At 64.6% G+C, this 54,717-nt stretch carries 52 protein-coding genes; 18 read left to right on the top strand and 34 right to left on the bottom strand.

The genetic code is table 11. The features are described 5' to 3' along the window. Window positions 1–183: 183 nt before the first annotated feature. Together JXA24_04260 and JXA24_04255 are read left to right on the top strand one after the other, a co-directional pair. Window positions 184–1,419, top strand: a complete 1,236-nt coding sequence (locus JXA24_04260; protein ID MBN1282968.1) for a HipA domain-containing protein — start codon at window positions 184–186, stop codon at window positions 1,417–1,419. Continuing rightward, window positions 1,377–1,811: a DUF1488 family protein gene (locus JXA24_04255; GenBank protein MBN1282967.1), complete on the top strand. Its 435-nt coding sequence runs from the start codon at window positions 1,377–1,379 to the stop codon at window positions 1,809–1,811. The genes JXA24_04260 and JXA24_04255 overlap by 43 nt, the downstream gene beginning before the upstream one ends. A 172-nt stretch (window positions 1,812–1,983) precedes the next feature. Here the strand turns inward: JXA24_04255 and JXA24_04250 are convergent, their stop codons facing one another. The 4 genes from JXA24_04250 to JXA24_04235 all read right to left on the bottom strand — a co-directional run bounded on the left by JXA24_04250 (window position 1,984) and on the right by JXA24_04235 (window position 6,011). After that, the gene (locus JXA24_04250) at window positions 1,984–3,603 is read right to left on the bottom strand and encodes a peptide chain release factor 3 (GenBank protein MBN1282966.1); all 1,620 of its coding nucleotides are present in this window, start codon (window positions 3,601–3,603) and stop codon (window positions 1,984–1,986) included. Between the two features lie 182 nt (window positions 3,604–3,785). Beyond that, a complete protein-coding gene (locus tag JXA24_04245; GenBank protein MBN1282965.1) occupies window positions 3,786–4,307 on the bottom strand; it encodes a hypothetical protein in 522 nt (173 codons plus the stop codon). Window positions 4,308–4,416: 109 nt separating this feature from the next. After that, on the bottom strand, window positions 4,417–4,839 hold the full coding sequence (locus JXA24_04240; GenBank protein ID MBN1282964.1) for an arsenate reductase ArsC: 423 nt from the start codon (window positions 4,837–4,839) through the stop codon (window positions 4,417–4,419). Then, window positions 4,836–6,011 (bottom strand): permease, encoded by a 1,176-nt coding sequence (locus tag JXA24_04235; GenBank protein ID MBN1282963.1) that lies wholly within the window; start codon window positions 6,009–6,011, stop codon window positions 4,836–4,838. Before JXA24_04235 ends, JXA24_04240 begins: the two co-directional genes overlap by 4 nt. Before the next feature lie 164 nt (window positions 6,012–6,175). Between JXA24_04235 and JXA24_04230 the strand changes: the two genes are divergently transcribed. Beyond that, window positions 6,176–6,817 (top strand): hypothetical protein, encoded by a 642-nt coding sequence (locus JXA24_04230; protein ID MBN1282962.1) that lies wholly within the window; start codon window positions 6,176–6,178, stop codon window positions 6,815–6,817. 69 nt (window positions 6,818–6,886) lie between these two features. On the opposite strand, the gene JXA24_04225 is transcribed toward JXA24_04230, so the two are convergent. From JXA24_04225 to JXA24_04195, 7 genes are all read right to left on the bottom strand, one after another. Further along, window positions 6,887–7,318, bottom strand: a complete 432-nt coding sequence (locus JXA24_04225; GenBank protein ID MBN1282961.1) for an FKBP-type peptidyl-prolyl cis-trans isomerase — start codon at window positions 7,316–7,318, stop codon at window positions 6,887–6,889. 17 nt (window positions 7,319–7,335) lie between these two features. Then, window positions 7,336–9,255 (bottom strand): oligopeptide transporter, OPT family, encoded by a 1,920-nt coding sequence (locus JXA24_04220; GenBank protein ID MBN1282960.1) that lies wholly within the window; start codon window positions 9,253–9,255, stop codon window positions 7,336–7,338. An 85-nt stretch (window positions 9,256–9,340) separates the two neighbouring features. Beyond that, window positions 9,341–10,378, bottom strand: a complete 1,038-nt coding sequence (locus JXA24_04215) for a 6-phosphofructokinase (GenBank protein MBN1282959.1) — start codon at window positions 10,376–10,378, stop codon at window positions 9,341–9,343. A 17-nt stretch (window positions 10,379–10,395) separates the two neighbouring features. Further along, the gene (locus JXA24_04210; GenBank protein MBN1282958.1) at window positions 10,396–11,655 is read right to left on the bottom strand and encodes a S41 family peptidase; all 1,260 of its coding nucleotides are present in this window, start codon (window positions 11,653–11,655) and stop codon (window positions 10,396–10,398) included. 124 nt (window positions 11,656–11,779) lie between these two features. Further along, entirely contained in the window at window positions 11,780–12,580 is an 801-nt protein-coding gene (locus JXA24_04205) for a glutamate racemase (protein MBN1282957.1), read from the bottom strand. Window positions 12,581–12,640: 60 nt separating this feature from the next. Beyond that, window positions 12,641–12,841: a hypothetical protein gene (locus tag JXA24_04200; GenBank protein MBN1282956.1), complete on the bottom strand. Its 201-nt coding sequence runs from the start codon at window positions 12,839–12,841 to the stop codon at window positions 12,641–12,643. Between the two features lie 21 nt (window positions 12,842–12,862). Continuing rightward, window positions 12,863–13,588: a thrombospondin type 3 repeat-containing protein gene (locus tag JXA24_04195; GenBank protein ID MBN1282955.1), complete on the bottom strand. Its 726-nt coding sequence runs from the start codon at window positions 13,586–13,588 to the stop codon at window positions 12,863–12,865. A gap of 409 nt (window positions 13,589–13,997) precedes the next feature. Between JXA24_04195 and JXA24_04190 the strand changes: the two genes are divergently transcribed. The 5 genes from JXA24_04190 to JXA24_04170 are packed head-to-tail and all read left to right on the top strand — an operon-like array spanning window position 13,998 to window position 18,320. Further along, window positions 13,998–14,717 carry a MotA/TolQ/ExbB proton channel family protein gene (locus JXA24_04190; GenBank protein MBN1282954.1) on the top strand — a complete coding sequence of 240 codons (720 nt, stop codon included), beginning with the start codon at window positions 13,998–14,000 and terminating at the stop codon, window positions 14,715–14,717. A 17-nt stretch (window positions 14,718–14,734) separates the two neighbouring features. Beyond that, the gene (locus JXA24_04185) at window positions 14,735–15,202 is read left to right on the top strand and encodes a biopolymer transporter ExbD (GenBank protein ID MBN1282953.1); all 468 of its coding nucleotides are present in this window, start codon (window positions 14,735–14,737) and stop codon (window positions 15,200–15,202) included. A gap of 6 nt (window positions 15,203–15,208) precedes the next feature. Further along, window positions 15,209–16,057, top strand: a complete 849-nt coding sequence (locus JXA24_04180; protein ID MBN1282952.1) for a cell envelope integrity protein TolA — start codon at window positions 15,209–15,211, stop codon at window positions 16,055–16,057. Between the two features lie 53 nt (window positions 16,058–16,110). Beyond that, window positions 16,111–17,400 (top strand): Tol-Pal system beta propeller repeat protein TolB, encoded by a 1,290-nt coding sequence (gene tolB, locus JXA24_04175; protein ID MBN1282951.1) that lies wholly within the window; start codon window positions 16,111–16,113, stop codon window positions 17,398–17,400. Between the two features lie 8 nt (window positions 17,401–17,408). Then, window positions 17,409–18,320 (top strand): Ppx/GppA family phosphatase, encoded by a 912-nt coding sequence (locus JXA24_04170; GenBank protein MBN1282950.1) that lies wholly within the window; start codon window positions 17,409–17,411, stop codon window positions 18,318–18,320. Between the two features lie 10 nt (window positions 18,321–18,330). On the opposite strand, the gene hcp is transcribed toward JXA24_04170, so the two are convergent. The 3 genes from hcp to gnd all read right to left on the bottom strand — a co-directional run bounded on the left by hcp (window position 18,331) and on the right by gnd (window position 22,511). Continuing rightward, entirely contained in the window at window positions 18,331–19,974 is a 1,644-nt protein-coding gene (hcp, locus tag JXA24_04165) for a hydroxylamine reductase (protein MBN1282949.1), read from the bottom strand. A 107-nt stretch (window positions 19,975–20,081) separates the two neighbouring features. After that, entirely contained in the window at window positions 20,082–21,590 is a 1,509-nt protein-coding gene (gene zwf, locus JXA24_04160) for a glucose-6-phosphate dehydrogenase (protein ID MBN1282948.1), read from the bottom strand. A gap of 18 nt (window positions 21,591–21,608) precedes the next feature. Further along, window positions 21,609–22,511: a decarboxylating 6-phosphogluconate dehydrogenase gene (gnd, locus tag JXA24_04155; protein ID MBN1282947.1), complete on the bottom strand. Its 903-nt coding sequence runs from the start codon at window positions 22,509–22,511 to the stop codon at window positions 21,609–21,611. A gap of 128 nt (window positions 22,512–22,639) precedes the next feature. Here gnd and JXA24_04150 point away from each other — a divergent pair, with 128 nt between their 5' ends. Further along, window positions 22,640–23,578, top strand: a complete 939-nt coding sequence (locus JXA24_04150; protein ID MBN1282946.1) for a DUF2156 domain-containing protein — start codon at window positions 22,640–22,642, stop codon at window positions 23,576–23,578. Here JXA24_04150 and JXA24_04145 read toward each other — a convergent pair whose 3' ends face one another. The 11 genes from JXA24_04145 to JXA24_04095 all read right to left on the bottom strand — a co-directional run bounded on the left by JXA24_04145 (window position 23,579) and on the right by JXA24_04095 (window position 33,967). Beyond that, complete coding sequence (locus tag JXA24_04145; protein MBN1282945.1) at window positions 23,579–24,427, bottom strand: hypothetical protein; 849 nt, start codon at window positions 24,425–24,427, stop codon at window positions 23,579–23,581. It lies immediately after the preceding gene. A gap of 46 nt (window positions 24,428–24,473) precedes the next feature. Further along, on the bottom strand, window positions 24,474–26,459 hold the full coding sequence (tkt, locus tag JXA24_04140; protein ID MBN1282944.1) for a transketolase: 1,986 nt from the start codon (window positions 26,457–26,459) through the stop codon (window positions 24,474–24,476). Between the two features lie 18 nt (window positions 26,460–26,477). After that, window positions 26,478–27,578, bottom strand: a complete 1,101-nt coding sequence (locus JXA24_04135) for an SO_0444 family Cu/Zn efflux transporter (protein ID MBN1282943.1) — start codon at window positions 27,576–27,578, stop codon at window positions 26,478–26,480. After that, on the bottom strand, window positions 27,569–28,246 hold the full coding sequence (locus JXA24_04130; protein ID MBN1282942.1) for a fumarylacetoacetate hydrolase family protein: 678 nt from the start codon (window positions 28,244–28,246) through the stop codon (window positions 27,569–27,571). The genes JXA24_04135 and JXA24_04130 overlap by 10 nt, the downstream gene beginning before the upstream one ends. Window positions 28,247–28,253: 7 nt before the next feature. Continuing rightward, complete coding sequence (locus JXA24_04125; protein MBN1282941.1) at window positions 28,254–28,418, bottom strand: rubredoxin; 165 nt, start codon at window positions 28,416–28,418, stop codon at window positions 28,254–28,256. Window positions 28,419–28,461: 43 nt separating this feature from the next. Beyond that, window positions 28,462–28,974, bottom strand: a complete 513-nt coding sequence (locus tag JXA24_04120) for a flavin reductase (protein ID MBN1282940.1) — start codon at window positions 28,972–28,974, stop codon at window positions 28,462–28,464. A gap of 13 nt (window positions 28,975–28,987) precedes the next feature. Then, complete coding sequence (locus tag JXA24_04115) at window positions 28,988–29,839, bottom strand: 2-oxoacid:ferredoxin oxidoreductase subunit beta (GenBank protein MBN1282939.1); 852 nt, start codon at window positions 29,837–29,839, stop codon at window positions 28,988–28,990. 45 nt (window positions 29,840–29,884) lie between these two features. After that, entirely contained in the window at window positions 29,885–31,567 is a 1,683-nt protein-coding gene (locus JXA24_04110; protein ID MBN1282938.1) for a 2-oxoacid:acceptor oxidoreductase subunit alpha, read from the bottom strand. Window positions 31,568–31,599: 32 nt separating this feature from the next. After that, on the bottom strand, window positions 31,600–31,980 hold the full coding sequence (locus tag JXA24_04105) for a desulfoferrodoxin (protein MBN1282937.1): 381 nt from the start codon (window positions 31,978–31,980) through the stop codon (window positions 31,600–31,602). Between the two features lie 78 nt (window positions 31,981–32,058). Further along, complete coding sequence (locus JXA24_04100; protein ID MBN1282936.1) at window positions 32,059–32,631, bottom strand: rubrerythrin family protein; 573 nt, start codon at window positions 32,629–32,631, stop codon at window positions 32,059–32,061. A 118-nt stretch (window positions 32,632–32,749) separates the two neighbouring features. Further along, on the bottom strand, window positions 32,750–33,967 hold the full coding sequence (locus JXA24_04095) for an FprA family A-type flavoprotein (protein MBN1282935.1): 1,218 nt from the start codon (window positions 33,965–33,967) through the stop codon (window positions 32,750–32,752). Window positions 33,968–34,124: 157 nt separating this feature from the next. On the opposite strand from JXA24_04095, the gene JXA24_04090 reads away from it, so the two are divergent. Further along, window positions 34,125–35,165 carry an MBL fold metallo-hydrolase gene (locus tag JXA24_04090; GenBank protein MBN1282934.1) on the top strand — a complete coding sequence of 347 codons (1,041 nt, stop codon included), beginning with the start codon at window positions 34,125–34,127 and terminating at the stop codon, window positions 35,163–35,165. A gap of 27 nt (window positions 35,166–35,192) precedes the next feature. Here JXA24_04090 and JXA24_04085 read toward each other — a convergent pair whose 3' ends face one another. From JXA24_04085 to JXA24_04045, 9 genes are all read right to left on the bottom strand, one after another. Further along, the gene (locus JXA24_04085) at window positions 35,193–35,576 is read right to left on the bottom strand and encodes a response regulator (GenBank protein ID MBN1282933.1); all 384 of its coding nucleotides are present in this window, start codon (window positions 35,574–35,576) and stop codon (window positions 35,193–35,195) included. A 35-nt stretch (window positions 35,577–35,611) separates the two neighbouring features. Beyond that, entirely contained in the window at window positions 35,612–38,059 is a 2,448-nt protein-coding gene (locus JXA24_04080) for a PAS domain S-box protein (GenBank protein ID MBN1282932.1), read from the bottom strand. A gap of 49 nt (window positions 38,060–38,108) precedes the next feature. Then, a complete protein-coding gene (gene gpmA / locus JXA24_04075; protein ID MBN1282931.1) occupies window positions 38,109–38,855 on the bottom strand; it encodes a 2,3-diphosphoglycerate-dependent phosphoglycerate mutase in 747 nt (248 codons plus the stop codon). Between the two features lie 243 nt (window positions 38,856–39,098). Further along, complete coding sequence (locus tag JXA24_04070) at window positions 39,099–39,545, bottom strand: hypothetical protein (GenBank protein MBN1282930.1); 447 nt, start codon at window positions 39,543–39,545, stop codon at window positions 39,099–39,101. A 57-nt stretch (window positions 39,546–39,602) separates the two neighbouring features. Further along, window positions 39,603–40,082, bottom strand: a complete 480-nt coding sequence (locus JXA24_04065; protein MBN1282929.1) for a hypothetical protein — start codon at window positions 40,080–40,082, stop codon at window positions 39,603–39,605. Between the two features lie 10 nt (window positions 40,083–40,092). After that, entirely contained in the window at window positions 40,093–40,878 is a 786-nt protein-coding gene (locus JXA24_04060) for a TrkA C-terminal domain-containing protein (protein MBN1282928.1), read from the bottom strand. 59 nt (window positions 40,879–40,937) lie between these two features. Continuing rightward, a complete protein-coding gene (locus JXA24_04055; GenBank protein MBN1282927.1) occupies window positions 40,938–41,108 on the bottom strand; it encodes a hypothetical protein in 171 nt (56 codons plus the stop codon). A gap of 261 nt (window positions 41,109–41,369) precedes the next feature. Further along, window positions 41,370–41,870, bottom strand: a complete 501-nt coding sequence (locus JXA24_04050) for a ferritin (GenBank protein MBN1282926.1) — start codon at window positions 41,868–41,870, stop codon at window positions 41,370–41,372. Window positions 41,871–41,929: 59 nt separating this feature from the next. Beyond that, window positions 41,930–42,685, bottom strand: coding sequence for a Nif3-like dinuclear metal center hexameric protein (locus tag JXA24_04045; protein ID MBN1282925.1), 756 nt, complete (start codon window positions 42,683–42,685; stop codon window positions 41,930–41,932). Between the two features lie 306 nt (window positions 42,686–42,991). Here JXA24_04045 and JXA24_04040 point away from each other — a divergent pair, with 306 nt between their 5' ends. From JXA24_04040 to JXA24_04005, 8 genes are all read left to right on the top strand, one after another. Next, complete coding sequence (locus JXA24_04040; protein MBN1282924.1) at window positions 42,992–44,335, top strand: TolC family protein; 1,344 nt, start codon at window positions 42,992–42,994, stop codon at window positions 44,333–44,335. Then, window positions 44,319–45,503, top strand: coding sequence for an efflux RND transporter periplasmic adaptor subunit (locus JXA24_04035; protein ID MBN1282923.1), 1,185 nt, complete (start codon window positions 44,319–44,321; stop codon window positions 45,501–45,503). Before JXA24_04040 ends, JXA24_04035 begins: the two co-directional genes overlap by 17 nt. A gap of 56 nt (window positions 45,504–45,559) precedes the next feature. Next, window positions 45,560–48,805, top strand: a complete 3,246-nt coding sequence (locus JXA24_04030) for a multidrug efflux RND transporter permease subunit (GenBank protein MBN1282922.1) — start codon at window positions 45,560–45,562, stop codon at window positions 48,803–48,805. 10 nt (window positions 48,806–48,815) lie between these two features. Next, entirely contained in the window at window positions 48,816–49,289 is a 474-nt protein-coding gene (locus JXA24_04025) for a hypothetical protein (protein ID MBN1282921.1), read from the top strand. A 195-nt stretch (window positions 49,290–49,484) separates the two neighbouring features. Then, window positions 49,485–51,128, top strand: coding sequence for a HEAT repeat domain-containing protein (locus JXA24_04020; protein ID MBN1282920.1), 1,644 nt, complete (start codon window positions 49,485–49,487; stop codon window positions 51,126–51,128). Window positions 51,129–51,169: 41 nt separating this feature from the next. Next, complete coding sequence (locus tag JXA24_04015) at window positions 51,170–52,555, top strand: OmpA family protein (protein ID MBN1282919.1); 1,386 nt, start codon at window positions 51,170–51,172, stop codon at window positions 52,553–52,555. After that, complete coding sequence (locus JXA24_04010) at window positions 52,555–52,842, top strand: hypothetical protein (protein ID MBN1282918.1); 288 nt, start codon at window positions 52,555–52,557, stop codon at window positions 52,840–52,842. The genes JXA24_04015 and JXA24_04010 overlap by 1 nt, the downstream gene beginning before the upstream one ends. 33 nt (window positions 52,843–52,875) lie before the next feature. Beyond that, on the top strand, window positions 52,876–54,717 hold a 1,842-nt coding region (locus tag JXA24_04005; GenBank protein MBN1282917.1), incomplete at its 3' end, for a hypothetical protein.

Raw genomic sequence — 54,717 nt, 5'->3', positions numbered from 1 at the left:
TTTGCCCCCCCCCCCCCCCCCCCTGCTCGGGAGCTTCTAGCCCAGACTCTTTCAGGTTTCAACTGGACCGATTTCCAGGGGGAAGGTCAGTAAATATTCTTTATATTCGTATCTATTATTTATTGAACATTAAATATATTTTATATGTAGACTTTATTACTGGACTAATATAAAGTATGTTTTATGGCAAAGACGCTATGGGGCAAGATCTACTTCAGGGATATCTACGCCGGAAGGCTTCAGGAGGAGCCCGGCGGCAGGGTGGCGTTCACCTACGACGCCTCCTATCTCGAGGGTGATCAGCCGGCGATCGCTCATACCCTTCCGCTTGGGCCCGAGCCGCACGTCTCTGAGAGCGGACTGCCCCCCTTCTTCGACAACCTGGTCGCCGAAGGGTGGCTGAGGAGTGCCCAGGCAAGGGCGCTAGGCGTAAACCCGAACAACCGCTTCGCGCTTCTCCTCGGTTTCGGATTCGATCTCGCGGGCGCCGTCTCCATCATCGACCCTGAAGCGCAGGAACATAAGACCCTCGATCATACCGACGAGGCCACACTGGCGGCCCTGCTCGGAAGGGCGTCCCTCTCCGGCATACAGCGAAAGCTCCTTGTAGTCCCCGATGGAAGAAACTATCGCCCGGTCGGGCCCGGAGAGCTGAGCACGCATATCGCAAAACTTCCCTCCGGCAATCTGGCCGATATAATCGAACTCGAATATCTGACCACCCGGGCCGTCCGCAAGCTCCTGCCGGGGGATGATGTCGTGGACATGGAGATCGTCACCATCCCATCCATAAAGGAGCAGGCTATTATCATCCCGCGCTTCGATCGAACTCCTACGGCCAAGCGGATTCATTTCGAGGAGTTCAATCAACTGCTGGGCAGACATTCGGGAGATGAAAAATACGAGGGCGCCTACGAAGACATGGGAAGGTTCATACTGGACACACCCGGCTGCATCCCCGCCGAGGCGGATCGCCTGTTGCGGCGCATACTGGCAGCGCTGCTCGTGGGAAATACGGATGCGCACTTCAAAAACTTCGCGATGTTCCATACGCGAGACGGGCTTCGCCTGACGCCATCCTACGACCTGGTCGCCTCGGCGCTCTACAAGGAGTACCAGTCCATCGCCCTTTCCGTGGCCGGCATCGAAAACCTGGCCATCGGCAAGCTCAAATCGAAACACCTGCTGGAGATGGGCAGGGGTTTTGGAGTCAGGATCGATGCCATCGTCGCCGCGGTGGAGACGATCGGTGAACGCCTGCCCGCCGCACAGGAGGAGGTATCAAAATCGGACGTCGGCCCCAAACGTTTGCGCGATGAATTGATAAACAGAATGGAGAAGAGATGGAACGGCAGTTTCAAATTAACTGGGGAGCTTTGGTCGAAGAGGCGAGGCAGAGGCGCAAGGCGCAAAAGCTGACCCAGAAAAGGCTGGCAGACCTGGCCGGAGTGAGCACCCCGACCGTCTCCCGATTTGAGGGCGGCGAGAGGGACTTGCAGCTCTCGTCCGTCATAAACATCCTCACCGTGCTGGGCATGATAGACGATCGACATCTCATATTCCCCGAGCCGAAGGAGAGATATGATTTCGATCGCGATGTCGTGGCGTTTTGGGGCAAGGACGGGGAAAAGATCGTACAGTGCGCCGTCAGCCAGGAGGCGATTGAAGATCATTTCGGCGGCGGCGACAAGGACCCGCTCAAGATATTCAGAGCTAATCGCGAGAGCATAGAGCACGAGGCTCGCCGCAAGTATCTCACGGATCGGTTGGAACCTGACGGCTCCGTCCTGATACGCACAGGCGATTTATAGTTTCCCAGCGTGATGCCAATCTTGGGCCCAATTTTGGGCCCACCCGCCTTCGCTATCCTCCTCCGCAAAGGCCCCGGCGCGACAAGAAGCTCCGGCGGGCAAGCTCGGGTCAAAAATACCATCAGACGGAGCAAGGGATGTTGCAGCGCACGGGCCACTGCGAAGCCCCTCGTCACGCCTCCGCCGCGTCCTGCTCGTAGTTCATGAGGCTCGAGTGGAAAGATATGTCGGGGTGTTTTTCCTGTATGTAGCCCAGCTCCCACTCGTTCTTGAAGAGCATCATCGGATAGTCCCTAACGTCGTGGACGATGTGCGCGCGGTAGTAGCTCTCGAACTCCTCCTGCTTCTTCCTGTTTGCGGACCGGTACCAGCGCGAGTAGGTGTAGGGCATCGGGTGAAAGAGGGCCTCGGCGCCGTACTCGTGGAGCAGCCTGAACTTCACCACCTCGAACTGGAGCTGCCCCACCACCCCGATGATCGTGTCGGAGTTGTGCCTGCGACGGAAGAGCTGGGAGCTCCCCTCCTCGGCGAGCTGCTCGAGCCCCTTGTTGAGCTGCTTGACCTTGATCGGATTCTTGAGCGTGACGAGGCTGAAGCGGTCGGGGGAGAAACGCGGTATGCCGGTGAAGGTGAGCCTCTCGCCGGCCGTTATCGAGTCGCCTATCATCAGGGTCCCGCGGTCGTGGATGCCTATGATGTCCCCGGCGTAGGCGCGGTCGACGTTGCTGCGCCTCTGCGACATGAACTGGAGCGCGTTCTTTATCCGGAACTCCCTCGCCGAGCGGACGTGATAGGCGCTCATCCCCTGCACGAATTCGCCCGAGCATATCCTGAGGAACGCCACGCGGTCGCGGTGCCTGGGATCCATGTTGGCCTGTATCTTGAACACGAGCCCGGTGAAGGCGGTCTCGTGCGGATCGACCGTCCTCTCCTCGGCCGGGCGCGGCAGGGGGGATGGCGCGAACTCTGTAAATGCGTCGAGGAGCTCCCGGATGCCGAAGTTATTTATCGCCGAGCCGAAGAATACGGGCGAGAGCCTCCCGGACATGTAGCCCTCGCGGTCGAATCCGTGGCCGGCCCCTTCGATCAGCTCCAGATCCTCCCTGAGCTTCGCGATGTGCCCCTCCCCCACGGCCTCCGCCAGCCTCGGGCTCTCCAGCTCGTCTATGCACTCGATCGCCTCGTCGTCGACGCGCAGCTTCATGCCGGGCATGAAGAGCCTTATGCGGCCGTGGACGAGATCGTAGACCCCCTTGAAATCGCGCCCCTGGCCGATGGGCCAGGTCATCACCGCGCACCTGAGGTGGAGGAGGCTTTCCAGCTCGTCGATGAGCTCGAACGGATCGCGCCCCTCGCGGTCCATCTTGTTCATGAGGGTCATGATCGGCATGCGGCGGTCGCGGCAGACCTGAAAGAGCTTCCTGGTCTGGCTCTCGATGCCCTTCGCCGAGTCTATGACCATGAGCGCGCTGTCGACCGCGGTCAGCACGCGGTAGGTGTCCTCGCTGAAGTCGGCGTGCCCCGGCGTGTCCAGCAGGTTGATCTCGCGGCCCGCGTAGGAGAACTGCATGACCGAGGAGGTGACCGAGATGCCGCGCTGCTTCTCGATCTCCATCCAGTCGGACGTGGCGAACTGCTCCGCCCTCCTCGCCTTGACGGTCCCGGCCATCTGGATGGCGTTGCCGAAGAGCAGGAGCTTCTCGGTCACCGTGGTCTTGCCGGCGTCGGGGTGGGAGATGATGGCGAAGGTCTTTCGGCGCTCTATCTCCCTTATGGTCCGGGTCTCTTCCATATCCTTTCGATCCTTGCGGTCATGCCACCGGCACCCGATAGTGCATCGCCGGATATAACTCAAACGAATTCCGGCACCAGACAAACGTCCGGGCTCCGGACCGGACGACGACACCTCTTTTGCGCTGAAAGCGGCGCGCGGAGTCTTTGCTGGGCGCCTTCAGCGCCGAAGGGCCGCTGACATCAGATGCAGCTTAAGGGAGAGGAGAGCAGATCGAGCATCTGCTCGTCGCTGCAATAGAAGACGTTGATGGAGATGTCTTCGGTGGCGTTTATGCAGAAGCCGTCCGCGCCGGGGTTCAGGGGCACGATGTACAGCCTCGAAGAAGGGGTCTCCAGGGGATCGGTGGCGCATTCGTAGTTCTGCAGCCCCAAATCGGGCTGAGCGGGCGTCCCTTTTGTCCGGCAGATATTGAGGTTCATCATGATGGTGCAGTTGTTCACAAAGCAGAGCCCTGCAAATCCGCCGCTGTGGTTAGTTATGGCGAGCGAAGACGCGGGGCATATGTCCCCCTTCCAATTCTCCGCCTCTATGTCCGTGCGGTCGGTGGGATCGCCCTTGGCGCCGCCTGACCACGAGGCGTTGATCCAGGTGGGATCGTATACAACCCCGCCGCCGCCGCTGCTGGAGAAACATCCGGTAAGCGCAAACACGAATACCGATCCGATCAATGCAACGAATGCATGCCTGGCGGAGATGTTCATTTGAACCCCCTTTGTCCGATCGTTGCCGGGGATATTAATTGCGCGAAAAGAAATATCAACAAGATAAATAAGGGAAATGCAAATCCTGCCGCCTCACAGCGCGGGGAGATCAAACTTTGAACCCCTGTAAGAACGCCCTGATCTCGTCCCGCACCCGGCGGTAATGCGACAACGCCTCCTCCTCGCCCTGCGCGCCTTGGGCAAACGTCGGGGGATCGTCGAAAGAGCGGTGTATTTTTTTTACGCCTCCAGGAAAGACCGGACAGGACTCGCGCGCCCGGTCGCAGAGAGTGACGACGAGGTCAAACGAAATATCTCCGAGCTCATCGAGCGTCTTCGAACGATGTCCCGAGATGTCCATGCCCGCCTCGGCCATGACCTTGACGGCGCGCGGGTCGAGCCCTGCAGCAACTATCCCCGCCGAATACGGCTCGACCGAATCGCCGAAGAGGCGCCGCGCCCAGCCCTCGGCCATCTGGCTGCGGCAGGCGTTCCCGGTGCAGAGAAACAGTATTCTTTTGATATTCTTCATCCGAAGAGATGCCCGTAGAGCATGCCGCTCCCGGTAGCCATGAGGACCACGAGCAGGACGTAGACCGCGGTCCTCTTCGTTCCCATTACGCTGCGTATCACGAGCATGCTCGGCAGCGACAGCGCCGGTCCGGCGAGGAGCAGCGCAAGCGCCGGCCCCTTGCCCATGCCGCTGCCGATGAGCCCCTGCAGGATCGGCACCTCGGTGAGCGTTGCGAAGTACATGAACGCGCCGGCGACCGATGCGATGGCATTGGCGCGCAGCGAGTTCCCCCCGAGGAGCCCCTCTATGAAACGCGAAGGTATCAGCCCCTCGTGGCCGGGCCTTCCGAGCAGGAGGCCGGAGACCGCCACGCCCACGAGCAAGAGCGGGAGTATCTGCTTCGCGAAGTTCCACGAGAGCATCGCCCATCCGACCAGCTCCTCCCGCCGAAACCAGCTTGCCAGCGAAAGCGCGAGCGCGACCAGCGAGGCCGCAGCCAGATACCACTTCAGCGCAAAGATCGCCTGCCACGCTCCCGCGCCCTCGCCCTGCGGCCTCCCCCAGTTCGCGAAGACGAGAAAAGCGACCATCGATGCAAAGAACAGGCCCTCCTGCCACAGCGGCCTGAGGCCCCCCTCGAGGCCGACGGGGAGTCCCCCCTCCTCGTGGCGTGAGCGCTCCTCCTTCAGGAAGATAAGGTGCATGAGGATGCCGATGACCACGCCGAAGAGGACCGCGCCGATCGCCCTCGCAACGCCGAGCTCGAGTCCCAACACGCGCGCCGTGAGGATGATCGCGAGCACATTGATCGCAGGTCCCGAGTAGAGGAAGGCGACCGCGGGCCCCAGCCCAGCTCCGCGCCTGTAGATGCCCATGAACAGCGGCAGCACGGTGCAGGAGCAGACGGCGAGGATGGTGCCGGAAACCGAGGCGACGGAGTAGGCCAGAAGCTTGTTCGCCTTTGCGCCGAGGTATTTCACCACCGATGCGCGGCTCACAAAGGCGGAGATGGCGCCGGCTATGAAGAATGCGGGGATGAGACACAGGATGACATGCTCGCGCGCATACCATTTCACCAGCGCCAGGGCCTCTATGATCGAGGCATCGAAGCGCGCCCACCCCACCGGCAGAAACCAGCAGGCGAGAAAGGCCGCGACCAGGATCAACAGCTTATATCGTTCCTTTTCCATCGGGTTTGCCATGGATCGACTGCCTTTATGCCCACATCTCCACTCAAAAGTCCATTTCCGCGCATGCCCCGGCCTCCCCTGCCCCGCGCCGGAAAATCGGCGCAGGGCGTTGACAAATCCGCGATTACAGACGAAAAGGGCTGCACAACAGAAAAGGAGGGTCCATGAAGGCAATCGTCGCATCGATCTTCGCAGCAGCGCTCGTCGCAGCACTCGCCGCACCGGCCTTTGCAGGCCAGAGTTACACCAACGGGCAGTTCAAGTACTCCTGCACCTACCCCGATAACTGGAAGGCGAAGGAGGAGTCGGCCAAGGCGGAGCTCAACTCCGCCGAGGCTGCCATGATGAGGGGCATGGGCGTCGAGATGCCGCTTATGGCCTCGGCCTGCTTCGGCAGCAAGAGGTGCAGCCCCGGCGACATGGGCCCCGACCCGCAGATGCACCTCATGATGATGGAGGTGCCCAAGGTCAAGAAGGGCAAGGCCCCGGCGGACAGGCCGAAGGCGAAGGCCGAGAAGGCATCGAGGGACAAGGAGACGAACTGCGAGGTGATCGCCCGCGGCAACAAGAAGTGGGCCGGTGCGAGCGTGCCCTACACGACGACCCGCTGCGAGGAGAAGAAGAGGTGGCGCTACAACACCACGCTGACCATGCTGCGCAACCGCGGCGGCAAGAACTACACCTACACCTTCGACTGCACCATGCGCTCCAAGAGCAAGGACAAAGGGGAGTCCATGACCGAATTCAACCGGGAGCTGAAGCCGTTCTGCGACGCCAGCATCGCCTCGGCCAGATTCGTGAAGTGACGACGGGACAGGCTTGAAAAAAGCCCGGGGGCGACCCCGGGCTTTTTATTTGCGCAGGACTCTCAGCCCTCACTTCACGCCGTGCAGCTCCACGTCGAAGATGAGGTCGGAGTTCGGCGGGATCGCAGAGCCGGCCCCTCGCGCCCCGTAGCCGAGCTCGGCCGGGATCATGAGCGTGCGCTTGCCGCCCACCCTCATGCCGGCGACCCCCTCGTCCCATCCCCTGATCACCTCGCCCGCTCCCAACGTGAACGTGAACGCCTCGCCGCGGTCGAGGGAGCTGTCGAACTTCTTGCCCTTCTTGTCCCCCTCGTCGATCCAGCCGGTGTAGTCCACCGTGACCTTCTGCATGGCCTTCGCCTCGGCCCCCGTGCCCACCTTCACGTCCTTGTACACCAGTCCGCTCTTCATCCTCACGACATCCTCCTTTGCGAAAGAGACCGCCGCGACCGACGCCGCGGCCAGCACCGCAATAACGGCCACCACTGCAGATATCTTCATCCTCACACCTCCTGTTTTCAGATAACGCGCCCCTTCCTGTGGGCGACGCGCAGCATATAAAATCCCAGCGCAGCGAAGAGGGCGAACGATGCGACCTCGCCCCAGTGCCCCGGCCACGCAAAGCCGATGCCGGCGGGCTTTCCGAGGAAGAAGGCGTAGAATGCGATCAGCACGCCGGTGATACCCTCGCCCGCGATGAGGCCCGAGCCGAAGAGTATCCCCTGGTCGCGGCGCTTCTCGGTCTCCTGCTCGCTGCGGCAGAAGGTGTTCTCCAGCAGCCATCGCAGCACGCCGCCCACGAACACGGGGGTCATGGTCGAAAGCGGCAGGTATATCCCGACCGCGAACGCCAGGGGCCTCAGCCCCATCAGCTGCGCGACGAGCGAGATCGCCGCGCCCACGAAGACGAGCCCCCAGGGCAGGTCGGCCCTGAGCACCCCCTCGATCACGGTCTTCATGAGGGTGGCCTGCGGGGCGGGCAGCTCAGCTGAGCCGAACGTGAATGCCTCGCCGAGCAGCCAGACCGCCGCGGCGATGAAGAACGCCGGGACGATCGCGCCCACGATCTCCGCCCCCTGCTGGCGCGCCGGCGTCGCGCCTATGAGGTAGCCGGTCTTCAAGTCCTGCGATATGTCGCCCGCCATGGACGCGGCGACCGCCACCACAGTCCCCACCGTGAGCGCAGCCGCCTTGCCGAAGTCGTCGGTCCATCCGAGCAGGTAGAAGAGAAACGACGTGCCCAGCAGCGCGACTATGGTCATCCCGGAGGTGGGGTTGGAGGTGACCCCCACCATGCCGACGATCCTCGAGCTCACGGTGACGAAGAGGAACGCGAAGGCGCCGATGCACAGGGCGCCCAGCACGCGCATCTCGATCGATCCGCCCTCGCCTATCGCGTGCGGAAGGATCGCGATCATGGCTATGATGAGCAGGGCGCCGCCGAAGACCACGGCCATCGGGAGGTCGCGGTCGGTGCGGGCCCGATCGCCGGCGCCCGAGGCGCGCCTGGTGAGCTCGTGGAGCCCCACCTTGAGGGAGCCGTACATCGTGGGGACGGACTTGATGACCGTGAGTATGCCCGCGAACGCCACGGCCCCGGCCCCGATGTATCTTATGTAGCGGGTCCAGATCTCGTCGGCGCTCATATCGGCGATCGGCTTTATCGCCTCGGGGAAGAAAGGCTGCGCCAGCCCCTGGCCGAACATGGCGATCAGCGGGATGAGCACGAGCCAGGAGAGCAACCCCCCGGCCACCATGATCGCCGCTATCCTGTAGTTGAGTATGAACCCCACCCCCATGAGTGCGGGCGACGTCTCAAGGCCGATCTCCGCCTTGGGGAGAAGCGGAAGGCCGACGGAGACGTGCGCCGGCAGGGCCTTGAGGAACCCGAGCACCGCCTTGTACGCGGCGCCGATCCCCATGCCCAGGAACACGTTTCTGGCCCTGGTGCCCCCCGCGTCGGCGGCGATGAGCACCTGCGCCGATGCGGTCCCCTCCGGGTAAGGCAGGTGGCCGTGCTCCTTGACTATGAGGAAGCGGCGGAGCGGTATCATGAAGAGAACGCCCAGCACGCCGCCGAGCAGGGCCAGCGTGCCGATCTGCGCGATGGAGGGCGAGAATCCCCACAGGAACAGGGCCGGGATCGTGAAGATGACGCCCGATGCGAGAGACGACGCTGCGGAGCCTGTGGTCTGGGCGATGTTGGTCTCGAGTATCCCGGTCTTGCCCCAGAGCCCCTTCGTCACCCGGAAGAAGGCGACCGCGATGACCGCGAGCGGTATCGAGGTCGATATGGTGAGCCCGACCCTGAGGCCCAGGTAGGCGTTGGCGGTCCCGAACACGATGCCGAAGACGGCGCCCACGATCACGGCCTTTATGGAGAAGTCCTTGAGGCCCGAATCGGCGCCGACATAGGGCGTGAACTCCTTCATTCGCATCCTCCTGTTTTCACTGCGGCATGGGCCTGTTTTTTGCGATCGGAGCTCCCCGTTCGGGCACGGAAGCGACGCCGATACAGGGGGCCTAGAAACCCCAGAATGTCTTGGTCATCTGGTAGAAATTCTCGTCCACGGTGCGGATCCCCTCGGAGACCTCGGAGAGCGGCACCTCCACGATGTCGTTGCCCCTGAGGGCCACGAGCACCCCGAAGTGCCCCGAGTGGACCGCGTCCATCGCCGCCACCCCGTAGCGAGTGGCGAGTATCCTGTCGAAGGCGGTCGGCGTGCCGCCGCGCTGCACGTGGCCGAGCACCGTCACCCTCGTGTCGAAGCCGGTCTTCTGCTCGATCTGCTTGGTGAGCATCGCTCCGATCCCGCCGAGCTGCACGTGGCCGAACTCGTCGACCTTCTTGGAGGCGAGCACCTCGTCCTGCCCCGCGATCTTCGCCCCCTCGGCGACGACTATGATGCTGAAGTTGACGCCCATCCTCGAGCGCCGGATCACGCTCTCGCAGACCTCGTCCACGTTTATCGGCTTCTCGGGGACGAGGATCGCGTCCGCCCCTCCGGCGAGCCCGGCGTAGGTCGCTATCCACCCGGCGTGGCGGCCCATCACCTCGCAGACGAGCACCCTGTCGTGCGACTCGGCGGTGGTGTGCAGCCTGTCGATCGCCTCGGTGGCTATCATCACCGCCGTGTCGAACCCGAACGTGAGGTCCGTGCCGTTCAGGTCGTTGTCGATGGTCTTGGGGCAGCCGACGACCTTGATGCCGCGGTCGCCCAGCTTCTTGGCCGCGCCGAGCGTGTCCTCGCCCCCTATGGCGATGAGCGCGTCGAGCTTCATGGCCTTGAAGTTCTCGATCGCCTTCTTCGTGAGATCCTCGTTCTTGAATATGTTGGTGCGGCTGGTGCCGAGTATCGTGCCGCCGCGGTGGAGGATGCCGCGCACGTCCGCCCTCGCGAGCGGCATGGTTTGCTTCTCCAGGAGCCCCCGCCAGCCGTATTTGATCCCCACGATCTCGTAGCCGCCGTGCATGAGCGAACGCCGCACCACGCCCCTGATCACCGCGTTGAGCCCGGGGCAATCGCCTCCGCCCGTGAGAACGCCCACTCTCGAAATCATCGCCTTCCTCCTTGTCTTTACTGTTTTTCGATCCTCTCCCTCATGAACTTGATCGCCCTCTCCCTCTGGTTGTCGACTTCGGGCGCCTTCACCGCAGATTCAGGCTCCGCCTTCGCGGCCGCCTCCTCGCCCTCGCCCTCCTCCTCGGCGACCTCGGGCGCGGCCGGCTTTCCCGGCAGCTCGCCCGCCGGCTTCGGCCTGGCCTCGATGGAGATGTCGGGCACGATCCCCTGGTCGTGTATGATCCTGCCGCTGGGCGTGCGGTAGTACGCCACGGTGATCTTCAGGCCCGATCCGTCGTCGAGGTCTATCACCGTCTGCACCGAGCCCTTGCCGAATGTCTTCTTGCCGATCAGCGTTGCCCTGTCGTTGTCCCTGAGCGCGCCCGCGACGATCTCGGAGGCGGAGGCGGAGCCCTCGTCCACCAGGACCGCGATCGGATAGGAGGGCTCGTTGCCCTGATCGACCGCCTCCCTGCGGTCGACCTCCTTTCCCCTGTTGTCGGTCGAGACTATGACGCCGCCCTTGAGGAACAGGTCCGACACCTCGATCGCCTGCTCCAGGAGCCCCCCGGGGTTGTGCCTGAGATCGAGGATGAGCCCACTGACCTCGCCCCTCTTCGAGAGATCGGCGAGCGCCCTCTCGAGCGATCGGGTCGTGCCCTGCTGGAAGCTCGAGATCGAGGCGTAGGCTATGCCCCCGTCGAGCAACTCCGCCTTCACGCTGGGCACGCTGATGATCTGGCGGGTGAGCGAGACGTCGAACGCCTTGGGCGCCCCCTCGCGCGTGAGCGTGAGGGTGATGCGGCTCCCGCGCCTGCCGCGCATCTTGAGCACCGCCTCCCCGAGGTTCATGTTCTTGGTGGAGACCCCGTTTATTCGAAGTATCTTGTCGCCGGCCCTCACGCCTGCCCTGTCCGCGGGCGAGCCCTTGATGGGCGCGACCACCACGAGCACGCCCTCTCTGACCGCGACCTCGAGCCCGACGCCGTCGAAGCGGCCTGAGGTGTCAACCTTGAGCTCGCGGTTCACCTCGGGGCTCATGTAGACGCTGTGCGGGTCCAGGGTCGACACCATGCCCTCGACCGCGCCGCGGATGAGCTTCTGCTCGTCAACCTCGGTCACGTAGTTGTCCTCGATGTAGTGCAGGACCTTGGAGAAGTTGTGGAGCGACTTGTAGCCCCGGTCGGTGAGCGCCCGGGCTTCCCGCGCTCCGAGAGATGCGGCCACAAGCGACAGCGCCGCTATGCACACTGCGATGCGTTTCGATTTCGGCAAGGCCTTCTCCGTTTTTTAATTGACGCGAAAACAAGGCGGGTCAGCTGCGACGGAATGCGCCCCCCTCCCCCTTTGGGGGTCAATCATCTAGCATGGGCACGGGAAAATGCAAGGGCATTGGCCCTCAGAGGTCGACCCTCGTGACCTCCGGCGGCTCACCGCCGAGGAACCGGTGTGCGATCCCCTCGAACCTCGCCGGCAGGTCTGTGACATAGAGATGGTCCCTTGCGCCCGCCTTCTCCGCCGCCGCGATCATCTTCCCGGCGAGCAGGGCCTCGAGTGCTGCCGCAGTGGCCTCGGCGGAATCGATCAGCCTCACGCCCACCCCCACGTTCCGGGCTATCACCCCCTTGAGCAGCGGATAGTGCGTGCACCCGAGGATCAGGGTGTCTATCCCCTCGGAGGAAAGCCCGGCCAGATATCTGGCAGCCGCCGCCTCGGCCACATCGTTGTCGGTCCACCCCTCCTCCACCAGCGGCACGAACAGCGGGCAGGCGCGGCTGACGACCCGCACGGAGGGGTCCATGGCCTTGAGCAGCGAGCCGTAGGCGTTGCTCGCCACGGTCCCGGCCGTGCCGATCACGCCGATGCCGCCCCCCCTGGAGATTTCGAGGGCCGCCCTGCAGCCCGGCTCCACGACCCCCAGCACCGGGACGTCGAAGTTCTTCGCGAGCTCGGGCAGCGCGTAGGCGGACGCGGTGTTGCACGCGACCACCAGCGCCTTGACCCCCCTCTCCACGAGGAAAGCCGCGCACTGGCTCGAGTAGCGAACGACAGTCTCGGCGGACTTGGTGCCGTAGGGTACCCTGGCGGTGTCCCCGAGATAGAGGACCGACTCGCCTGGCAGGCGCCTCTTGACCGCGGCCAGCACGGTGAGGCCGCCTATTCCCGAGTCGAAGATTCCTATGGGCGATTGGCTCGACATGGGCCCGGCCTATACCGCAAAGGGCCCTCTGTTCCTAGGGAAAAAATCCGCACTCCGACCTCAGTGTTTCTGCTCCTTGAACGCGTTCGCGTGGTGGAAATGGAGGTGCGTCTCCTGGCCGTCAAGATCCGAGATCTCCCCGTCGGCCATGAGCCCCAGGTCCTCGAACCCCTCCTCCTCGTGCATCAGCTCCCAGGCGGTCGTCTCCTCGCGGTAGAGCTCCCACCGCCTGTCCATCTCCTCGCTCCATAGCCTTCCCATGACGTCCTCCTCTCAAATCATTCACCGGGCAGGCGGCGCTGCGGGCGCTCCGGGGCATGCGTCCCCGGCGCCGTCGCCGTCCGCGTCCGCCTGGTCCTCGTTCGGCGCCGACGGGCAGTTGTCCCAGGCGTCGGGCACGCCGTCGTTGTCCGCGTCCGCGTTCTCGGCCCCGAAGAGCGCATCTAATCCGAGGGCGGGGCTCTCGAGGCCCGACGCCGCCTCCCTGAACACGATCTTCATTCCATAGCTCCCATCGTCGAAGAGCTTCTCGATCTTTCTCTCGGGCATGGCGGAATTGAGGTCGCACAGCACCGGTATGTCCTTGCCGTCGAGGGTGCAGACGAACTCCGCCGATGCGGGCGCCACCGGCCTGCACTGGGCAAATACCCGCATGCGGACGCGCGCCGCCTTTTCCGGCGCCTTGCCCGGGTCGGCGCAATACCCCGCCTCAGGGGCACAATTCATCTCGACGAAAACCAGGATCCTTGCTCCCGCCTGGACCCTGCTGCCCACTGTCTTCCAGAGCTGGTTGTGCGAGTCGTAGCAGCGATAGCCATATTCGTGAGATTTGGCCTCGGGCTTTAAGGCGCTCCAGCTCTGCCCCGCGCCCAGCCTGCCGAACAGAACAATTTTCCCGCCCAGAAACGCGGCCGCGTAATCGACCGCCCCGGCGGAGACCGCGTGCGCAGGACCGCAGATCGCCACGAGCATGAGGCCGGCTGCCATTGCCGATACAGCTCTCTTCATGACAAAACTCCGCTGTGCGCCCGGATGCGAAACAGCTGCACAGGCTAATATAAGCAAGAATCGCACCTGCGATGACTGAGAGATTAAACCTTTTATTTTCAATTACTTGCAGTTCAGGGTGGATTGCAAATTTGAGACATGTGTCATGATTTTGACGATTATTGGAAAAAGCTGTCAATCGGATGACGTATGGAATTTGTCGGTATTTGAGGGTCTTTGCCGCTTCACCGGGCCCTTTTGCCGCGACCGGCTGCCCTCGGTGCGAGACTCCCCGCGCGGGAAGAGATCGCACGCCGCCTCTCTTCGGTCCTCATCCTGCGCGAGCGGCGTCGATGCCGAGTTGAGTTGACAGGACTCATGCTCAATACGTATATTCCCGCATCAATCTCACAAAGGAGAACAACACCGTATGAATCCCATCGCGCTGCTGGGCGTCATGGCCCAGACACAGGAGATCGTAGAGGCCACCGACCTCGCCCTCGGCAACCAGAGCATGATCCAGCTTATATTCGGGGCCGACCTGATCGTGCAGATCGTCATGGTGATGCTGTTCGTCTTCTCGATCGTCTCGTGGGCGATCATCGGCTCGAAGCACCGCCAGCTCAAGAGGGCCAAGCAGCTCTCGGAGCGCTTCTACCGCCTCTTCAACCAGTCCAAGTCCATAGACGCCATCCTCTCCAAGGGCACGTTCCGCAAGAGCCCTGCCTTCAACGTCTTCAAGGCGGCGGTGGACAGCCTGCGCGAGAACCAGTCGCCGCAGGCCTCGAGGATGGTGCAGCGCGAGATCAAGCGGGCGGCCGACGAGGAGATCGAGTCCATGGAGTACAGCGTGCCGTTTCTGGCGACGACCAGCAGCGCCGCCCCGTTCCTCGGCCTCTTCGGCACGGTGTGGGGGATACTGCACGCCTTCTGGAAGATCGGAAAGACCGGCTCCTCGAGCCTCGCGGTCGTTGGGCCCTACATCTCCGAGGCGCTCATCACCACCGCGGTGGGCCTCATCGCCGCGGTGCCGGCCACGATCTTCTACAACTTCTTCGTGAACCGCATAAGGATCATAGCCAAGGACCTGGACGACTTCAGCGACGATCTCAATCTCCGGATCTCGCACGAGTACTACAACCAGGAATAGGATAAGGACGCCAGACGATGCTTGGAACCAAACAGGAGCTTCTCAGGAAGGGCAAGACCCACAACCGTCTGCTCTCCGAGATCAACATCACGCCACTGGTGGACGTGGCGCTCATGCTGCTGATCGCCTTCATGATCACCGCCCCCCTTCTGCAGCAGGGGCTGCCGGTGAACCTGCCGCAGGCGCAGGCCCCTGCGCTCAAGCGCGCCAAGACCGACGTGATCCTCACCATACAGAAGGACGGCAGCATCTACATCGGCGACGAGGGCCCCGCCATACCGTTCGACGAGATACAGGGCAGGCTCATCGCCATCTATGAGGCCAAGCAGCAGCGCGATCTCTTCATAAAGGCCGACACGGACGTGAAGTACGGCTGGGTGGTTCGGGTGATGTCCATGGCCAAGAGGGCCGGAGTGGACCGCATCGGCATGATCACGCACCCCGAGTTCGAGGCCCAAGAGAGCGAAGACAGGGAGAAGTCCTGACGGGCCGTGAGATACTCCCACCCCACATTGTCGGTCCTACGCACGCCGGTCCTGGTCTCCGCAGCGCTGCACGCCGCGATGATACTCTTCTTCGCGATGGTCCCCGCCCTCGGGTTCCGCTTCGACGAGAGGCCCACGAAGATCGTCTGGGTCGAGCTCCCCAAGGGCACGAGCGAGGAGATCGAGCTGTCGGTCAAGAAGACCGAGGGGCTCCCGAGGAGCACCATAGAGGAGCAGAAGAGGCTCGAGCCCAGCCAGGAGACGCTGCCCGCCCTCAAGCCCAAGGATGCCAAGGAGGCGAAGCTGGACATAAAGACCGAGCTCCCGCCCAGGCCGAAGATGGAGTTCGAGGACAAGAAGGTCCGCAAGGCCGAGGCGCCGAGGCCGAAGATGAGGGCCGACCGCAAGATACAGGATGCGCTCGCCAAGATCGACAAGCAGCTCAGGGACCGGACCGTGGTCCCCGAGGCGGCGCAGATAGAGAAGGAGGGCCAGGGGTTCAAGTACGGCACCGGCAAGGAGCCCCTGCGCGTGATGCCCTCGGACCCCGAATACCTCAAGTACCAGTCGATGATCCGCTACAAGGTGATGAAGGAGTGGATCATCCCGATGATATTCGCGGAGGACGAGAGCGCTTCGTACAACGCGCGGGTGGAGGTCATGATCAACCTCGACGGCGACGTGACATCCATCCGCTGGCAGTCGCAGTCGGGCAACGCGGCCTTCGACCAGTCCGCGGTCCGCGCCATCAAGAAGGCGTCGCCGTTCCCAAAGCCTCCGGACCGGCTGGCGTGGGAGGCGTACAACGAGGGATTCCTCATAGAGTTTGACCCGAGGTTGAAGGCAAAGTATTAAATACCGTGACTCGTGACTCGTGACTCGTGACTGGCGGAAAAAACGGGGAGACTATGAAAAACAGAAAGATCTTTTTCACGGTGGCGCTGATGGCGGCGATGCTCCTGCCAATGGGGGCGTGGGCGCGCATCTACGTGCCCATCGATCAGCCGTCCGACCAGAAGTTCCCCATCGCCGTCGCGGACCTGCGCGGGTCCGGCGGCCGCGACATGGCCGGGATAATCCGCAACGACATGGAGCTCTCCGGGTACTTCAGGGTCCTGTCCGAGGACTCGTTCAAGGACGTGGCGCGCAAGGAGGGGATCTCGATAGACACCATCCGCTTCGACTTCTGGACCGCCATCGAAGCGGGGGCCCTGGTCAAGGGCGAGGTGTCGAGCGAAGGCGGCAAGATGACCGTGACGCTTCGGCTCTTCGACCCGTTCCTCAAGCAGATGCTGGTGGGCAAGCAGTACCGGGCGGACAAGAAGAGCATGCGCGAGATCGCCCACCGCTTCTCCAACGAGATCATGCTGGCCCTCACCGGCATCTGGGGCGTCTTCGACACCAGGATCTCCTACACAGCGGTGTCCGGCAAGAAGAGCAAGGAGATCTACGTGATGGACATGGACGGCCACGGGCCGTTCGCGGTGACCAAGAACAAGAGCATCAACATGGGCTCCGCCTGGAGCCCCGACGGCGGAAGGCTCGCCTTTACCTCGTACCTCAAAAACAACCCGGACGTGTACGTCTCGAGCCTCAACGGCGGCAACCTTCACAGGATCTCGATCGGCGGATCGAACATAACGCCCGCATGGTCCCCCGACGGCGGCATCATCGCATTCTCCTCCTCGGCGGCCGGGACCGCCAACCTCTACACGATAAGCCCGGGCGGCGGCGCGGCGCGAAGGCTCACCGCGGGCAGCAGCATCGACATATCGCCCGACTACTCGCCCGACGGCGGCTCCATCGTCTTCGCCTCAGAGCGCGCGGGAGGGCTGCACATATTCCGCACCTCCGCCTCGGGCGGCGGCGTGCAGCGGCTCACCTTCGTGGGCTACCAGAACGACATGCCGAGCTGGTCGCCGATCGGCGACAAGATAGCGTTCGCGGGCCGCGACATGGGGACCTTCGACATATTCATCATGAACGCCGACGGCTCGAACATCCAGAGGCTCACCATCGGGACCGGCAGCAACGAGCACCCCTCGTTCTCTCCCGACGGCAGGATGATCACCTTCTCCTCCAGCCGCGAGGGAGGAGCCGCCATCTACATCATGCGCGCCGACGGCTCCAACCAGACACGCGTCTCCAAGGGCAACGGCATGCTGCCCGTGTGGGGCCCGCAGAAGAGGCCCGAATAGGCCAAACCATGAAGGCCGCGATAGACATCGGCACGAACTCCGTGCTCCTCCTCGCCGGGGAGCCGGCGCCGGACGGATCGGTGCGTCCCCATGCGGACGAGGCGCGCGTCACCAGGCTCGGCCGGGGGCTGTCCTCCTCGGGCGAGATCTCGCCCGAGGCCGCGGAGGGGACGCTCGCCGCCCTCAAGGAGTACATGGAGATCTGCGACTCCCTCCGCGTGGACGGGATCGCGGCGGTGGGCACCGCCGCGCTGCGCAGCGCCTCGAACGCGTCCGACTTCCTGCTCATGGTCAAGAGGGCGCTTGGCCTCTCCATCGAGGTGATCTCCGAGGAACGGGAGGCGGGCCTCACATACAAGGCCTCGGCGCACGACTTCGGCGATTCGATCGTGGTCGCGGATGTCGGCGGCGGCTCGACGGAGCTCGTCACCATGCACGACTCGTCGCTCAGGATCGCGAGCCTGCCCGTCGGGTGCGTGAATCTCACCGAGCGATACGCGCGCTCCGATCCGCCGGACGACCGCGAGATCGATGCGCTGAGGGGCGCCGTGAGGCACGAGCTCGCCGCCGGCGCGGATCCCCACACGTTCGCGAGGCCGCACGAGGCGAGGCTCGTGGCCACGGCGGGCACCGCCACGACGCTCATGTCCATTCACCTCTCGCTCGAGCGGTACTCGCCCCCCGCCGTGCACGGAAAGGTCCTGAGGATCACGGATCTGCGCGACATCATGGATATGCTGCGGGGAAAGAGCCTCTCGGAGCGCCGCTCGATCAGGGGGCTGAACCCGGAGAGGGCCGACGTTATACTGGCCGGATCGCTCGTCCTGCACGAGGCCATGAGCCATTTGGGTTACGCGGACGTGACGGTCTCCGACCGGGGGGTGAAGTGGGGGCTGTTCTATGAGAAATTCATGAGCTGATCACCGATCCCTACCCGAGTATCTTCCTCAAATCCTCATCTGGCGTGGTGATCGGCATGATGTTGAATTTTTCGACCAGGACCTTGAAGACCGCGGGAGTCACGAACGCGGGCAGCGTGGGCCCCAGGCGCATGTCCCTTATGCCGAGGTGGAGCAGCGTGAGCAGGATAGCCACCGCCTTCTGCTCGTACCACGAGAGCACGAGCGAGAGCGGCAGGTCGTTCACGCCGCAATTGAAGGCCTTTGAGAGCGCGACCGCGATCTGTATCGCCGAGTATGCGTCGTTGCACTGTCCGCAGTCGATGAGGCGCGGTATCCCGCCTATGTCGCCAAAATCGAGCTTGTTGAAGCGGTACTTGCCGCAAGCCAGCGTCAGTATCACGCAATCCTTCGGCACCTTCTCCGCAAACTCCGTGTAGTAGTTGCGGCCGCTCTTTGCGCCGTCGCACCCGCCGATCAGGAAGAAGTGCTTTATCTTCCCAGCCTTCACAGCATCCACCACCGTGTCCGCGACCCCCATCACCGCGTTGTGGCCGAATCCGACCGTGATGTATCTCTCGGGGCCGTCCTCGGGAAACCCCTCCGCCATCTGCGCAGCCTCGATCACCGGGCCAAAGTTGCGGTCGGAGATGTGCCTGACCCCCGGCCAGGCGACAAGCCCCGAGGTGAATATGCGCGCCTTGTAGGAGCCCTGCGGCCTCTGGATGCAGTTGGTGGTCATGAGGATCGCGCCGGGGAACCTGTCGAACTCCCTCTGCTGGTCCTGCCACGCCCCGCCGTAGTTGCCTGCCAGGTGTTTGAATTTCCTGAGCCCAGGGTATCCGTGGCAGGGCAGCATCTCGCCGTGCGTGTAGACGTTTATACCCTTGCCCTCGGTCTGCTTGAGCAGTTCCTCGAGGTCGCGGAGGTCGTGGCCGGAGACGAGGATGGCCTTGCCCTTCACGGGCTCGATGCGGACCTTCGTCGGAGCGGGATTCCCGTACGCGCCGGTGTTTGCCGCGTCGAGCAGCTCCATCACGCGCAGGTTCGTCTCGCCGGTGCGCAGCGCCATGGCCGTGAGCTCGTTCGCGTCCTCCTTCCCCTCGGCGAGGTAGCACAGCGCCTCGTGGAAGAAGGCGTAGACGCACTCGTCCTCGCGGCCGAGTATCTGCGCGTGGTCCGCGTAGGCCGCCATGCCCTTGAGCCCGTAGGTGACCAGCTCCATGAGGCCCGCCACGTCCTCGCCGTGCTTCGCCATCCTCTTCTTGATCCCCACCTCGAGCCCCTGCTTCTCGAGGCCCGCGAGGTCTGCAGCCGGCCTCCACTCCGCAGGGCCCGTGACATTTTCGGGCGCCCTGCCTGCCTTTCCGCACGCATCTTCGTAGATCGCCTTCGCCCGGTCGCGCGCAGCTGCCACGCGGGCAAGGAGTTTCACGTAGCGTTCGGGGTCGAAGTTGACGTTGGTGACCGTGGAGAACAGCGCCTCCGTGACCGCGAGATCGACCTCCCGGTCGCGCGCGCCGAGCGCGCGAGCGCGATGCGCGTACTGCGCCACGCCCTTCACCCCGTGCACGGCGAGGTCGATGAGCGAGGAGACCTCAGGCGACTTGCCGCACACCCCCTGGACCGTGCAGCCGGTGTCCTTTGCCCTCTGTTCGCACTGATAGCAGAACATTTCCATGGTCCCCTCCCGAATCGACGGTTTGACTGCGAGTTGTATACAAGTCCATCACTTACTATAATGCAACGACAAACCGCAGAGCCTAGCCGAGCTGCCTTGCTTCAGATCGGCCTCCAGGCGCGGCCGATCCTCGCCGGGATGGATGCGGCCTCAGCCGGCCCCTCTGAACCGGCCGGATAGCGGATCAACGGGCACCCGAGGCCGGCGTCCCAGCCCCTTCGTATCGGGTCCACGATCGACCATGCCGCCTCGAGCGCGTCGCTGCGGATGAACAGCGTCTGGTCCCCCTGCATGCAGTCGAGCAGGAGCCGCTCGTAGGCGTCGGGCAGGTCGAGCCCCGCCGCCCTGTACCTGAACTCCATCGAGAGGGTGCCCATGCAGAGCTTGGGGCCCGGGCCCTTGGCCTGTATCGACAGCGAGACCCCCTCGTCGGGCTGGACGTTGAACACGAGCACGTTCGGGCAGATGTCGTCGGGGAGAAACGGAGCGAACATCGAGTCGTGGACCCGCCTGAAGAATATGGCGATCTCGCTGGCGCGGCGGCAAAGGCGCTTTCCGGTGCGCAGGTAGAACGGCACCCCCTGCCACCTCGTGTTCTCCACGCGGAGCTCGGCCGCTACGTATGTCTCGGTCTGCGAGCCGGGGGCCACGCCCTCCTCCGCGGGATAGCCCTCGTACTGCCCGCGCACAACGCCTGCGCACGGTTTCGAAGGGTCGATGTGCCTGATCGCCCTGAGGATCCTCGTCTTCTCGTCGCGCACGCTCTTCGCGTCGAAGGAGGACGGCGGCTCCATGGCCACGGTGGCCATCATCTGGAGCATGTGGTTCTGGAACACGTCGCGGAGCGCGCCGGCCTCGTCGAAGTAGCCGGCCCTCCCCTCCACACCCTCCGACTCGGCGGTGGTTATCTGCACCTGGTCGATGTAGTGCGCGTCCCACACCGGCTCGAAGATCGCGTTGGCGAACCGGAACATGAGCATGTTCTGGACCGTCTCCTTGCCCACGTAGTGGTCTATGCGGTAGATCTGGCGCTCGTCCAGGTGCTCGGCGAGCCTTTGGTCGAGCTCCCGCGCGCTCGCAAGGTCGAAGCCGAACGGCTTCTCCACCACCACGCGCGAGCAGGCCGGCCCCTCGGTGCACTCCGCGAGAAGGCCGGCGCCGGCCAGATGCGCAACTATCTCGGGGGCGAGCCTCGGCGGGGTGGCGAGGTAGAATACGTGGCAGCCGCCCGCAGCCCTGCGCGCGCCAAAGTCGGAGAGCGTCCTGGCGAGCGATCGGTACGCCTCCGCGTCGTTGTATTCTCCCCTCTGATAATGAAAGTTCGTTGAAAACCGCTCAACTTCTCTCGAGGAGACGCCCAGGCAGCAGGCGCGCACCGCATCGACCACGCGCGCCCTGAAATCGACGTCGGAGATCCCGCTGCGCGCGAAGCCCACGACCTCGAACTTCTCAGGGAGCAGCTCGCGCCTGTGGAGGTTGTAGACGGCTGGGATGAGCTTTCTCCTGGCAAGATCGCCCGAGGCGCCGAAGATGACCATGGTGCAGGGCCCCGGCCTCTCCTCCACGCAGAGGTTCGAGGTCTCTCTGAGCTGTGTCCGAAACTCGGCCATGATCCCCCCGTCATCCCATCAGGCCTTCTTCACCTCGTGCCCGCCGAACTCGCCCCGCAGCGCGGCCAGAACCTTGTCCGAGAACGAGTCCCGCTCGCGGGAGCGGAACCTGGCGAAGAGCGCGTGCGCGATCGACGTGGCGGGCACGCCGGAGTCCATCGCCTGCTGCACGGTCCAGCGTCCCTCGCCCGAGTCCTCGACATATCCACTTATCCCCGCGAGCCCTGGGTCCTTTGCCAGCGCCGACTCGAGCAGCTCAAGAAGCCACGAGCGCACCACGCTCCCCCGGTTCCAGATGCGCGCCACCGCGGAGAGGTCCAGACCCTCGCCGAAGCGCGAGGCCTTCATGATCTCGAACCCCTCGCCGTAGGCCTGCATCATGGCGTACTCGATGCCGTTGTGCACCATCTTGACGAAGTGGCCGGCCCCCGCAGGGCCGCAGTGCATATAGCCCCCCTCGGGGGCAAGCGATTTCAGCACCGGCTCGATCGTGTCGAAGTCGGACCTCTCGCCCCCCACCATCGTGCAGTATCCGACCTTGAGCCCCCACACGCCGCCCGAGACGCCGGCGTCCAGGTAGCGTATGCCCCTGGCGCCGAGCGCGTACGCGCGCTCGTTGTCGTGCTCGAACCACGAGTTTCCGCCGTCCACGACGAGGTCCCCCTCGGAGAGCTTGCCGGCAAGCGCGGCGATGTGCTCCTCGGTCACCTTGCCGGCCGGGAGCATGAGCCAGACCACGCGTGGCTTCGCGAGCTTGGCCGCGAGGTCCTCGATCGATGCGGCGCCCCCGGCCCCCTCCGCCTCCATCGCGCGCACCTTGTCCTGCGTGCGGTTGTAGACCACGACCTCGTGGCCGCCCTTGACGAGGCGGCGGACCATGTTCATCCCCATGCGGCCAAGTCCGATCATGCCTATCTGCATCGGGTCGCCTCCGTGTCTATTATAATGATGCCACCATGTAGCATCCGGGCGCGATGATTACAAGTTTGACATCTGATATCAATGGGATACAGCAGGGGCTCCCGTAACGGCAGCGGAGAGGCACCGAGATGAAGATGCTGGGACCGATTTCCCTCGACCAGAGGGCCGTCTATGAGGATAGGCTGGCCCGCTACCCCACTGTGCTCTCCGAACAGACCTTCACGAACATGTTCATGTGGAGCGATTCCCACCCTTTCCAGGCGCTGGACGCGGACGATTCCCTCGTCCTGTTCGATGAGCGCGACCGCGGGGTGGTGCTCGTCGGCTCGCCGATAGGGCCCATCCCCCTTGCCGAAGCTGCAAGAGAGGTGGAGGGGGCGACGGGTAAAAAAGTGGCGGGCTTCGAGCGGATCGGAGAGGCGCGGGCGCATTCGGTTCCCGGCCAAGGCTGGCAGATCGAGGAGGAGGCGGACCTCTACGACTATGTCTACCGAAGGGAAGACCTGGCGGAGCTCGCCGGCAGGAGGTACCACAGCAAGCGCAATCTCATCGCCCAGTGCCTTGCCGAATACGACTGCACATACGAGGAGATATCCCCGAAAAACCTTCACGAGCTGCGGCCGATGATGGATCGCTGGTGCGACTGGCGCAGATGCCGTGACGACCGTGGGCTGTGCAGCGAGTACCGGGCCGTGAAGACTGTTCTGGAGGAGTTCGACAATCTCAGCGTGACCGGGGCCGCTATCCGCATCGACGGCCGCATAGAGGCCTTCACGGTCGGCCAGCGCCTGAACGAAAACACCGCGGTCATACACGTCGAGAAGGCGATGCCCCAGTTCAAGGGGCTGTACCAGCTGATCAATCACTGGTACTGCAAGAACGGGCTGTCCCGGTTTGAGTTCGTCAACCGCGAGCAGGACGTGGGGATCCCGGGACTGAGAAAGGCCAAGGAGAGCTACCACCCCGACCACATGGTGAAGAAGTTCGTGATATTTCCGAGGGGCGAAAGGGATGCGCTGGGGCCCCGCCGCCGCGCCGGCGAGAGGTGCCTCGACGAGGAGGGGTGATCAGCGCTTGGATTCTTTGGCCAGCAGGGCCAGGTAATCGTCTATGTTCATGTCGTTCATCCTGGGGTCCTCCCTGTGCCGGTCGAGGATCTCGAGGATCTTCCAGCCCGCATCGGTGAACCTTATGTAGCCGTAGTGCGACCATGCGGTGCGCTCGAACCACTCCTTCGCGATCCTCGCCCGCGCCACATCCGCTTCCAGCTCGCGCTTTCTCGCCCACAGGGTCTTTATCTTTCCCGAGAGCCCCAGCGTCGAGGCGGATGAGATTGCGGAGGGCTTGGGCCCTTCGGCCCCTCTCAGGCCGAAGAGGGTGCGGCAAAGCTCCCTGATCCTCTTTGTAAGCGGACCCTTCTGTCCGAGCGCCTCCCTGAGCGCCTCGAGTTCCTCCTCCCTGGATTCCAGGCCGGCCACGGTCCCCTTCATGGCCTGGCGCTCCATGGGGCTCACCTCCTTGATCCACGACCTGAATGAGATCACCTTCACAAGCTCCTCGTCGTCCAGTATCACCTTTTGGAGCGTGCGCATGGTGTAGAAGGCCATGTAGACCGAGTAGGCGCTCACCGCCTTCGCGGAGGCGGCTGCGGCCGCGGCAGCTATCGCTGCGTCCGCTGACACACCGGCCGCCGTGGGGGCCTGACAAAACTCCTCGGTCGGGGCGGCGGCGAAGAGGGAGGCGCGCAAAGGCCCAGGCCCATCTCTGCCGACGGCAGTCGTATCGCCGCCTTTCACGAAGGAGTCCAAAAGACCTGACGCGCCGGAGGGACGAAACGGCGCCCGTGCCGACATGCCGGCCGCTGCAAACGCGGGCGCCGGCTGAAGACCCATCCATGACGGGAAGATTGAGCGCATCACCCTCTTTATCGGGACCGCCGCCCGAAAGTTGCGTCCTTTCTGATCAGAGGATCTCCTTCACCGCCCTGATCACAGCGTCGGCGGTGATGCCCAGCCGCTCCATGGCCACCTCTCCCGGCGCCGAGGCGCCGAAGCGGTCGACGCCGACCACGCGGCCCGACTCCCCCACCCAGCGGCTCCAGCCGAAGGTGGCCCCCGCCTCCACGGCGACCCTGGCCTTCACGGAGGGGGGGAGCACCGAGTCCCGATACCCCTCCGGCTGCTCCTCGAAGAGCTCCCACGACGGCATGGAGACCACGCGCACGGGGATATGCTCGGAGAGGAGCCAGCACTGCGCCTCCAGCGCCAGGTGCACCTCGGAGCCGGTGGCGATGATTATGGCGTCGGGCTCGCCCTCGCATTCGGAGAGGACGTAGGCGCCCCTCTCCACCCCGCCTGCCCGCTCCACCGCATCGCGGTCGAGCACCGGCAGGTTCTGCCGCGAGAGCGCCAGCGCCACAGGCCGTCCGCTCGATATCGCCCATCGCCATGCGGCCGCGGTCTCGTTCGCGTCCGCAGGGCGGATCACGACTATCCCGGGCATGGCGCGCAGCGAGGCAAGGTGCTCTATCGGCTGGTGGGTGGGGCCGTCCTCGCCGATGCCGAGCGAGTCGTGCGTGAAGACGAAGATGGAGCGCGACTGCATCAGGGCCGCTATCCTGATCGACGGCCGCATATAATCGGAGAAGACGAGGAACGTCGCGCCGAACGGGATGATGCCGCCGTGCACGGCAAGGCCGTTCACGATCGCGCCCATGGCATGCTCGCGCACGCCGAAGTGGATGTTGCGGCCCGCGTGGTTCGCCGCCTCGAAGTCGCCGCCGCCGTCGATCGTGCTCTTGTTGGAGGGGCCTAGATCGGCCGACCCGCCGATGAGGTTCGGCAGCGCCCTGGCCAGTGCGTTGATCGCCTTCCCGGACGCCGCGCGCGTGGCAACGGCCTTCCCGGCCTCGAAGGCGGGCAGAACCTCCTCCCATCCCGCAGGCAGTCTCCCCGCGATCTCGTCATCGAGCCTCGCCGCATCCTCGGGGTGCTTCTCGCGGTAGCGCTGCATCAGCCCGTTCCACTCCCCCTCGCGGCGGGCGCCCTCCTCTGCCGCCTTCGCGAAGCGCCCGCGCACCTCCTCCGGCACCTCGAACGGCGCGCGCTGCCAGCCGAAGAACTCCCGCGTCGCCCGGTTGGCCTCCGCGCCCAGCGGCTCGCCGTGCGCAGAGGCGGTGTCATGCTTCGGGCTGCCGAATCCGATGTGGGTGCGCACCGCGATCAGCGACGGCCGCTCGCCCTCCGCCCTCGCCCTCCCGATCGCCTTTGCGATCGCGGCCAGGTCGTTGCCGTCCTTCACCCGCTCCGTGTGCCAGCCGCAGGCGTCGAAGCGGCGCAGCACGTCCTCGGAGAACGCGAGATCGGTGCTCCCCTCGATGGAGATGTGGTTGTCGTCGTAGAGATAGATCAGCTTTCCGAGCTTGAGGTGTCCCGCGATAGAGGCCGCCTCCGAGGACACCCCCTCCATGAGGTCGCCGTCCGAAATTATCGAGCATGTGTGATGATCGATGACATTGAGCCCGGGCCTGTTGTAGCGGGCCGCCATGAATCGCTCGGCCATGGCCATGCCGACCCCCATCGCGAACCCCTGGCCGAGGGGCCCCGTGGTGACCTCGATGCCGCAGCCGGCGCAGCGCTCAGGATGGCCGGGAGTGCGGCTGCCGTATTGCCTGAAGTTCTTTATCTCCTCCATGGAGAGGTCGTGACCTGAAAGATTAAGCAACGCATAGAGGAGCGCGGAGCCGTGGCCCGCCGAGAGTATGAATCGGTCGCGGCCGAACCAGGCGGGATTTGCGGGATTGTGCCTGAGGAAGCCGGTCCAGAGGGCGTACGCCATGGGGGCGGCGCCGAGCGGCATGCCCGGGTGCCCTGACTTTGCGCGGTCCACCGCGTCTATGGCCAGCATCCTCAACGCGTTCACGCACAGCTCGTCGATCTTCCCCTTCATCATAACCCCTTTCACCTTTCACCTTTCACCTTTCACCTTTGAGCTCTTTATTATGCCCCGCACCGCCACGTTGAGGACGAGCGCGAGGAAAAGGACCGCAGAGACCTTCTCCGCCCACGCCGGGAGCGCGAACCCGACATGGTGGACGACTTGCGCCGACATCCCGGCACCGTACCAGAGCCAGTTGAGCGCGAATCCGAAGGCGACGCTCATCACCGCGATGGTGGCCACGTAGATCGACGCCGCGCCCCTGCCCAGCTCCTTTGCCACCACCGTGATGGTGACCGCGTTCGTGGCCGGCCCCGCGAGCAGAAACACCATGGCGGCGCCAGGGCTCATCCCCTTGAGCATGAGCGCCGCGGCGATGGGCAGGGACCCCGTGGAGCAGACGTACATCGGGATTCCCACCAGCAGCATCACGATCATGGAGAGAAACGGGGAGCCGAGGTAGCGGGTGATAAGCTCGTCGGGCACGGCGTAGGAGATGATCCCTCCGATGAGCAGGCCCACGACGAGCCACCGCCATATGTCGGCCAGCAGCTCGCCGAAGGCGTAACGGATCATCTCGTAGATCCTGCCCATCCGCCACCACTGGGGCTTCTCGCACCTCGCTCGCTCGTTGATCTCATGCCCCTCGTGCCCGCACACGCGGCAGCGCTCACCCTCCTTCGAAAGGTCGGGCCCCTGGGCCAGAGGCTCGTGCCTGGTGGCGAGAAAGAGGTTCCCCATGATCCCGGCCACGATCGCCGTGACCGCGGAGGAGATCACCCGAAAGACGGTGAAGAAGAGGCCCATGAGCGAGTAGGTAGCGAGTATCGAGTCCACGCCGGTTATCGGCGTGGCGATCAGAAAGCTCACCACGGAGCCGCGGCTCGCCCCCTTCTTGTTCAGCATCATGGCGGCCGGTATGACGCCGCAGGAGCACAGCGGGAGCGGTATTCCGAGCACCACCGATTTGACCACCGAGCCTATGCCGCTTTTGCCCAGGTGCCTCGCGATCCACTCCAGCGATATGAAGGCGTGCAGTATCCCTGCGAAGAAAAAGCCGAAGAGCAGGTAGGGCGCCATCTGGTACAGCAGGGACATGGATTCGTACAGAACCCCTGTTATCACATGCATGATCCCCCCCTTGATCTTTTGAGGGTGAACTCAAGGACCGCGAGCCCCTCCGCCTCGGCCCTGATCCTCTCCCCGTCGTTCACCTGCCCCACGCCCGCCGGGGTGCCGCACATGACCACGTCGCCGCGCTCGAGGGTCATGAAGCCCGAGACGAAGCCGATTATCTCCTGCGGCGAAAACGTCATGTCGCGCGCGTTGCCGCGCTGGCGCTCTTTTCCGTCGACACGGAGCGAAAGCTCCGCGGAGCCGGGATCGAAATCACGGCCCGCCCTCCTGAATTCGCCCAGGACCGCGGCGCCGTCGAAACCCTTAGAGAGCGCCCAGGGCCCGCCCGACCTCTTGGCGGCCGCCTGCCTCTCCCTGAGCGTGAAGTCTATGCCCACCGCCCAGCCTGCGACCGCATCGGCCGCCTCCTCCCCGGAGGCGGAGAAGACCGTTCGGCCAACCAGCGCGCACAGCTCGACCTCGTGGTGCAGAAGCCCCAGACCCTCCGGGATGAAGAGCTCGGCGGGGGAGCTCGCTATCGAGGAGTTCGGCTTGATGAATATGACCGGCTCGCTGAAGGGGGATTCACCGCCCATCTCCCGTGCGTGGTCAGGGAAGTTCCTGCCCACGCACACGACCTTGGTGGGAAGAAACGATTCGTCCCCGAGCCTGACCTCGCGCATCGCCGCCTCAGTTGTGGATCTTCTCGAACTGGTCCTTGCCCACCCCGCACTCTGGGCAGACCCAGTCGTCCGGCAGATCCTCGAAGGCGGTGCCGGGGTCCACGCCGTTGGCCGGGTCGCCCGCCGCCGGATCGTAGATGTAGCCGCAGACCTGACATATCCATTTCTGCATATGAACCCCCGCTGTTTTCGTGACTCGTGACTCGTGACTCGTGCTATTTCTTTTTCATCACCCTGCGATACTCATTATACGTCAGCGGCTCCCCCGATTCACGGGTGCCGGCCCTTATCACATCCGCCACGAAGAGCGTGTGGGTGCCGAGGTCCAGCGTCTTGTCGCTGATCACCCTGCACTCGTAGAACGCCTTCGCCTCCGGAAGGATCGGCGCGCCCATCTCCCCGGGCTCCTGCGCCCTGTCCGCAAACTTGTCGACCTTGCGTCCGCTCTGGAACCCGAAGCGCTTCACGTCGTCGTAGCACCCGGCAAAACCCCTGTCTATGACGTTGGCCACGAAGACCCCGGACTCCGTTATCATCTCGTGCGTGAGCGAGCGCTTGCCGACCCCTATGGCGATGCGCGGCGGCATGTTGGTCACCTGCATGAGCGAATCGAGGCACTGGCCGTTGATTCGGTCGCCGGCCCTGGATGTGAGGATGTAGAGGCCGTGCGTCACCGAGAAGAGCGCCTGGTTGAGGCCCGCTGTGTCCCTTGCGATATTGAAGTCCATCCCCCCCCCCGCCTCAGGCATAGCCCTTGATCAGTTCCGCCAGCCTCTCGCTTGAGTAAGGCGTGTCCACGAGCCCCCCATCGTCTATCCAGTCGAAGTGCTCCTCGAAGGTCCGCCTCCTGTTCTCGTAGATCACGCCGATCGGGATCTCCTCTCCCCAGCGCATGGCGGTCCTCATGGCCTCGTCCCAGTTCGTCGGATCGTACCCCTCCGGCAGCGGCCGGCATCGGTCCTTGTACCAAGCGAAGGTGTTGACCTTGTTGAAGGAGACGCACGGCTGCAGAACGTCGACAAGCGAGAATCCGCGGTGCGAGACCGCCCGCTTGATCATCTCGACGACGTGCTCCTTCATCCCGCTGAAGCTGCGCGCCACGAACCCCGCGTGCATGGCGATCGCCACCCCGAGCGGATGGAACGGCTCGGAGAAGACGCCCGCCGGCTGTGCCTTCGTGACGAACCCCTCCTCCGACGTCGGGCTCGCCTGCCCCTTGGTGAGGCCGTAGACCTGGTTGTTGTGCACGATCAAAGTGAGGTCGACGTTGCGCCTGATCGCGGCGAGGAAGTGGTTTCCGCCCTCGCCGTAGGCGCAGCCGTCCCCGCTCTCCACGATCACCGCGAGCCTGCGGTTGGCGAGCTTTGCGCCCGTGGCCGCAGGGAGCGCCCTGCCGTGCAGGCCGTCGAAGAGGTTGCAGTCGAGGTAGTGCGGCGCCTTCGCGGCCTGGCCGATGCCCGACACGAAGAGGACCCGGTGCGGGGCGAGCTCGAGCTCCACGAGCGCCCGCTTCACGCACTCGAGGATAGGGAAGTTCCCGCACCCGGGGCACCATGCGGTCTCGTGATTTCCGTAATCCGATATATTTACCATGATCCGTGACTCGTTACTCGTTACTCGAAGGGCCGCCATCGGCCCCTACGATTCCAGCGCCTTCAATATGTAATCCGGAGTGATAGGGAGGCCGTCGTATCGGAGCACCCTCTCCTTGATCTCGAATCCGCTCTCGCGGCGGACGAGCCGCGCGAACTGTGCGGTCGAGTTGCCCTCCACAGCCGCCACCCTCTTCGCGGCCTGAAGCCTCCCGAGGAACTGCGCCGGGTCCAGCGGCCAGACCTGCGAGAAGTGCATGACAGCGACGCTGCGCCCCTCCGCCCGCATCGATGCGGCCGCCTCGTCGACGATGCCCCTGGTGGAGCCCCAGCATACCATCAGCAGCTCGGCCGCCTCGTCGCCCGCGTACGTTGGCAAGACCAGCTCCGACATCATCGCCCCCATCTTCGCGTGCCTCTTCTCCACCATCCTCTTTCGGACGGAGAGGTCCTCGGTGATGTGGCCGTCCTCGGTGTGCTCGTCCGAGTCGGTCACCACAAGGCGCTCGCAGGCGCCCGGGAGGAGCCTCGGCGATATGCCGTCCGGCATCATCCTGTGGCGGAGGTAATCGGCGCCCGCTGACTTCGGATCCATGCCCGGCGAGACCGGCTTGAGACGAGAGAGATCGAACGGCTCCACGGACCTGTAGGAGTCCGCAAGATACTGATCGGTGAGGATGAATATCGGCCCCTGCACCCTCTCTGCCAGGTGCATGGCCTTGTGCGCGAGAGAGAAACACTGCTCCACCGTGCCGGGAGCGAATATTGCGCGCGGGAACTCGCCGTGGCCCGCGTGAAGGACGAGCTCCAGGTCCGCCTGCTCCGTGCGCGTGGGCAGCCCGGTGGCCGGCCCCGGCCTCTGCGAGACAACTATCACGATAGGAGTCTCGGTCATGGCGGCGAGGCTCACGCCCTCGACCATGAGGGCGAATCCGCCGCCCGAGGTGCCGACCATGCTCGGCGCTCCCGCATACGAGGCCCCTATCGCCATGTTGATCGCCGCGATCTCGTCCTCCACCTGCTCCACCACCACGCCCATCCTGCGGGAATGCGCGGCGAGGGTCAGCGCGATCGAGGTCGCCGGCGTCATGGGATAGAACGCATAGAACTTGAGCCCCGCGGCGAGCGCGCCGAGCGCTATCGCCTCGTTGCCGTTCTGCATCATGCGGGCCGCGCCCCCCTCCGGCTCGCCAAGGCGGTCTATCCTCCTCGCCCCCGCCCATTCGTATGCACGGGAGAGGGCCGCCTCGTTGGCCTCAACGACGGAGGCCTCCTTCCTGCCGAATGCAGACTCGACCGCGGAGGCGGCCGCATCCTTCGGCAGCCCCAGCAAAGCGCACGATATGCCCAGCGCCACGGTGTTATCGTAGCGCGGATTGCCTGCGAGCTCCTTGTAGGGGACCGCGAGACACCTCGCGTGATCTATCGAGTGTTTCTCCGACGCCAGGATGTAGCCTCCCTCGCGCAGCGAGGCGTGGTGCAACTCGAATGTCTCGGGGTTCAGGGCGACCAGCAGGTCGATCCTCTCCTCAGGCGCCGAGATCTCGGATGACGAGGCCCTTATCCGGAAGGTGTTGTGGCCGCCGCGGATGCGGGACTGGTAGTCCTGCGACACCACGATGCGAAACCCCCGGCGCACGAGCATCTTCGAGAGTAGGTGGCCGAGCGTGACCAGCCCCTGGCCCGCCTCGCCGCCGATGAGGATATTTAGAGATCTCGTATCAGTCATTCGCGCTCGCCGAGCTTGGGATCGAAAGGGGGTCATTCCCCTTTCCACAGCCCGTGGATATTGCAGTATTCGCGGGCCGTGACGGTTTTGGCCAAGACGCAGAACGCGGCCTCCGGCTTGTCGCCGGGCTTCAAAAACTGCCTGTGCGCGAGTCCGTCAGCGATCAGCTCGATCCACTCTATGTAGTGCTTCTCCTCCATGGGGTGCGGCGCGCTGCCCACCTTCACCAGATACCCGGAGTCCGTCCTCTCTATCACGGGCACGTGCTTCTCCTTGGCCCCGTCTGAGGTGTTCGCCGCAAGCAGCTTCATCGGCTGTCCGCAGCAGACGAGCTCGCCGGCGCCCGCGTGCACCATCTCCACCATGTTGCCGCACACCTCGCACCTGTAGATCTGAAGAAGCTTCGTTGCCATATATCCCCCCTTTTCTCAAACCATTCACGAGTTACGAGTCACGAGTCACGAGTTACGAGTTACGAGTCACGGTTTTCACTACCAGTTCTCCCCCAGCATCTCGAAATAAGCCTTCGGGTGCTGGCAGGCCGGGCACTTGTCAGGCGCGCCCTTGCCCGTGTGCACGTAGCCGCAGTTGAGGCACCGCCATGTCGTCTCCTCCTGCCGCGTGAACACTATCCCCTTCTCGATGTTGGCCTTGAGCGCCTCGTAGCGCCGCATGTGCTGTTTCTCCGCGACCGCCACCGCCTCGAACGCTTCGGCCACCTCCTTGAAACCCTCGTCGCGCGCGATCCTGGCGAAGCCGGGATACATTTCCGACCACTCGTTGCGCTCGCCGGCTGCCGCCTCGGCGAGGTTCTCGAGCGTCGTGCCTATCTTTCCGGCCGGAAACATGCCGCCGATCTCCGCCATGCCCCCCTCGAGGAACTTGAAGAAGCGCTTGGCGTGCTCCTTCTCCTGGTTCGCGGTCTCCTCGAATATGTGGGAGATCTGGACATACCCCTCCTTCTTCGCCTGGCTGGCGAAGTAGGTGTAGCGGTTGCGCGCCTGCGACTCGCCAGCGAACGACTGCAGAAGGTTTCGCTCTGTCTTGGTGCCTTTCAGTGCCATCTCGATCTCCTTTCGCTGAGTGTGTCTTTCAATCCGTATATATATAAGCTATTCAGTCTGCAATCAAATAAGGGGCCGGAAAAACGACCGATTGTCTCCAGCCTCTAGCTTCTAGCTTCTAGCTTCTAGCTTCTAGCTCCCCCCTCAGCCTCTTGACCACATTGCGCCCCAGCTCCTCGCACCTCTTGAGGTCCTCTGCGCTCGGCGCGCACCTGGCCTCCACAATCGGCTCGACCAGATCCCAGGCCCCCCGGCCCCCCTTTGCGAATTCCGTGAGCGTGGAGACCCCGCCTCCGCTCCAGCCGAAGGTGCCGAACAGGCCGAGCACCCGGTTCATGAGCCTCTTGTGCGCGAGCAGCCGGATGAAGTGGTCCATCGGCGGGTAGAGCCCCGTGTCGTAGGTCGGGCTGCCGAGTATGAGACCGCGGAAGCGCCACGCATCGCGTATGAGATATGAGACGTGCATGCGCGAGACGTCGTGGATGCGCACGCGCGAGACCTCCTCGTCCGCCAGACCCACGGCACAGGCCTCCATCATCCTCTCCGTGTTGCCGTACATGGAGCCGTAGACGACGACCACGCCCTCCTCGCCCTCGTGCCTGCTCCAGCGGTCGTAGCGCTCGATGATCCATGAAGGGTCCTTGCGCCAGATCGGGCCGTGCGTCGCGCAGATCGTCTTCACGCCGAGCCCCGCGAGCTTCTTGAGCGCCGCCTGCACGGGAATGCAGTATTTCCCGACTATGTTGGAGAAATAGCGCAGGATCTCGCCCTCGAAGTAGTCGATGTCCACCTCGTCGTCGAAGATGCCGCCCTCCAGCGCCCCGAAGCCGCCGAATGCGTCGCCGGAGAAGAGGACCCCCTCGGCCGCGTCATAGGTCATCATCGTCTCCGGCCAGTGGACCATCGGCGTCATGTGGAATCCGAGGACCCTGCCCCCGAGGTCGAGCTCCCCGCCTTCGGCCACCGTGACGACGTTATCCCTGATGCCGTAGAACTGCTCCAGAAATGCGGCGGTCTTCGCGTTGCCCACGATCTTCATCTCGGGGAAGATATTGAGCAGGAGCCGGATCGAGCCGGAGTGGTCGGGCTCCATGTGGTTCACGACGAGATAGTCGACGATGCCGTCGCAGCCGACGCAGCGGCGGATGTTGTCAAGATAGCGGTCGAAGGAGTTGCGCTTGACCGTGTCGATGACGGCGGTCTTCGCGGCCTTCACGAGGTACGAGTTGTATGAGACACCGCGGGGCAGCGGCCAGAGCCCCTCGAAGAGGTCGGTCTCGCGGTCGTTGGCGCCTATCCAGGTGATCGAATCGGTGACGGGAACCGCCGAGTGCATCCTTCTCCCCCTTTGCCGAGAAGTTTCGATTACCCTGAACATGGGCGATTGTCAAAGGAAGAGGACGCGGCGAAATAATTGACTTTTCACATCTCGCCGTCCACTAATCGCGGTGATGCAGCGATCGCGCCTTTTCAGGATCAGGCCCCTTACAATGATGCTGGCGGCGATCCTTGCCGCGCTCCTCATCCTCATGTCCTACGGGTGCTTCGTCACAGGGACGCCCCGATACAGGGGCCCTGTCACAGACCACTTCGACGGCAGGAGTTTTCACAACCTGCCGGCGACGCCGGGCCTCGGCTTCGCCCGCTTCCTCAGGTGGAGCTGGACCAGAAAGCCCGGCCCGTGGCTCGAGCGGCTCGACGCGGAGCCGGGCCCTCCCCCGCCGAAGAGTGTGGAAGGCGGCAGGTTGCGTGTCACGTTCGTGGGCCACTCCACGCTGCTCATCCAGACGGAGGGGCTCAACATACTCACGGACCCCGTGTGGTCGGAAAGGATCGGCCCTGCCTCATGGATCGGCATCAGGAGGCGCCGGACGCCGGGGATCAGATTCGAGGAGCTTCCGCGCATCGACATCGTTCTCGTGAGCCACAACCACTACGATCACATGGACATGCCCACGCTTGCGCGCCTGGCCCGCGAGCACTCCCCGCGCTTCTTCACTGGGCTGGGGAACGCCGCCACGCTGAAGGCCGCCGGGATCGGGGGCGCGAGTGAGATGGACTGGTGGGACGAGGCCGAGATCTCGCCGGGGGTGAAGCTGGCCTACGTGCCTGCGCGCCACTTCTCGAGCCGCTCGCTCTGCGACCGCAACCGCGCGCTCTGGGGCGGCTTCGTGATAGCGGCTCCCGCGGGGCCCATCTATTTCGCCGCGGACACCGGCTGGGGGCGCCACCTGGCAAATATCCGGGACCGCTACGGCCCGCCCAGGCTCGCGGCGCTCCCCATCGGCGCGTTTCTGCCCGCATGGTTCATGCAGCCCATGCACCTCTCGCCCGGGCAGGCGATAGAGGCGCACAGGCTACTCGGCTCGCGCGTGAGCATCCCGATCCACTACGGCACGTTCAGGCTCGGCGACGACGGCCAGTTCGAGGCGATCGAGAGGCTGGCGAACGCCCTCGTCTCGACGCCGGACCTGATAAGGGATTTCTGGATGCCGGATCACGGCGAGGGGCGCGACGTGCCCGCGCTCCGATGAGCCTCCCCCCTGCCTGACCGCCTCTCCTCAGCCGATTTTCTTTTTGATGGCGCCCATGAGCTGGACCTCGGTGATGGGCTTCTGCAGGAACTCAAGGTTCTTGTGACGGGAGATGCCCTTCAGGATGCTCTCGCTGAGCACGCTGACGATCACTATCGGCGTGTCCTGTGTGGTTTTGTTATGCCTTGCGTGGACGAGGAACGCCTCGCCGGTCATCGGCTCCATTATGATGTCGAGCACGATGAGGTCCGGCGACGTGTTCTTTATCCGCTGGAGCGCGGCCTGGGCGTCGCCCTCGATCTCTATCGCGTACTCGCCCGAGTGGTTCTTGAAAAAGGTGCGGTAGATCTCCCGCATGTCCTTGCTGTCCTCGACTATGAGGATGCGCTTGGCCCCTTTATTCTCCGGCACGGTCCACCTCCCTGCGAAATATCGATCAAAAATCCTCAGCGTGCAAGGGGCAAAAGGACGGTGAATGTCGCGCCCTTTCCCTCGCCATCGGAACGGCCGCTCACCGCGCCTCCGTAGAGCTCCGCGGTCTCCCTGCATATCGAAAGCCCTAGCCCCACCCCCTCTGTCGCGGGGTTCCGCTGGAAGAACTTCTCGAATATGAGGCCCATATCCCCGGAGGATATGCCCCTGCCGGTGTCGGACACGGAGATCTCGGCCATCCCGCCCGCCCTTCTCGCTGCCACGGAGACCCTGCCCCTGTCGGTGAACTTTATCGCATTCTCGACGAGGTTTCTGAGGATGGTCTCCATGTCCCCGGCCTCCACGGCGACTTCGTCGGCGGCGACGTCCAGGTCCAGCGACAGATCGATCCCCTTTACCCCGGCCTGGTCGCGCAGCTTATCCAGGACCGCCTCAGCCGTGCCCCTGAGCGAACATGACCCCTTAGGCCTCGCGCGCCTTTGACCGATCATGTCGTCCAGCTCGTAGACCTTGAGTATCTTGCCCACGTCCTCCTGCATCGTGCGTAGGTTCCTCTCAATGATGCCGTGGGCCCCGTCGATGCCCGACATGTCTCCGATCTTCGCCGCCCTGGCGAGCACCTCCAGCGCCATGGCCGTGGTGGCGATCGGGGTCTTGAGGCTGTGGGAGACGTCGCGGATGAGGTTCGCCCTTATCCGCTCCAGCCTCTTTCGCCCGGTGATGTCGCGGACCATGGCCTGGAGATAGGGCTCGCCCCCCAGCTCCATTCTGTTGAGGCTCACCTCCGCGTCGAACGGAGTCCCGTCCAGCCTCGTGTGCCTCCACTCGAAGAACTGGGGCGTCCCGGAATATGCCGCGGAGATGTTCTCGATGGCCTTCTCCCTGGAGTCCCGCCCGTCCGGCTGAAGGGGGGTGGAAAAGTCGTAGGGGTACTGGCCGACGATCTGCTCTCTCGTGCACCCGAACATCCTGAGCGTGCCCTCATTGCAGTCGATGAACCTGTTCCCCTGCATCAGGAATATGGCGTCGCTGGCGTTCTCGAACAGCGTCCTGAATTTGGTCTCGCTCCTCCGCAGAGCCTCCTCAGTCTTCTTGCGCTCGGTGATGTCGCGAATGAACACGACCATCCGCCTGCCGTTCACAGGCATGTAGTTGGCGCTGACCGAAACGTCCATCATGGTGCCGTCCTTGCGTCGGTGGCGGCTCTCAAAGCGGTCGTGCCCCTGCTCTCCGATTTTCTTGATGCGGGCGGCCGTCTCATCCCGGCTCTCTATCGCCTCGACGTCCGTTATGCTCATCTTCAGCAGGTCGTCCCGGCCGTATCCGATCATCCGGCAATAGGCGTCGTTGACCTCCAGGAATCGCCCCGCCATGTCCGCCACCCAGAAGCCGTCGATGGTCGTCTGAACGACGACCCTGTATTGCTCCTCCGCCCGCCTTCGCTCCGACAGCTCGCGCGCGGCGAACTCGGCGCTCCGCGCGCGCCATATCCAGAAGATCATGAAGCCGGAGGCGGCGATGGCCGCGAGCATGACCGCCAGCATCATCGCGAAGCGAGACCTCAGCGCGGAGAGGATCTCCCGCATGTCGATCTTCGACACGACCACCCATTGCGTGCCCGGCACCTCATCGATGAAGGCGAGGACCTCGACGCCCCGATAGTCATATCCCTTCACGGCGCCGCGCGAGCCCCTCACGCCCATCGCGGCCGGCAGATCGGGCGCGGAGACGGGGTGCCTGAGCAAAAGGGCGGTCCCCTTCCGATGACGCAGCTCGTTCAGGTACAGGATTTTATCGCCATCCCTTCGCACCAGCAGGGTCTCTGCCGTTGCGCTCGGGGTGGGCCATTCGCTGAGCATCCTGAAGAGGTAGAAGTCAGGATCGACCCTCAGGAAGAACGCACCCCTCGAGGGGGCGCCGCCGTCTCCGGAACCTATCGGCGCCGTGACGTCGAAGTGGATCTCGTCGATTATCCCCTTGTGGAAATCGCCGAGGTCCGGCCGCGACTCACGCATGGCATTGAGCGCTATCGCCAGCGCGTCATCGCCGATGGACCGTATCGCGCCGGAAGATGACGCCAGGATGCGGCCGCCCGAGTCGAGCAGGTATCCCTCCCTGTACTCGGTTCCCTTGCAGATTTCGGTGAGCCAGCCTTCAAAGCGTGCGCGCGCGCTTTTCGCATCGGTGCCGGACAGGATCTTTCCCAGCGCCTCGGCAACGAAGGGGTCCCGGCCGAGCACCCTCGCGTCGCGCAGCCGCCCCTCGCGCCACCTGTTGATCTGACCGATCTTGAGCTCGGCCACTGCGGCAATGGTGTCCGAGGCCATCTCGAACAGCCTGGCGCGCTGCCAGACATAATAGGCGGTGCCGGCGGCGACAACGCAGAAGGCCGCGACCACGAAGATGAGAAGCAGCTTCCTGTATTCGGACCTGTATTTGCGTTCTGTTTCCGCCTTGATCATGGCGCTCGCTTATGCGACGCAGCCGGGCGAATTGCGAAGCCCGCTCCCCTCACTTCGCCTTTCCCTGGCTCGCCACCGCCTCCATGGCCGCCCGCACCTTGTCGGGGTCGCCGAGATAGTAGCGGTTCACGGCGTTCAGGTCGTCGTCCAGCTCGTAGACCAGCGGCATCCCGGTGGGGATGTTGAGGCTGACGATCTCCCGGTCGGAGATGTCGTCGAGATACTTCACCAGGGCGCGCAGCGAGTTCCCGTGGGCCGCGATGATGACCCTCTTGCCCGCCCTGATGGTCGGCGCGATGGTCTTGTGCCAGTACGGGAGGAAGCGCTCCACCGTGTCCTTGAGGCACTCGGTGGCGGGCAGCTCCTCCTTCGTGAGCTCACTGTAGCGCGGGTCGCGGCCGGGCCAGCGCTCGTCGTCGGGCACAAGCGCCGGCGGCGGGATGTCGTAGCTGCGCCGCCAGATCTTGACCTGCTCCTCGCCGTGGGCCGCGGCCATCTCCGATTTGTTGAGCCCCTGCAGCGCGCCGTAGTGGCGCTCGTTGAGGCGCCAGGAGCGGTGCACCGGTATCCACATGAGGTCCATGTCGTCCTGCACGATCCACAGCGTCCGTATCGCGCGCTTGAGCACCGAGGTGAAGGCCACGTCGAACGTGTACCCCCCCTTGGCGAGCTCCGCAGCACCCTCGTGAGCCTCCACGATCCCCTTTTCCGAGAGGTCGACGTCGGTCCATCCGGTGAAGCGGTTCTCCCTGTTCCAGACGCTCTCCCCGTGCCTGAGCAGCACCGCCTTGTGCATCCGATCCCCCTTTGCAGAGGCCCGGAATATAGTTTCACAAAAGACGCGGTGCAAATGAAATATCGGCTGACCGGCTCGGGGCGAGCCCCTCGAATGTCTCGGGGCGAGCAGAAGGGTTGACATCCGGCCGAGCGGGTTCTAAACGGCCGCGATGCCCCATTTTCTGGAACACGCCCTGATTGACAGCGCGAAGGCGCTGCTCTTTCTGACGAGCGTCGCCGCCGGGATGTTCATTCAGCTCGTCTACAACTGACCCCTCGGGCCAGCGCTGCGCCCTCGCCTCATGAGGAAGAACGCGGCGACGGCCAGCACCGCCATCGCGACGAAGAGGCGCGTCGGGGTGACCGCGCCCTGCCGGTACTTGCCGATCACGCCTACGGCGATCCCGACCGCCGTGCCCACGACGAAGCCGTTGAGGAGCCCGATGCCCAGCGACTCGCCGACGTTGAGAGCGACATCCTCCCGGGCGGACATCCCGGCGATGAAGCTGCCGATCACCCCGCCGATCATCCCGCCGATCATGCCCAGCGCCACCGCAAGGGCCGGCCCCATGGGGAGGCCGAACGAGAGCCCGCCGGTGTGGGGCAGCGCCTCGTTGAAGTGGATCGCGAGCGCGCCGATCGCACCCCCGATGCACGATCCGCGCACCAGCCAGCCCTTCTCCCTCACGAAATTCACGATTGTCTTCATGGGCGGTGATTATGCACGAACCGGGAGCGCGTGTCGAGCGACGAACCCGTGGGCTCGCTACCTGAGCCGCACCAGCTCGTCCCACCTCTTCACGGGCCTCGAGCGCGAGAGGTACCAGACCTCGCGGTAGTCGGAGCGCGGCACCTTGAGCCCCATCTTGAAGCCGAAGAGGGTCCTCAGGTCGAAGGTCTGCGAGTAGTCCCTGATGACGAGTATTATCGGCCCGCGGTACGGGTAGTGCCTCACCTTCTCCGCCTTCTTCCGCAGGATGTCCACGAGGACCTTCACGTTGTCCTCGGCGGAGATGATGCCGTGGACCGTGCTCGGGTCGCGGCCCATGAACATCATCGCCTCCTTCTTGTCGTGGAATATGTGCGACACCTCGACGCCCACGACCTTCCTCGACGCCCGCTCCACTATCTCGAAGTCGGGCCGCTCCCGCTTCCTGAGGAACCGGTACTTGGTGCCCTTTTTGCGGTTGTAGAGCCTGAGGAAGAATGTGAGCGCCTCGCGCTCTATTCGCTCTTTCTCGTCCATATCCTGGCGCTCACTCCGATCGCGTCCTCTCGGCCGGGTCCTCCTGCCTCTCCTCCTCGACGATCTCCTTGTACTCCTCGATCGCCTCGGCGTGCTCTATGTCCCCCGACGCGCCGCTGCGGCGCTCGTCGAGCTCCATGAAGGCCGACTCGCGGCCGTAGACCACTATCGTGTCGCCTGAGAGTATGCGGCTTGCGCCGTTGGGGGCGCCGATGAACGTCCCGTCGGCCCTGGTGATGCCGAGAACGAGCACCCCCTCCTCCTCTAGGTCCACGTCGGCGAGCCTGCGGCCGGCAAGCCAGTCCTCAGGCTCCACGAAGAGCTCCGCCACCTTGTACTCGCCGGCCATGTGCAGAAGCGACGAGTAGTCCTTCACGTCCAGGCTCGTGTACCTCTTGAGCGCCCACCCGATCAGCGCTGAGAGGCGACGATCGACCCAGCCGCTGGTCGCCACGAACCAGATGGCGCCGAGCCCCGCGAAGAGGGCAACGAGCTTGAGGAGGACCGAATCGCCCGCCGCCCTGATGTTGAGGAGGGCGACCACGAGCGAGGCGACCACGGTGATGATGCCTGCGTTGCCGAAGAGCATGAGTATCATCACTATGCGCCTGCGCACCGGGTGATTCACTATCTGCTCCGACTCCTGGGTGGTGAATCCCACGCCCGCGAAGGCCGATCTGGCCTGGAAGCGCGCCACCTCGCGGCTCATCCCGGTGAAGGTGAGCGCCACCGTGGCGATCCTCGTGACGAGGACCGATAGGGATACGATGACCAGCAGCGATATGATCGGGATCATCTCATGAACTACATACAGAAAAACAGCCCCCTTTTCAATCGTGGCCTTTCAAAGCGGGATCAGGCGAAATCGGTGGGTTCGTGATCGCCCTCGCCGCCCTTTGAATCGTCCGCAGATGCGGAAAGGTTCACGAGCGAGCGGTCGGGGATATACGACGACAGGCACAGCGAGGCAATCAGGACAGCTGCGACGACGCACGCCACGAGCCACAGGAAATCAAACCCAGACATGTGTCTTCCTTGAAACTTCATGCCTCCTCCTTCCAACTTATATTTCAAGCAACATCCGTGCCAAGAACTGAAATATAAACAAAATACTTAACTAATTGAAATATAAATGAATTTAGAAATGAATAGATGGGGACACCCGCTGAGGCAGGTAAAATCTGACCGAAAGTGTCAAATTATCCTACAGTTGGCGTAAATAGCGACAAAAACGGCACCCCCTCTCGGAAGTGCCGTTATTATCACTATCTGAGGGCAGGTCCCCTCTTACCTGTTGTGCTTCTTCATCACCTCGATGTCCTCGGCGATGGCCTGCAGGTCCTCCTCGTGCTCAACCTCGTCGGTGAGGATCGTGCTCACCATGTTGAAGGTGACTATGTCCCTGTCGCGCGTGAGGTCGAGCAGCTTCTGGTAAACCCCGATCGCGCACTGCTCGCCCTTTATGTTCTGCGCGAGTATCGCCTCAACGTACGGATCGTTTGGCGCATCGTAGCCGCAGTTGGTCCACTTGTACCACTCCTCGGGCTTGGTGAGCGGAGTTCCGCCCAGCTGGATGATCCGGTCGACCAGAAGCCCCGCATGCCTGAGCTCGTCCGCCGCGTGCTGCGTGAGCTCCGCCACCGTGGCCTCGCGCATCGGCCCATTAACCAGCTTGGCCCCGATGAAGTACTGGTAGTATGCGAGCCACTCGTCTGCGTACGCCTTGTTGAGCAGCTCCAGGAGCTTCCCAACGTCAAGCCCCACTATCTCGCGTCCCTTCGTCCCCATGGCACCCTCCCTTTTGAAAGTCCGTGTACACTACTATCCCTGCGCTTCTGTGTCCAGATTCATATCGAGACGGGCGCGTCTATGAAGACCGTGTCCACCCCGAAGCGCTCCCCGATGAGGGGCATGAGGGCGCGCACCCCCACCGTCTCGGTGGCATAGTGGCCCCCTATGACGAGGCTCACGCGCGCGTCCCTGGCCTCGACCACCGCCTCGTGCAGCATCTCGCCGGTGACGAAGCAGTCGAGCCCCTTTCTCACCGCTTCCGGAAAGAGGCTCGAGCCGCGGCCGCTGACGATCCCCACGGTCCTGACCGCCCCCTTTCCGTACGGCAGGGCAAGGCACCTTGCGCCGATCCCCCTCCCCAGGACCGAGGCGAGCCTGCGGAGCGGCATGGGGCGGGAAAACCTCCCCATGTATCCTATGTATGCGCCCTCGTAGCGGCCGAATCTCTCGATGCGGCCGAGCCCGAGCATCTCTGCCAGCACGATGTTGTTGCCGTATATCGGGTGCGCGTCGAGCGGCAGGTGGCACGCGTAGAGGCCCATGCGGCGCCCCTTCAGGAAGGCGATCCTGCGGCCGCGGTTGTGGGTCACGTCCCTCTTGCCCTTCCACAGGATGCCGTGGTGCACCACCACCAGATCGCACCCGGCGCGGGCCGCCTTCTCGAAGACCTCGATGGAGGCGTCCACCGCGAACCCCACCTTGCAGATCTCGCCGCGCCCCCTCACCTGCAGCCCGTTGCGCGAGCTGTCCCTGAAGGACTTGACCCTGAGCTCCCCGTTCAGAAACCTCACCACCGATCCCAGGCTTGCCATCCCCACCTCCTCCGGACGCGCATGAGAGCACACCGCCATCCAACGGTCAATGCGGACGCCGGAAAGATCCATTGTCGGTTTGACAGCACAGGGCAAATAACATATTGACCGCGCTTGTGAAATTACCGCCCAGTTCCTGAGGGAAACTGGGCGCACAGCAGCGGGACCTGCGTGCGCATACCCCTTTCTGGAAAATATTCCGCACCCCTCATCGCATCGGCCGCGGCAGCGCTCCTCTGCGGATGTCCGAGGCCGGTCCCTGAGCTCAACCCCGCAAGGCACGCATCGCAAGCGCCCGGAGTTCAGGTGGCATCGGCCCCGGCGATCGATTCGGCGATGGAGCGGAGGATCGAAAGGGAGATGCAGCCCCCGCTGGAGCCTGCGCCGCAGGGCGGAGAGGCGCTCACCCTCGCCGACCTCATAGACGCAGCGCTTCTCAGCAACGACTCCACGAGAATCGCCTGGGCGCAGGCAAAGGCGCGCGCAGCGGGCTGGGCCAGGGCCAGGTCGCCCTACTACCCCACGATCGACGGGGGGGTCGAGGCGACCGCGGGCAAGATCCAGCAGCTCGGCACCAGCGACAGGTCGTACGTGCAGATGGGGGTGGGGCTTTCGTACCTGCTGCTCGACTTCGGGGGCCGCAGCGCAAAGGCGGCCGCCGCCCGCGAGGCGCTCGCCGCCGCGAACTGGTCCCACAACCAGGCGATACAGGACGTGCTCCGCGACGTGCCCAAGGCATACTACACTCACCTGGCCGACGCAGCGCGCGTGAAGGCCGCGGAGCAGGACCTCAGGGAGGCGGCCACGACGCTCGCGGCCACCGAGGCGCGGAGGCGGGCGGGCGCGAGCACCGTCTCCGACGTGCTGCAGGCCCGCGCGCGCGAGGCCCGTGTGAAGCTCGATCTCGCCTCCGCGAAGGGTGCGAAGGAGATATCCAGGGGCGCGCTCGCGACGGTCGTGGGCTGGCCCGCAAACGTCCCCCTCTCGGTGGGCGAGGAGCTCGGCGACCCGCCGGTGCGAAAGCTCGGCACGAACGTGGACTCGCTGATCGCGGATGCGGGCGAGGCGAGGCCGGACATCGGCGCGGCCCAGGCGCTGGTGAGGCAGAGGGAGTCCGAGATGCGCGCGGCGCGCTCGCTGCCCTTCCCCAAGCTCACGGGCACAGGGACCCTCGGCTGGTTCAGGTCCAGGAGCGTGGAGGAGGCCACCGCCTACGGCGGGCTCAGGCTCGAGATCCCGATATTTCACGGCTTCGACATGGAGAACGCGCTCCGCGAGGCCCGCTACGACCTGGAGGCGGCAAAGGCGCAGCTCAAGCTCGCAAACGATACGGTGGTGAAGGAGGTCTGGGACGCGTACCAGAACTATGTGACCGCGGTCGAGAGCCTCTCGGCCAGCCGCGCCCTCATGGCCTCAGCGAGCGAGTCGTTCGACGCATCGTCGGCGCGCTACAGGGAGGGCGCGGCGGACATCGTCGAGCTCCTCAACGCGCAGTCGACTCTCGCCGACGCGCGCGCGCAGCTCATCGACTCGAAGTCGGCGATCTACACCTCCTACGCCGACCTCGTGCGCGCGGTGGGCGAGAGGATCCCGGAGCCGTCCGGCGCGGCGGAGGGGGAAAGGGAAACGACCTATGGTGAGAATCGGTAGGTACGAGCTCGGCGGGAGGTGGCTCACCAGGCGCAGGCTGATCTTCGGCGCGATCCTCCTCTTCGCACTGCTCGCGTACATGCACTATAAGGAGCAGCTCATGATCATGGGCCGGGCCACGGTCACGGTCGCGCCGGTCGTGAAAAAGAGCGTGCCGATATACATCGACTACGTGGGCACCACCGCCGCGAAGATGACCGTGGACATAAGAGCGAGGGTCGAGGGGTTTCTCGTTGAGCGGAATTTCGTGGAGGGCGACGACGTGAAGGAGGGGGACCTCCTCTACGTGATAGACCCCAGGCCCTACGAGGCGGCGCTGGCCGAGGCGAAGGGGCAGCTCGCCCGCGACGAGGCGGAGCTCGCCTTCGCCAAGGAGCAGGTCGAGCGGTACCGGGGCCTCTCTGAGAAGGACTACGTCTCCAGGGAGAACTTCGACAACCTGGTCACCTCCATGCAGGAGGCCGCGGCCCGCGTCGAGTCGAGCGCCGGCGCCGCCGAGCAGGCGAGCCTCAACCTCGGCTACTGCCGGGTCTACGCCCCCTTCGACGGCAGGTTGGGGCGCACGCTCGTGAACGTGGGCAACCTCGTGGGAAAGGGCGAGGCCACGAAGCTCGCCACCATCGTGCTGCTCGACCCCATCTACGTCTACTTCAGCCCGAGCGACGAGGAGTCCCACAGGATCGTCGAGCATATGGCGCGCTCGGAGCTTTCGGTCGGCATATCGTTCGCCGACGGGGAGCAGTGCCCCCACATGGGGACCCTCGAGTTCGTGGACAACCAGGTCGATGCGGGCACGAGCACCGTGGCCATGCGCGCCACGGTCCCCAACCCGGAGAAGACGCTGCTGCCGGGCGTGTACGTGAACGCCCGCCTCTTCCTGAGCGAATCCGAGGAGGCGCTGCTCATCCCCGAGAAGGCGCTCGCCGCCGACCAGATCGGCCAGTACGTCATGGCGCTCGAGGCGGGCAGCGTGGCCAAGAGGGTCTACGTCTCAAGCGGCGCGAAATACGACGGCATGCGGGCGGTGACCGGCGCCCTCTCGCCCGGCGAAGAGGTGATAATCGAGGGGCTGCAGCTGGTGAAGCCGGGCGACACCGTGACCGCGAAGAGCGCCGCGGCAGGGGAGACCATGCAGGCGATCGTCCACAGGGCGATACTGGGGAGATGACGCCGAGAGCGTCATCGGCCATTTCATGGCCTCGCAATGACAGACAGGTGAATCGAATGTTCGTGGATTTTTTCATAAAGAGGCCCAAGTTCTCCACGGTGATCTCGCTGGTGATCGTGCTGGCCGGCGTGGTGTGCATACCGCTCCTGCCGGTCGCCCAGTTCCCCCAGATCACGCCGCCGGTCGTGCAGGTCTCGGCCACCTACACGGGCGCCAGCGCCGAGGTCGTGGAGAAGAGCGTGACCCAGCCGCTGGAGCAGCAGATCAACGGCACCCCCGGCATGCTCTACATGTCCTCGATCAGCGGCAACGACGGCTCCTCGAACATCACGGTCACGTTCGAGGTGGGCTACGACCAGGACATCGCCGCGGTGGACGTGCAGAACCGCGTCAACATCGCGCTCCCCCGCGTCCCGGAGGACGTGCGCAAGTACGGCGTCACCACGCAGAAGAAGTCCAGCAACTTCATCCTCATCGCCACCCTCTTTGCGACCGACAACCGCTACGACGAGCTGTTCCTCTCCAACTACGCCTCCATCAACGTGGTGGACGTGCTCAAGCGAATCCCGGGCGTGGGCGACGTGATCATATTCGGCGAGCGGGCCTACTCCATGCGCTTCTGGCTCGACCCGGACCGGCTCACCGGGATGGGCCTCGCGGTGCAGGACGTGGTGGGGGCGATCCAGGACCAGAACGTGCAGGTGGCCGCGGGCGGGCTGGGCCAGCCTCCCAGCTCCGACAGCGTCGCGTTCCAGTACACGATAACCACGAAGGGCCGCCTCGAGGATGTGGAGGAGTTCAGGGACATCGTCGTGCGGACCGCAGCGGACGGATCGGTCGTGAGGATCCGCGACGTGGCCGACGTCGAGCTCGGTGCGGAGAACTACCAATGGTCGTTCGAGCTCAACGGCAAGAGCTGCGCGGGCATAGGCGTGTTCCAGCTCGCCGGCGCCAACGCCGTGGCGATATCGCGCCAGGCGAGGCAGACGCTGGAGGAGCTCTCCGCGCGCTTCCCCGAGGGGCTCGCCTACTCGATCCCCTACGACACCACGATGTTCGTGAAGGAGTCGATCAAGGAGGTCGTGATCACGCTCGTGCTCGCGGTGCTGCTGGTGATCGCGGTGATCTACGTGTTCCTTCAGGACTGGCGGTCGACGCTGATCCCCTCGATCACCATACCGGTCTCGCTCATCGGCACCTTCGGCGTCATGATGGCGTTCGGCTTCTCGATCAACACCCTCACCCTCTTCGGGCTCGTGCTCGCCATAGGCACGGTGGTCGACGACGCGATCGTCGTCGTGGAGAACACCTCGCGGCTCATCGAGCAGGAGGGTCTCCGCGGGCTCGACGCGGCCATGAAGGGCATGGCCGAGGTGGTGGGGCCGGTCATCGCCACGACCCTCGTGCTCTTCGCGGTCTTCGTGCCGGTGGCCTTCATGCCCGGCATATCGGGGCAGCTCTACAGGCAGTTCGCGCTCACCATCGCGTTCGCGGTCGGCATCTCCACGGTCTGCGCGCTCACCATCGCGCCCGCCCTCTGCGCGATCGTGCTCAGGCCCAAGCCCGCGAAGCAGGGCCCTCTCTTCACCGGCTTCAACAAGGGGTTCGGCCTCTCCAGCGGCCTGTACCAGACGCTGGTCGGCCGCCTGGTCGGCAGGTGGAAGGCGGTGCTGGTCCTCTTCCTCGCGCTGATGGGCATCACATGGTTCCTTGCCGGGCATGTGCCGACCGCCTTCGTGCCCGACGAGGACATGGGCTACTTCTACATCATAGCGCAGGGGCCGGAGGGCATGTCCCTTTCGCGCTCCATGGCGACGAGCGACAGGATAGAGGGGATGGTCAGGTCCCGGGGAGAGGTCGAGGACGTCCTCACGATCGCGGGCTACAACATGATAAACGGCGCCCTCGACTCGAGCGCCACGACCTTCATCGTGACGCTCAAGGAGTGGTCTGAGCGCAGGGGCGCCGGATCGAGCGTCGAGGCGGTCATGGAGAGGGTCCAGATGGACCTCTTCGGCCTCGAGGAGATGCTCGCCTTCACATTCAACCCGCCCCCGATAGAGGGGCTCTCCACCACCGGCGGCTTCCAGTTCGAGCTGCAGGACAGGGGCGGCGGCGACATCCGCGCCCTCGACGACCTTTCGAAGAAGATGATCGGAGCGTCCAGGCATGACCCGGCGCTCGCGCACCTCTCCAAGACCTTCAAGGTCGACTACCCGCAGCTCTACATCGACCTCGACCGCACCAAGGCCAAAACCCTGGGCATCGCGATCACCGACATATTCAACACCCTGCAGGCCTACCTCGGCTCGTTCTACGTGAACGACTTCAACAAGTTCGGCAGGGTCTACCGCGTCTTCGTCCAGGCCAAGGACCGCTTCCGCGCCGACGTGGGCGACATCTCCAGGCTCTACGTCCGCTCCGCCTCGGGCGATCTCGTGCCCCTGTCGGCGCTGGTCGGCGTGAGGAGGATCACCGGGCCGCAGACGATCACGCGCTACAACCTCTACCGCAGCGTCGAGCTCAACGGGGCGCCGGCGCCCGGACACAGCTCCGGCGAGGCGATAGCGGCGATGGAGCGGCTGGCAAAGAGGATCCTCCCGGCCGGCTACGGCTTCGAGTGGACAGGAACGGCGCTGCAGGAGATAAAGTCCGCGGGGCTGGCCCCTCTCATCTTCGCGCTCTCCATCGCCTTCGTCTTCCTCTTCCTCGCGGCCCAGTACGAGAGCTGGGCCCTGCCGCTGGTGATCATGATGGCGGTGCCGCTGGCCATACTCGGGGCGCTGGGGGCCCAGTTCTGGCGCGGCCTGTACAACGACATATACTGCCAGATAGGCCTGGTGATGCTGGTCGGGCTCGCCAGCAAGAACTCGATCCTGCTCATCGAGTTCGCCAAGGACAAGCGCGATGCGGGCGCCACGATCGTGGAGGCGGCGGTCGAGGCGGCACGCGTGAGGCTGAGGCCCATCCTCATGACCGCGCTCTCCGCGATCTTCGGCTTCATACCGCTGGTGCTCGCCGCGGGCGCCGGCGCCGCCTCGCGCCACTCGCTGGGCACCGCGGTGTTCGGCGGGGTGATCGCCTCGACCGTGCTCACCCTCGGCATCGTGCCGGTGATATACGTGGTGGTCCAGGGGCTCGCCGAGAGGGGACTGTCCGGGGCCGACGTCGCTCTCGCCGCAAGGCAGATGCGAGACTGGGGCAGGGCCGGCTGGAGATGGTCCTGTGCCGCTTACGCATGGGTGAGGGCGCGCCGTGCCCGTCGCGCAGCGGGCACAGGGGAACTGCAGGCAGAGGACTAGGGAGGGATCGATGAAGATGATGAGGTTGTCCGTGAAGTCCGTCGTGTTCGCGGCGGAGAAGATATTCTCCGAGTTCGCCCTGCTCGCCGCGATCTTCTCCATGATGTTCGCCGGGGAGATAGGCGCGCGCGCGTGGCGCGGCATGCTCTACAACTTCCGCGTGATCTACGCCTTCGGCAGGGCCTACGCCCTCGACGCCCCCTTCGACGAGTTCGTGGCGGGGCTGAAAGGCGGGGTCGCGGCGGCCGTAGACAGGGCCTCGGCCAACATAAAGTCCGACCCGAGGGACGTCTTTTTGGCCCTGCTCGCCGCCTACATCGGCTTCAAGCTCGCCGCCTTCCTCCTCCGCCTCATGAGGAAGAGGCTTCTGTGCAAAAGGTGCCCCGGAGAGGGGCCGCCCAAGGAAGAACGCCGCCCCGCCGGCAGGGGCCGCACCTACGAGCAGCTGTACGACGAGCCCGATTCGACCGCGCACCACCGCTGAATAAGGACGTGTCGCTTTTGATACCCCTGCTGCCGCAGGGTCCGTTGCGGCCCCTATTTATTATCATTATTTTTTTACATAGTTATCAAAGCAATTGAGAAGGCCTTGAACATGTGGCATCTTTTCAGACTGTTCTTCCATGTTCCGGGCGATGATGATAAGCTCATTTCATATATATAACACCAGGGGGCGGTCATGAACTCCCAGTTGGTCACGCTGTTTGCGTCGCTCGCACTCGTCCTCACATCCTGCACAGGCGCGCCCGGGACAGGGGCCGAGGCAGGCTCGCCGGCCGGCGCCGAATCGACCTTGCAGGCCCGGAGATCCTACTCCGCCGCGGCACGCCGCTTCGTCTCGGACCTGGAGGCGAGGCTCGACTCCCGTGAAGAGGAGGCGCTCGAGGAGGAAGCGGCGCAGGAAGCCCACGATGAGGAGCGCGTCGTTCGCGGCGCCGTTGACACGACCCTCGGCGTGATTCTGTCGCTCGATCCCGCAAAGGACCGCGATGAGATCGCGGATCTCGGCTCCGACCTCTCCCGCATGGGGCCGATCGCGCTGGATACCGTAATTCGAATGCTGGATGAGGCGAGGCCCGCGCAGCAGCGGCAGGCGCTCGTCCGCGCGCTCGCCTCGTTCAAGGGCGAGAGGGCAGCGCAGGCGCTCTATCGGCACGCGGTGGGCGGCGACGCGAAGCTCTCAGACGAGGCCAGGGACGCTCTCGCAAGGGGCGAGGCCCTCAAGGACCGCGCAGCGCGCGAGGCGGTGAGGGCAAGCGCCGCACAGGACGCGCGGGGCGCAGATGCAGGCGCGGGCTACAAGAGGGGCGCCGTCTCGGTGCTGGGCGCGCTCGGCGGCGAGGATGCGCTCTCCGAGATCGGCTCGGTGCTGAGATCTTCCGGCGACCCCGAGGCCAGGCGCGAGGCGGTGGCCGCGCTCGGCGCCATCGAAGCCGACGGCGCGATCCCCATGCTGTACGACGTGCTTGAGTCCGACCCGCAGCTGCGCACTGAGGCCGCCCGCGCGCTCGGCAGAAAGGGTACCGAGGAGACGGCCCTAGAGTTCGGCCGCATCCTCTCGGCCCCGGAGAGCGCCCCTGAGATGAGGGTCGCGGCCGTGGCGGGGCTGGGCGCGGACAACTCGCGGCTGGCGCGCGACATCCTCATAGCGGTCCTTCGGGACGCAAGCCATCCGCGCGCGGTCCACCAGGCAGCGGTCGACGAGCTCGCCAGGGGCTATGCCGACGCCCACGCCGCCGAGGTAGCGCTCTTTGCGCGCGTATTCGAGTCCACGCAGGCCGAGCACCTGCCGCAGATGATGCAGCCGCTCATCGCCCGCGGCGGCGACGCGGCGGTCGACCTGCTCGCGCAGCGCTACGGGGTCATGAAGCCTCTGAAGAAGATCCACGCGATCCGCTCGATCGGCCGCGTGGGCGGCGACCGCGCATTCGACACCCTGCTCTCACTCATGCAGAGGGAGCCGGACGCGGCGCTGGCGCGCGAGATCGTCTCGGTCGTGGGCCGCTTCCAGGGCGAGCGCTTCGCGGAGCCGGTCTTGCGGCTCCTCAAGACCGTGGCCCTCGCCTCCGAGGACAGGCAGGCGCGGGTCGAGGCGCTGAGAAGGATGGGTGAGGTCTCCCCCGCCGAGGCGGCCTCGCTGGCCTCGCAGCTCATAATGTCCGAGGCGGACGACTCGATCGTCATTGCGGGCATAGACATACTGAGGAGATACGGGGGCCCCGATAGCGGCCGCAGGCTGCTCGAGCTGGCCTCCATGGGAAAGAGCGAACAGGTGGTCGCAAAGGCGAACTCGGCGATTGACGAGATACGCGCAAGGCAGTAGAAGTAGGAGCTTAGAGTTCGTGAAGGGGGGCGCGGGCTCATATGAAAAACCCAGTTGCGATGCCGTGGTCTTCGGCGCTGCGCGCCCTGCCTGCCTTGTCCGTTTGCATCCTCGCCCTCTGCCTTATCACCGCGAAGCCGGCGCAGGCGGCCGACCGCTTCAATTTCCTCAGGGTCCGTCCCAACGCTGACCTCGGAAACTACTTCTTCGTGCAGGAGTCTCGCAGCCTGCCGCAGCTCGGCTTCACGCTGGGCACCTCGCTCCTCTACTACGACGAGCCGCTCAACATCGACATGGTGACCGAGATCGTCCGCCGCACCGGCAGGACCACTAGCGTCGCCACGAAGGACGGGGTGGACGGGCCCCTCTTCCAGTGGTTCTACGGCGCGCTGGGATTCGTGGACTGGTTTTCGCTGGGCTTCGACATCCCCCTCTTCTACACCTACAGATACACCTGGTCGGACGCTGCGGGCCGCTACTCGGGCCGCGAGTACGGCTCCGCGGGGGACTTGAACCTCTTCGCCAAGTTCAGGATCCTCGATCTCGACGAGTACCCCGTCGGCATCGCCTTCATGCCGTCGGTGACCGCGCCCACGGGCAGGGAGTCGCACTTCCTCGGCGACAGCGGGGTCACCGGCGAGGCCCGCCTCATCGTGGAGATAAAGCCCGCTGACAGGCTCACCATGGCGGCCAACGTGGCCTTCCAGACCAGGGAGAAGGTGCAGATCGGCGACTTCTCGTTCCGCGACGTGCTCAAGATCGCAGCTGCGGCGAACCTGCGCGTGGCAAAGTCCACCTCGATCATAGCCGAGATCGAGACCCAGACCGCGACCGGCGACTTCTACGGCTCCCGCTCCACCTCGCCCGCAGAGGCGCGGCTGGGCGCAAGGCACAAGTTCGAAAACGGCCTCTCCGTGGGCGGCGGCGGCTCCGTCGGCCTCGTCCACGGCGGCGGCATGCCCCGCTACGCCGGATTCGTGAATCTTGCGTACACGCATAGGCCCGCTCCCAGGGAGCACGCGAGGATCGGGCCGCTGGACGAGGCGCCGTCGTGCACGAGGCTCGCCGCCGACGGCGAGCCCGGCCGCTACACGTTCCTCTGCGAGGTCTACTTCGACTTCGACGACGCTACGATCTCCCCCGAGGACCGCGGCGTGGTCGAGGCCATAGCGGAGCACATAGCCGCGGGCAAAGGCACGGTCGCCGTGGAGGTCCGCGGCTGGACCGATACAACGGGAACGAAGCAGTACAACAGGGGACTGGCCGGCCGCCGCGCAGAGGCGCTCGCTGCCGCGATCGAGGGCGAGCTCGCCCGCACCGGAGGCCAGGCGCAGTTCCGCAAGCTCGCCGTCGGCGAGGACAGCGTGTCGGCGCCGAGCGAGGCGCGCAGGGCAGAGGTGCTCACGATGGCAGGCGGGGGCCTCTGATGAGGGAGGGCATCATGCGGCGCATGGACACGAAAACAGCGAGGGGCGTCTTCGCAGTCGTAGCCCTGGCGGCGCTGGCCGCAATCACCGCGTGCGGCGGAGACATCACCGTGACCGATGAGATCGTCATCCCCGAGCCGCCCCCCTCCGACGCCCGCTCCGCTGGCGTGCTCTCCGGCTTCAGCTACTCCAGGGGCGGAGAGCGTTACAAGATTATACAGACGCTCGGCAGCCCGACCGCTGAGACCCTGCAGTCGAGCGCCGACGGGAGATACGAGGTGAAGTGATACTTGGCCCCCGCGCGGGGCCGGGAGGTGGTCATGAAGAGGACGACATCGGCCGTTGCCGCATCGATTCTCGCCGCAGCGCTCGCCTGGAGCGCGACCCTGTGGGCCGCCCCGCCCACGCCGGTGGATCCGGTGCTCACCTACCAGGGCAGCGTCTTCGTCGACGACCGCCCCTTCGAGGGCACGGGCAGGTTCAAGCTCGTCATCGTCGACGGCGCGGGGACCTCTCTCTGGAGCAACGACGGCACGAGCTTGGACGGCGCCGAGCCGACCGGCTCGGTCGCGGTGCCTGTGGACGAGGGGATATTCCAGGTCCTGCTCGGCAGCGCATCCATACCGGGCATGCAGGTCATCGACCCAGCGATCTTCAACACCACGAGCGTCCTCACCCTCAAGTCGTGGTTCAACGACGGCGTCTCCGGCTTCGCCGAGCTCACCCCGCCCATCCGCATAACCGCCTCGGTCTATTCGTTGAACACGCAGTATTTCAGGGGATACGAGCCGATCGACTTCTTCCTGCAGACCGACCAGATCATCTCCAGCCAGATCGCGCCCGGCGCCGTGGACAACGCGGCCATAGCGACAGGCGCGGTGGGCGGCGCACAGATCGCCGCGGGATCGGTCACCCCCGACAAGATCACCGCCTTCTCCAACGCGAACAACAACTTCACCATCGGCAGCGGGGCTGCGGCAACCAACGTCATCTACGCGAACCAGGGCGCGGCGAACAACCCGGGCCTTCGCTTCGACGACGCGACCGTCAAGTGGCAGTACTCCAACGACGGAACGACGTGGAACGACATCGGCGGCGGAGGCGGCGGCGGAGTGAACCCCGGGCTCATCAACGAGCTCGCCTACTATGCGGCGGCGGGAAGCACCGTCTCAGGGCTTTCGACCGCGGCCAACGGGGTGCTCGCGACCAGCGGCGCCGGCGTGCCGTCGATCGCAAGCGCGCTGCCTGCGGCGGTCCAGGGCAACATCACCGCCCTGGGCACGGTCGCCAGCGGCGTCTGGAACGGCACCGCAATACTCGACGCCTACATCGCGGACGCACTCACGATCAGCGGCGGCACGGTGAACAACTCGGCGATAGGCGCAACCACCGCATCTACAGGTACATTCACCGACCTCGTCTCGCAGAACGACACGGCCGTCCAGGGAGGCGACGTGACGATAGGCCAGGGCACGGTGGCCTATGCGGGCAGGGTCGTCCTGCACGACGCCGATGCGGGCGACTCCTTCACCACCACGCTCATGTCCGCGGCAGACGTGGGGGCGAGCTGGTCTCTGATCCTGCCCGCCGCCGACGGCACTGCCGGCCAGGCGCTCACTACGAACGCCGGCGGCCAGCTCGGCTGGTCCGACGTGGGCTCGGGGGATTTCAAGGCCGACGGCACCGTTGCCATGACGGGGGACCTCAACGTCGGGGATTTCAATATCATCAACGTCGGCGACATCGCCCTGGACTCGATATCGGCTGACGACGGCAGCTCGTTCAGCATGGGCAGCAACTGGACCAACGCCGGCAGAACGGTGGCCGATCTCGGCACAGTGACCACCGCAGACATAAACGGCGGGACGATGGACGGCGTTAATATAGGCCTTGTGACAGCGGGAGACGGGACTTTTGATGACCTTGTAGCGACGACCTTTTTGCTCGGCGCCTCGAACCAGGGCGACATCCTCTACGACAACGGCACGAGCATCGTGAGGCTCGTGCCCGGAGCCAGCGGACAGTTTCTCCAGACGCAGGGCGCCGGCGCAAATCCGCAGTGGGCAGCTGCAGGAACAGGCGATGTAGTGGGACCTGCGGGCGCTACTGACAATGCTATCACCCGGTTTGACACGGCTACCGGCAAACTCATTCAGAACAGC

Source organism: Pseudomonadota bacterium (genome assembly GCA_016927275.1).
Taxonomy (GTDB): Bacteria; UBA10199; UBA10199; order 2-02-FULL-44-16; family JAAZCA01; genus JAFGMW01.
The sequence above is the reverse complement of the archived record's forward strand: the minus strand, read 5'-3'. Positions and strand labels throughout refer to the sequence as shown.

Excerpts from the sequence above, each read along its gene's own strand:
- JXA24_04195 (MBN1282955.1), bottom strand. The coding sequence starts at position 13,588 with ATGAAGAGAGCTGTATCGGCAATGGCAGCCGGCCTCATGCTCGTGGCG.
- JXA24_04245 (MBN1282965.1), bottom strand. The coding sequence starts at position 4,307 with ATGAACATCTCCGCCAGGCATGCATTCGTTGCATTGATCGGATCGGTA.
- JXA24_04025 (MBN1282921.1), top strand. The coding sequence starts at position 48,816 with ATGAAGATGATGAGGTTGTCCGTGAAGTCCGTCGTGTTCGCGGCGGAG.
- JXA24_04090 (MBN1282934.1), top strand. The coding sequence starts at position 34,125 with ATGCTGGCGGCGATCCTTGCCGCGCTCCTCATCCTCATGTCCTACGGG.
- JXA24_04125 (MBN1282941.1), bottom strand. The coding sequence starts at position 28,418 with ATGCAGAAATGGATATGTCAGGTCTGCGGCTACATCTACGATCCGGCG.
- JXA24_04225 (MBN1282961.1), bottom strand. The coding sequence starts at position 7,318 with ATGAAGATATCTGCAGTGGTGGCCGTTATTGCGGTGCTGGCCGCGGCG.
- JXA24_04240 (MBN1282964.1), bottom strand. The coding sequence starts at position 4,839 with ATGAAGAATATCAAAAGAATACTGTTTCTCTGCACCGGGAACGCCTGC.
- JXA24_04170 (MBN1282950.1), top strand. The coding sequence starts at position 17,409 with ATGAAGGCCGCGATAGACATCGGCACGAACTCCGTGCTCCTCCTCGCC.
- JXA24_04220 (MBN1282960.1), bottom strand. The coding sequence starts at position 9,255 with ATGCGAATGAAGGAGTTCACGCCCTATGTCGGCGCCGATTCGGGCCTC.
- JXA24_04020 (MBN1282920.1), top strand. The coding sequence starts at position 49,485 with ATGAACTCCCAGTTGGTCACGCTGTTTGCGTCGCTCGCACTCGTCCTC.
- JXA24_04200 (MBN1282956.1), bottom strand. The coding sequence starts at position 12,841 with ATGGGAAGGCTATGGAGCGAGGAGATGGACAGGCGGTGGGAGCTCTAC.
- JXA24_04190 (MBN1282954.1), top strand. The coding sequence starts at position 13,998 with ATGAATCCCATCGCGCTGCTGGGCGTCATGGCCCAGACACAGGAGATC.
- JXA24_04235 (MBN1282963.1), bottom strand. The coding sequence starts at position 6,011 with ATGGAAAAGGAACGATATAAGCTGTTGATCCTGGTCGCGGCCTTTCTC.
- JXA24_04230 (MBN1282962.1), top strand. The coding sequence starts at position 6,176 with ATGAAGGCAATCGTCGCATCGATCTTCGCAGCAGCGCTCGTCGCAGCA.
- JXA24_04120 (MBN1282940.1), bottom strand. The coding sequence starts at position 28,974 with ATGGACTTCAATATCGCAAGGGACACAGCGGGCCTCAACCAGGCGCTC.
- gpmA (MBN1282931.1), bottom strand. The coding sequence starts at position 38,855 with ATGCACAAGGCGGTGCTGCTCAGGCACGGGGAGAGCGTCTGGAACAGG.
- JXA24_04015 (MBN1282919.1), top strand. The coding sequence starts at position 51,170 with ATGAAAAACCCAGTTGCGATGCCGTGGTCTTCGGCGCTGCGCGCCCTG.
- JXA24_04100 (MBN1282936.1), bottom strand. The coding sequence starts at position 32,631 with ATGGCACTGAAAGGCACCAAGACAGAGCGAAACCTTCTGCAGTCGTTC.
- JXA24_04215 (MBN1282959.1), bottom strand. The coding sequence starts at position 10,378 with ATGATTTCGAGAGTGGGCGTTCTCACGGGCGGAGGCGATTGCCCCGGG.
- JXA24_04110 (MBN1282938.1), bottom strand. The coding sequence starts at position 31,567 with ATGACTGATACGAGATCTCTAAATATCCTCATCGGCGGCGAGGCGGGC.
- JXA24_04045 (MBN1282925.1), bottom strand. The coding sequence starts at position 42,685 with ATGGCAAGCCTGGGATCGGTGGTGAGGTTTCTGAACGGGGAGCTCAGG.
- JXA24_04205 (MBN1282957.1), bottom strand. The coding sequence starts at position 12,580 with ATGTCGAGCCAATCGCCCATAGGAATCTTCGACTCGGGAATAGGCGGC.
- JXA24_04035 (MBN1282923.1), top strand. The coding sequence starts at position 44,319 with ATGGTGAGAATCGGTAGGTACGAGCTCGGCGGGAGGTGGCTCACCAGG.
- JXA24_04095 (MBN1282935.1), bottom strand. The coding sequence starts at position 33,967 with ATGCACTCGGCGGTTCCCGTCACCGATTCGATCACCTGGATAGGCGCC.
- hcp (MBN1282949.1), bottom strand. The coding sequence starts at position 19,974 with ATGTTCTGCTATCAGTGCGAACAGAGGGCAAAGGACACCGGCTGCACG.
- JXA24_04115 (MBN1282939.1), bottom strand. The coding sequence starts at position 29,839 with ATGGTAAATATATCGGATTACGGAAATCACGAGACCGCATGGTGCCCC.
- JXA24_04105 (MBN1282937.1), bottom strand. The coding sequence starts at position 31,980 with ATGGCAACGAAGCTTCTTCAGATCTACAGGTGCGAGGTGTGCGGCAAC.
- tkt (MBN1282944.1), bottom strand. The coding sequence starts at position 26,459 with ATGAAGGGGAAGATCGACGAGCTGTGCGTGAACGCGTTGAGGATGCTG.
- tolB (MBN1282951.1), top strand. The coding sequence starts at position 16,111 with ATGAAAAACAGAAAGATCTTTTTCACGGTGGCGCTGATGGCGGCGATG.
- JXA24_04060 (MBN1282928.1), bottom strand. The coding sequence starts at position 40,878 with ATGATCCCGATCATATCGCTGCTGGTCATCGTATCCCTATCGGTCCTC.
- JXA24_04185 (MBN1282953.1), top strand. The coding sequence starts at position 14,735 with ATGCTTGGAACCAAACAGGAGCTTCTCAGGAAGGGCAAGACCCACAAC.
- JXA24_04050 (MBN1282926.1), bottom strand. The coding sequence starts at position 41,870 with ATGGGGACGAAGGGACGCGAGATAGTGGGGCTTGACGTTGGGAAGCTC.
- JXA24_04070 (MBN1282930.1), bottom strand. The coding sequence starts at position 39,545 with ATGAAGACAATCGTGAATTTCGTGAGGGAGAAGGGCTGGCTGGTGCGC.
- JXA24_04030 (MBN1282922.1), top strand. The coding sequence starts at position 45,560 with ATGTTCGTGGATTTTTTCATAAAGAGGCCCAAGTTCTCCACGGTGATC.
- gnd (MBN1282947.1), bottom strand. The coding sequence starts at position 22,511 with ATGCAGATAGGCATGATCGGACTTGGCCGCATGGGGATGAACATGGTC.
- JXA24_04145 (MBN1282945.1), bottom strand. The coding sequence starts at position 24,427 with ATGCGCTCAATCTTCCCGTCATGGATGGGTCTTCAGCCGGCGCCCGCG.
- JXA24_04130 (MBN1282942.1), bottom strand. The coding sequence starts at position 28,246 with ATGCGCGAGGTCAGGCTCGGGGACGAATCGTTTCTTCCCACCAAGGTC.
- JXA24_04055 (MBN1282927.1), bottom strand. The coding sequence starts at position 41,108 with ATGTCTGGGTTTGATTTCCTGTGGCTCGTGGCGTGCGTCGTCGCAGCT.
- JXA24_04260 (MBN1282968.1), top strand. The coding sequence starts at position 184 with ATGGCAAAGACGCTATGGGGCAAGATCTACTTCAGGGATATCTACGCC.
- zwf (MBN1282948.1), bottom strand. The coding sequence starts at position 21,590 with ATGGCCGAGTTTCGGACACAGCTCAGAGAGACCTCGAACCTCTGCGTG.
- JXA24_04135 (MBN1282943.1), bottom strand. The coding sequence starts at position 27,578 with ATGCATGTGATAACAGGGGTTCTGTACGAATCCATGTCCCTGCTGTAC.
- JXA24_04250 (MBN1282966.1), bottom strand. The coding sequence starts at position 3,603 with ATGGAAGAGACCCGGACCATAAGGGAGATAGAGCGCCGAAAGACCTTC.
- JXA24_04065 (MBN1282929.1), bottom strand. The coding sequence starts at position 40,082 with ATGGACGAGAAAGAGCGAATAGAGCGCGAGGCGCTCACATTCTTCCTC.
- JXA24_04010 (MBN1282918.1), top strand. The coding sequence starts at position 52,555 with ATGAGGGAGGGCATCATGCGGCGCATGGACACGAAAACAGCGAGGGGC.
- JXA24_04080 (MBN1282932.1), bottom strand. The coding sequence starts at position 38,059 with ATGATCAAGGCGGAAACAGAACGCAAATACAGGTCCGAATACAGGAAG.
- JXA24_04150 (MBN1282946.1), top strand. The coding sequence starts at position 22,640 with ATGAAGATGCTGGGACCGATTTCCCTCGACCAGAGGGCCGTCTATGAG.